Origin of the sequence: Candidatus Avelusimicrobium alvi (genome assembly GCF_958451995.1) — a bacterium.
Lineage (GTDB): Bacteria > Elusimicrobiota > Elusimicrobia > Elusimicrobiales > Elusimicrobiaceae > Avelusimicrobium > Avelusimicrobium alvi.
The window spans coordinates 1-44,575 of record NZ_CAUDSG010000010.1 but is presented as its reverse complement, the minus strand read 5'-3'; the positions used below and the strand labels follow the sequence as shown (position 1 = coordinate 44,575).

The 44,575-nt window shown below is 54.8% G+C and carries 38 protein-coding genes and 5 tRNA genes; 16 read left to right on the top strand and 27 right to left on the bottom strand.

Features of this window, described 5'->3' with window-relative positions; genetic code table 11:
• Positions 1 to 106: 106 nt before the first annotated feature.
• The 3 genes from ACQY36_RS03370 to ACQY36_RS03360 form a co-directional block, all read right to left on the bottom strand.
• Positions 107 to 179: transfer RNA gene (locus ACQY36_RS03370), tRNA-Thr, on the bottom strand.
• A 46-nt stretch (positions 180 to 225) separates the two neighbouring features.
• Positions 226 to 298: transfer RNA gene (locus ACQY36_RS03365), tRNA-Thr, on the bottom strand.
• A gap of 47 nt (positions 299 to 345) precedes the next feature.
• Positions 346 to 416: transfer RNA gene (locus tag ACQY36_RS03360), tRNA-Gly, on the bottom strand.
• 378 nt (positions 417 to 794) lie between these two features.
• On the opposite strand from ACQY36_RS03360, the gene ACQY36_RS03355 reads away from it, so the two are divergent.
• Positions 795 to 866, top strand: a tRNA-Cys gene (locus tag ACQY36_RS03355).
• 213 nt (positions 867 to 1,079) lie between these two features.
• Here the strand turns inward: ACQY36_RS03355 and ACQY36_RS03350 are convergent.
• The 6 genes from ACQY36_RS03350 to sppA all read right to left on the bottom strand — a co-directional run bounded on the left by ACQY36_RS03350 (position 1,080) and on the right by sppA (position 9,097).
• Positions 1,080 to 4,283 carry an efflux RND transporter permease subunit gene (locus tag ACQY36_RS03350; protein WP_428077722.1) on the bottom strand — a complete coding sequence of 1,068 codons (3,204 nt, stop codon included), beginning with the start codon at positions 4,281 to 4,283 and terminating at the stop codon, positions 1,080 to 1,082.
• A gap of 11 nt (positions 4,284 to 4,294) precedes the next feature.
• A complete protein-coding gene (locus tag ACQY36_RS03345) occupies positions 4,295 to 5,197 on the bottom strand; it encodes an efflux RND transporter periplasmic adaptor subunit (protein WP_428077720.1) in 903 nt (300 codons plus the stop codon).
• Positions 5,181 to 6,557, bottom strand: a complete 1,377-nt coding sequence (locus ACQY36_RS03340) for a TolC family protein (RefSeq protein ID WP_428070935.1) — start codon at positions 6,555 to 6,557, stop codon at positions 5,181 to 5,183. The genes ACQY36_RS03345 and ACQY36_RS03340 overlap by 17 nt, the downstream gene beginning before the upstream one ends.
• Before the next feature lie 4 nt (positions 6,558 to 6,561).
• Positions 6,562 to 7,221 (bottom strand): TetR/AcrR family transcriptional regulator, encoded by a 660-nt coding sequence (locus tag ACQY36_RS03335; RefSeq protein ID WP_428070933.1) that lies wholly within the window; start codon positions 7,219 to 7,221, stop codon positions 6,562 to 6,564.
• Between the two features lie 157 nt (positions 7,222 to 7,378).
• Positions 7,379 to 7,942: a hypothetical protein gene (locus tag ACQY36_RS03330; protein ID WP_428077718.1), complete on the bottom strand. Its 564-nt coding sequence runs from the start codon at positions 7,940 to 7,942 to the stop codon at positions 7,379 to 7,381.
• 9 nt (positions 7,943 to 7,951) lie between these two features.
• Entirely contained in the window at positions 7,952 to 9,097 is a 1,146-nt protein-coding gene (gene sppA, locus ACQY36_RS03325; protein ID WP_428070929.1) for a signal peptide peptidase SppA, read from the bottom strand.
• Between the two features lie 134 nt (positions 9,098 to 9,231).
• Here sppA and dapA point away from each other — a divergent pair, with 134 nt between their 5' ends.
• The 4 genes from dapA to ACQY36_RS03305 are packed head-to-tail and all read left to right on the top strand — an operon-like array spanning position 9,232 to position 13,090.
• Positions 9,232 to 10,119, top strand: a complete 888-nt coding sequence (dapA, locus tag ACQY36_RS03320; protein WP_428070927.1) for a 4-hydroxy-tetrahydrodipicolinate synthase — start codon at positions 9,232 to 9,234, stop codon at positions 10,117 to 10,119.
• 9 nt (positions 10,120 to 10,128) lie between these two features.
• Positions 10,129 to 11,007, top strand: coding sequence for an aspartate-semialdehyde dehydrogenase (locus tag ACQY36_RS03315; protein WP_428057330.1), 879 nt, complete (start codon positions 10,129 to 10,131; stop codon positions 11,005 to 11,007).
• Complete coding sequence (locus ACQY36_RS03310) at positions 11,004 to 11,678, top strand: 4-hydroxy-tetrahydrodipicolinate reductase (protein WP_428057332.1); 675 nt, start codon at positions 11,004 to 11,006, stop codon at positions 11,676 to 11,678. Before ACQY36_RS03315 ends, ACQY36_RS03310 begins: the two co-directional genes overlap by 4 nt.
• Positions 11,675 to 13,090, top strand: coding sequence for a UDP-N-acetylmuramate--L-alanine ligase (locus tag ACQY36_RS03305; RefSeq protein ID WP_428057334.1), 1,416 nt, complete (start codon positions 11,675 to 11,677; stop codon positions 13,088 to 13,090). The genes ACQY36_RS03310 and ACQY36_RS03305 overlap by 4 nt, the downstream gene beginning before the upstream one ends.
• 116 nt (positions 13,091 to 13,206) lie before the next feature.
• Here the strand turns inward: ACQY36_RS03305 and murD are convergent, their stop codons facing one another.
• Both murD and ACQY36_RS03295 read right to left on the bottom strand, forming a co-directional pair.
• On the bottom strand, positions 13,207 to 14,601 hold the full coding sequence (murD, locus tag ACQY36_RS03300) for a UDP-N-acetylmuramoyl-L-alanine--D-glutamate ligase (protein WP_428057336.1): 1,395 nt from the start codon (positions 14,599 to 14,601) through the stop codon (positions 13,207 to 13,209).
• On the bottom strand, positions 14,580 to 16,055 hold the full coding sequence (locus ACQY36_RS03295) for a UDP-N-acetylmuramoyl-L-alanyl-D-glutamate--2,6-diaminopimelate ligase (protein ID WP_428077717.1): 1,476 nt from the start codon (positions 16,053 to 16,055) through the stop codon (positions 14,580 to 14,582). Before ACQY36_RS03295 ends, murD begins: the two co-directional genes overlap by 22 nt.
• Before the next feature lie 34 nt (positions 16,056 to 16,089).
• Between ACQY36_RS03295 and ACQY36_RS03290 the strand changes: the two genes are divergently transcribed.
• Positions 16,090 to 16,857 (top strand): TIGR02757 family protein, encoded by a 768-nt coding sequence (locus tag ACQY36_RS03290; protein WP_428077715.1) that lies wholly within the window; start codon positions 16,090 to 16,092, stop codon positions 16,855 to 16,857.
• 6 nt (positions 16,858 to 16,863) lie between these two features.
• On the opposite strand, the gene ACQY36_RS03285 is transcribed toward ACQY36_RS03290, so the two are convergent.
• Positions 16,864 to 17,439 carry a pentapeptide repeat-containing protein gene (locus ACQY36_RS03285; RefSeq protein ID WP_428077713.1) on the bottom strand — a complete coding sequence of 192 codons (576 nt, stop codon included), beginning with the start codon at positions 17,437 to 17,439 and terminating at the stop codon, positions 16,864 to 16,866.
• Positions 17,436 to 18,176, bottom strand: coding sequence for a tRNA lysidine(34) synthetase TilS (gene tilS, locus ACQY36_RS03280; RefSeq protein WP_428077711.1), 741 nt, complete (start codon positions 18,174 to 18,176; stop codon positions 17,436 to 17,438). Before tilS ends, ACQY36_RS03285 begins: the two co-directional genes overlap by 4 nt.
• Positions 18,177 to 18,220: 44 nt before the next feature.
• On the opposite strand from tilS, the gene ACQY36_RS03275 reads away from it, so the two are divergent.
• On the top strand, positions 18,221 to 18,586 hold the full coding sequence (locus ACQY36_RS03275; protein WP_428077709.1) for a response regulator transcription factor: 366 nt from the start codon (positions 18,221 to 18,223) through the stop codon (positions 18,584 to 18,586).
• Positions 18,587 to 18,652: 66 nt separating this feature from the next.
• Here ACQY36_RS03275 and ACQY36_RS03270 read toward each other — a convergent pair whose 3' ends face one another.
• The 4 genes from ACQY36_RS03270 to ACQY36_RS03255 form a co-directional block, all read right to left on the bottom strand.
• Positions 18,653 to 19,243 (bottom strand): biotin--[acetyl-CoA-carboxylase] ligase, encoded by a 591-nt coding sequence (locus ACQY36_RS03270; protein WP_428077707.1) that lies wholly within the window; start codon positions 19,241 to 19,243, stop codon positions 18,653 to 18,655.
• Between the two features lie 142 nt (positions 19,244 to 19,385).
• Entirely contained in the window at positions 19,386 to 21,401 is a 2,016-nt protein-coding gene (gene uvrB, locus ACQY36_RS03265) for an excinuclease ABC subunit UvrB (RefSeq protein ID WP_428057350.1), read from the bottom strand.
• A gap of 68 nt (positions 21,402 to 21,469) precedes the next feature.
• Positions 21,470 to 22,156, bottom strand: coding sequence for a MarC family protein (locus ACQY36_RS03260; protein ID WP_428077705.1), 687 nt, complete (start codon positions 22,154 to 22,156; stop codon positions 21,470 to 21,472).
• A 449-nt stretch (positions 22,157 to 22,605) separates the two neighbouring features.
• Positions 22,606 to 22,680: transfer RNA gene (locus tag ACQY36_RS03255), tRNA-Val, on the bottom strand.
• A 125-nt stretch (positions 22,681 to 22,805) separates the two neighbouring features.
• On the opposite strand from ACQY36_RS03255, the gene ACQY36_RS03250 reads away from it, so the two are divergent.
• From ACQY36_RS03250 to ACQY36_RS03230, 5 genes are read left to right on the top strand one after another with little or no spacing between them, the layout of a single operon-like run.
• Positions 22,806 to 23,825, top strand: a complete 1,020-nt coding sequence (locus ACQY36_RS03250; RefSeq protein ID WP_428077704.1) for an AI-2E family transporter — start codon at positions 22,806 to 22,808, stop codon at positions 23,823 to 23,825.
• On the top strand, positions 23,826 to 25,169 hold the full coding sequence (locus ACQY36_RS03245; protein WP_428077702.1) for an MFS transporter: 1,344 nt from the start codon (positions 23,826 to 23,828) through the stop codon (positions 25,167 to 25,169). It abuts the gene before it with no gap.
• Complete coding sequence (murQ, locus tag ACQY36_RS03240) at positions 25,166 to 26,062, top strand: N-acetylmuramic acid 6-phosphate etherase (protein ID WP_428070907.1); 897 nt, start codon at positions 25,166 to 25,168, stop codon at positions 26,060 to 26,062. Before ACQY36_RS03245 ends, murQ begins: the two co-directional genes overlap by 4 nt.
• Positions 26,055 to 27,143 carry an anhydro-N-acetylmuramic acid kinase gene (locus ACQY36_RS03235; RefSeq protein WP_428077700.1) on the top strand — a complete coding sequence of 363 codons (1,089 nt, stop codon included), beginning with the start codon at positions 26,055 to 26,057 and terminating at the stop codon, positions 27,141 to 27,143. The genes murQ and ACQY36_RS03235 overlap by 8 nt, the downstream gene beginning before the upstream one ends.
• A complete protein-coding gene (locus ACQY36_RS03230) occupies positions 27,140 to 28,555 on the top strand; it encodes a glycoside hydrolase family 3 N-terminal domain-containing protein (RefSeq protein WP_428077698.1) in 1,416 nt (471 codons plus the stop codon). The genes ACQY36_RS03235 and ACQY36_RS03230 overlap by 4 nt, the downstream gene beginning before the upstream one ends.
• A gap of 65 nt (positions 28,556 to 28,620) precedes the next feature.
• Here the strand turns inward: ACQY36_RS03230 and ACQY36_RS03225 are convergent, their stop codons facing one another.
• Genes ACQY36_RS03225 through ACQY36_RS03195 form a run of 7 tightly spaced genes read right to left on the bottom strand, consistent with a single transcriptional unit; the run spans position 28,621 to position 35,815 of the window.
• Positions 28,621 to 29,109 (bottom strand): nucleoside deaminase, encoded by a 489-nt coding sequence (locus ACQY36_RS03225; protein ID WP_428057364.1) that lies wholly within the window; start codon positions 29,107 to 29,109, stop codon positions 28,621 to 28,623.
• A 34-nt stretch (positions 29,110 to 29,143) separates the two neighbouring features.
• On the bottom strand, positions 29,144 to 31,003 hold the full coding sequence (locus tag ACQY36_RS03220; protein ID WP_428077696.1) for a ComEC/Rec2 family competence protein: 1,860 nt from the start codon (positions 31,001 to 31,003) through the stop codon (positions 29,144 to 29,146).
• A complete protein-coding gene (gene recR / locus ACQY36_RS03215) occupies positions 31,003 to 31,596 on the bottom strand; it encodes a recombination mediator RecR (RefSeq protein ID WP_428057368.1) in 594 nt (197 codons plus the stop codon). The genes ACQY36_RS03220 and recR overlap by 1 nt, the downstream gene beginning before the upstream one ends.
• Before the next feature lie 4 nt (positions 31,597 to 31,600).
• Positions 31,601 to 33,421 (bottom strand): DNA polymerase III subunit gamma/tau, encoded by a 1,821-nt coding sequence (gene dnaX / locus ACQY36_RS03210; protein ID WP_428077694.1) that lies wholly within the window; start codon positions 33,419 to 33,421, stop codon positions 31,601 to 31,603.
• A 3-nt stretch (positions 33,422 to 33,424) separates the two neighbouring features.
• Entirely contained in the window at positions 33,425 to 33,865 is a 441-nt protein-coding gene (locus tag ACQY36_RS03205; protein ID WP_428057372.1) for a DoxX family protein, read from the bottom strand.
• Between the two features lie 12 nt (positions 33,866 to 33,877).
• Positions 33,878 to 34,732 (bottom strand): hypothetical protein, encoded by an 855-nt coding sequence (locus tag ACQY36_RS03200; RefSeq protein WP_428077692.1) that lies wholly within the window; start codon positions 34,730 to 34,732, stop codon positions 33,878 to 33,880.
• A 6-nt stretch (positions 34,733 to 34,738) separates the two neighbouring features.
• Positions 34,739 to 35,815: a 1,9-bis(guanidino)-5-aza-nonane synthase gene (locus ACQY36_RS03195; protein WP_428057376.1), complete on the bottom strand. Its 1,077-nt coding sequence runs from the start codon at positions 35,813 to 35,815 to the stop codon at positions 34,739 to 34,741.
• Between the two features lie 150 nt (positions 35,816 to 35,965).
• On the opposite strand from ACQY36_RS03195, the gene glyA reads away from it, so the two are divergent.
• From glyA to ACQY36_RS03175, 4 genes are all read left to right on the top strand, one after another.
• Positions 35,966 to 37,213, top strand: a complete 1,248-nt coding sequence (gene glyA / locus ACQY36_RS03190; RefSeq protein WP_428077690.1) for a serine hydroxymethyltransferase — start codon at positions 35,966 to 35,968, stop codon at positions 37,211 to 37,213.
• Between the two features lie 408 nt (positions 37,214 to 37,621).
• On the top strand, positions 37,622 to 38,809 hold the full coding sequence (locus ACQY36_RS03185) for a S1 family peptidase (RefSeq protein WP_428077688.1): 1,188 nt from the start codon (positions 37,622 to 37,624) through the stop codon (positions 38,807 to 38,809).
• Position 38,810: 1 nt separating this feature from the next.
• Positions 38,811 to 40,004, top strand: a complete 1,194-nt coding sequence (locus tag ACQY36_RS03180) for a hypothetical protein (protein WP_428077686.1) — start codon at positions 38,811 to 38,813, stop codon at positions 40,002 to 40,004.
• A gap of 2 nt (positions 40,005 to 40,006) precedes the next feature.
• On the top strand, positions 40,007 to 41,260 hold the full coding sequence (locus ACQY36_RS03175) for a S1 family peptidase (protein WP_428077684.1): 1,254 nt from the start codon (positions 40,007 to 40,009) through the stop codon (positions 41,258 to 41,260).
• A gap of 63 nt (positions 41,261 to 41,323) precedes the next feature.
• Here the strand turns inward: ACQY36_RS03175 and ACQY36_RS03170 are convergent, their stop codons facing one another.
• From ACQY36_RS03170 to ACQY36_RS03160, 3 genes are all read right to left on the bottom strand, one after another.
• The gene (locus ACQY36_RS03170; protein ID WP_428077682.1) at positions 41,324 to 42,454 is read right to left on the bottom strand and encodes a tetratricopeptide repeat protein; all 1,131 of its coding nucleotides are present in this window, start codon (positions 42,452 to 42,454) and stop codon (positions 41,324 to 41,326) included.
• A gap of 84 nt (positions 42,455 to 42,538) precedes the next feature.
• Positions 42,539 to 43,348: a prohibitin family protein gene (locus ACQY36_RS03165; RefSeq protein WP_428057388.1), complete on the bottom strand. Its 810-nt coding sequence runs from the start codon at positions 43,346 to 43,348 to the stop codon at positions 42,539 to 42,541.
• Between the two features lie 94 nt (positions 43,349 to 43,442).
• Positions 43,443 to 44,575, bottom strand: a 1,133-nt coding sequence (locus tag ACQY36_RS03160) for a hypothetical protein (RefSeq protein ID WP_428077680.1), incomplete at its 5' end; no start/stop codon positions are given.

Genomic DNA, 44,575 nt, shown 5'->3' with positions numbered 1-44,575 from the left:
AATCGTCCCGACGTTTACGTGCGGTTTGCTGCGGGAAAATTTTTCCTTTGCCATTGTTTAGTTCTCCTGTTTTTAGTCTTTACTGCATTGTTTAGTTGTCAAAACAAGCTGGGAGTGGGAATCGAACCCACGACCTTCTCCTTACCATGGAGATGCTCTACCTACTGAGCTACCCCAGCATTTACTGCCGGTGCCCCGTATGGGACGGGGACTTTCAAATTTATAAGCTGGGAGTGGGAATCGAACCCACGACCTTCTCCTTACCATGGAGATGCTCTACCTACTGAGCTACCCCAGCATTCGGGTGCCGCACCGAACGCGGACTTGTTACAGCGCACACTGCCAAGCGGGCGATGGGAATCGAACCCACGTATCAAGCTTGGAAGGCTAGTGTTCTACCATTGAACTACGCCCGCGCAAGGCAATACTTTATTATATCAAAAAATGTATAAAGACAAAAGCTTTTTGACGCAAAAGCCCCGGCCCGAAGCCGCGAAAAACGGCCCCCGTTCGGGAGCCTTTATATTATTATAGCAAAAAGTAAGCCCGCAAGCACGCCTTTTGCGCCGGATTTACGCAACAAATCCCGGCACGCGCCGCGCACCGGGAAGAAAAGGTGGGAGGCCGAGTCCCCTACAAGAGGCATACCCTAAAACGGGTTGTTGTGGCACTCCCATACTGCTAGTATAGCAGCCAAGTCTTAAAAATCAAGACCCAAATTGATTTTTAACGCTTCTTCCTAAAAACCTCTTTTTTTGCTATAATAATTTTGTTCCAATCATTTTGACGTATACGGTGCGGTGGCCAAGTGGTAAGGCGTGAGTCTGCAAAACTCATATTCGCGGGTTCGATTCCCGCCCGCACCTTACAATTTATAAAACCGCGCTTAAACAGGCGCGGTTTTCGCTTTTTAAACGCAAAAAGCGCCTTTGTTCTTTTTCCGGCCGCAGAAAAAGAATTATATTGTAACACCGGAAACATACAGCCTAAAACAGATTAAGAACAACAACATCCCCTCTCTGTACATAAAAAAGCCGGGCCCCGCAAGGAGGTCCGGCTTTTCTGTTTTCCCGTAAGGATTAATCTTCTTCCGGCACTTCGGACAGGATAACGTCGCTGTCCTTGTCTTCCGGATAAGGAATCCCTCTGAATTTGTAGTTTACCCAGTTGCCCAGGTTGTCCATCAAAATATACGTAACCGGGGTCATCAAGAGCGTAACCAGCAGGGACAGCGCCTGCCCGCCGACGATAACCACCGCCAAGCTGCGGCGGGATTCGGCGCCTTCGCCGTTGGAAATAAGCATCGGCACCACGCCCACAATCAGCGTAAGCGTCGTCATCAGAATCGGGCGCAAGCGGACGCGGTTCGCCTGCAGAATCGCATTCGTGCGGCCGTAACCGCGGGCGCGCAGCTGGTCGGTATAATCGGTCTGCAAAATAGCGTTTTTACTGACTACGCCGATTAACATAAACAGACCGAGCAAGCTGAAAATGTTCAGCGTCTGCCCCGTGATGAGCAGGGAGAACACCGCAAACGGAATCGTCAGCGGCAGGGACACGATAATGGCCACCGGGTGCGAGTAGTTTTCAAACTGCGCGGCCAAAATCATATACTTGAACAGGAACGCGAGCACGAACGCAACCAGGAACGATTGGAACATACGGCCCATTTCTTTCGCGCTTCCGCTCATACCGCCGGAATACTCGCTGGACACGCCCAGGTTTTTATATTCCTGCTCAATAATAGCCATAGCGGTGCGGGTATCCAGTCCGTTTAAGTTGGAGCGTACGGTTACCTGGCGCTGGCGGTTGAAGCGGTCAATCTGGCTGGGGCCGAGGCCTTCTTCAATGCTGGCCACGCTGTCCAGACGGACGATGGTGTCTTCCCCGTTGGTTTTGCCGGGCACCATCAGCGCGGAAACGGCTTCTTTCGTATCGCGGTACTCTTCGGCCACGCGTACGCGCACTTCGTATAAGTCGTCCCCTTCTTTATATTTGGAGATATCGTCTTCACCGCCCACCATCGTGCGCAGCGCGGAAGCGATGTCGGACACGTTCACACCCATATTATGGGCTTTCTCGCGGTTGATGACCACGCGGTATTCCGGTTTGGCCAGTTCTACGGATAAATCCGAGTCAATAAAACGCGGATCCTGTTTGAGCTTGGCCAAAATGGCGTTGCCGTATTCAATCAGCTTGTTGATGTCCGGCCCGCTGAGCAGGAATTCCACTTCTTTCTGGCCCGAAGACGGGCTTTCGCTCGCGATGAACGAGCTGGTTTTGAGCCCTTCGTATTTCTTGAGCATTTCGCGCGTTACGGTTAAGTAGTCGGACGTAGTCATCCCTTCGCGCTGGTCGCGCGCTTCCAGCTCAAAGCGCAGCTGGCCTTTGTTGCTGGGGCTGGAGTTGGCAAAACTGCTTTCGCCCACGCCGGCGGAAATCAGCACGTCCTTTACGTGCGGCATACGGCGCACGTCGCGCTCAATCTGCATCAGGATTTTCTGGGTGTCCGGATAGCTGGTGCCCACGGGGGCTTCCACGTTAATCTGGATTTTACCGCTGTCGTCCACCGGGAAGAATTCGCCGCCCACTTTTTGCATCATGGGCACAATCAAAAGCAAGCTGGCTACGGCCAGCGCCACCATGGTCTTGCGGTGGTGAATGGACCATTCCAGCATCGGGATATACCAATCCACCAGCTTTTTGTTAATAGCATCTACCATCAAATCCAGCTTGCTTTTGTGGTCTTCTTTTTTAAGCATTTTGGCGCAGAGCATCGGCGTCAGCGTCAAAGCCACGATACCGGAGAGCGCGATGGCGAACACCACCGTCATCCCGTAGCTGCTTACAATACGTCCCACAATACCGCTCATATACGCCAGCGGCAGGAAGATAACCAGAATGGAGAGCGTGGTGGCCACGACGGTGGAGGTGATTTCTTTCGCTCCGTCCACGGCGGCCACTTTCGGCTTTTTGTTGTATTTCTCCATATGGCGGTAAATGTTTTCCAGCATAACGATGGCGTCGTCAATAACGATACCGACGGCCACCGTCAAACCCAAAAGCGTCATGGAGTCAATGGTAAAGCCCATCATATTCATAAAGATGAACGACCCGATGATGGAAATGGGCATAGCCAAAAACGCGATGAACGTGGAGCGCAGCGAACCCATAAAGATAAGCACCATCACGCCCGCCAGGAAACCGCCCAAAATCAAGTGTTCCAGCACGGTGTGTACGGACGCTTTAATGTTGCCGGACTGGTCCAGCATCAGGTTGATTTCAATATCTTTCGGGAGCGTGGGCTTAATAAGCTCCAGCTTTTGTTTCACGCCTTCAATAACGGCCAGCGTGTTGGTGCCGGACTGTTTTTTAACTTCCAGCGTAACGGCGCGTCTGCCGTTTAAGAACGTGGATTCGCGGTCGTATTCGCCCGCGTCTTCGGCGTAGCCGATATCGGAGATTTTGATGGAAGCGCCTTTGCGGCTGGCCACAAAAATATCGTTAAACGACGGCACGTCCGGAATACGGCCCAAAATACGCAGGCTGAATTCCTGGTGCTGCTGTTCCACGCGGCCGCCCGGCATTTCCACGTTCTGTTTTTGGATGGCTTCTTTTACTCTGCTGATGGGAAGCCCCAGCGAATAGAGTTTGAACGGATTGACGATGATATGGATTTCGCGTTCGCGTCCGCCCACGATGTTGACGGAACCTACGCCGCGGATGTTTTCAATGTTTTCTTTAACCTGCTTTTTCGCGACTTCGGTCAAATCAATAATATCCCGGTCGCCGGACACTACTACGTTCAGCACCGGCATGGAATCCGCGTCCAGCTTTAAAATAACGGGGGCATCGGTTCCGTCCGGCAGATCGTTTTTGATCAGGTCCACTTTGTCGCGCACTTCCTGTGCGGCGACGTCGCCGTCTTTTTCCAGGTCAAACTTAATAATCACCAGAGACGTGCCTTCCATGCTCTGGGATTTCAGCTCGTCAATGCCTTCAATCTGGTTGACGGATTCTTCAATGACTTTGCTGACGGAGGTTTCCATTTCCTCCGGGCTCGCGCCCGCCAGCGTGGTCTGCACCAGCACGTACGGCACTTCCACGTTGGGGTACATGCCTACGCCCATGCTGCTGTAGGACATCAACCCCACGATGATAAGCGCCAAGCTGGCCATAATGGTCAGTACGGGCCGGTGAATGAAAAATGACGCGAATCCGCCCTTTGCGTTTTGCGCAGAGGGGGCGGAAGCCGTTGTCGTGTTCGTATTATTTTCCTGCATACCTGGCTTCCTTAATTAATCTCAATCTTGCTGCCGTCTTTCAGGCCGTACGCAAAACCCAGCACGTTCTGGCCCACGGAGAGGCCTTCGGTTACTTCCAGGTAATCGTTGTTTTCAAAGCCGACGGTTACTTCCTGGCGGCGGGCCGTTTTGCCGTCTTCGGACGGCATAAACACGTACGCCTGGCCTTTTTCATCGCGGTAAAGGCTGTTTTTGGCAATAGACACGGCTTTCTTCTTTTCGGATAAAATGACATCCACCTTAGCGAACATACCCGATTTAAGCAAACCTTTTTTGTTGTCGGCCCAGAATTCCACGGCCACGGCGCGGCTCATAGAATCCACCACCGGGCTGATGATTTGCAGTCTGGCTTCAAACTCTTTGCCGGGCAGCGCGTCCACGCGCAGGGTGGCCGGCTGGCCTTTATAAATTTCGCCGATGTAGCGTTCCGGAATATCCACGGCCACGCGCACTTTTTCCTGGTTTACCACCAGCGCCACGGGGGTGGACACCGTTACGTTGGCGCCCGGATCCAAATACACGCGGCCTACCACGCCGGTAATGGTGGACGGAACCACCACGGGTTCATAAATCGCGCCCACTTCGTCGCGTTCAATCAAAGAGACGGTCTGGTTTTTCTTTACCGCATCCCCTTCGCGCAGCACGTTGCGCAGCAATTTGCCGTTTACGCGCGGATACAGGGTGGCTTCTTCCCAGGCTTTAACGCTGCCGGACATTAACAGCTGGTGTTTCAAATCCCGCAGCTGGACGGTTTCCTGCTTTACCACAAACACGTCCCGGGCGACGCCGTCCAGCGGGCCGCCGGCTTTGGGCTTAAAAATAACCCCTAATACCACCGCAGCCACTACTGCGATGACTATGTATCTGATTCTTCTTTTAGTTTTCTTTCTCATATAAATCTACCTCTACCCCTACGGCGAATTTCAAATCGGAGAGCGCAATCGCCCCGTCATACACGGCCTGCACGTATTGCAGGTCGGAATCGTTTACGTTGGAAATGGCGTCGTTTACTTCCAGCTGGCTCGTCAGCCCCGCGCGGTAGCGTTTCATCTGCGCGTTCAAGTTTTCGCGCGCCTGTTCCACCACGCCTTTGGTGGCTTCCACGCGGGAGCGGGCCTCTTCCAAATTCAGCCACGCTTCTTTTACCTGGATGCGCACGTTTTTCATTTTGTTCTGGTACGCGGCCACGCTCTGTTCGTAAGCCAGTTCTTTCTGCGCCACCTGCGAGCTGACCCGCATCCCTTCAAACAGCGGAATGCTCAGGCTGATCCCGGCGCTGGAAGACCAGTAATAGTCTTTTTTATGCTGCGGGAAACCGTTCTCCGTAACCCCGTTATACGTATAATCGGCGTTTAACGCGAGCACGGGCATATGGCCCGCTTTGGCGATATTGATGTTGTAATGCGCCGCATCCACCGCCAGTTTGGAGAGCATCAGCTCCGGCCGTTTTTCCATAGCCAGGCGGTACAGCTCGTCCAGGGAAGGCGTCTGGGGCAGTTTCAAATCCGCCGGGGACCAGGTAAGATAAATGTTGTCTTCCGGGTCGCGGTTTAAAATTTGGCGCAGGTACAGGTTGCCCAGTTCAAAATTCTTTTTGGCCTGGAGCACCAGCGGCTCAATATTTTCCACTTTCACTTTTTGGGTGAGCACGTCCAGATTGCTGACCAAACCCTGTTTGTATTTCGCCTGGGCTTCGCTTAAATGCTGTTTGGCGATGTCCAGGTATTCTTCCTGCACGCGGATAAGCGCGGCGGCGTAAATAATGTCGTAGCAGAAGCCCACCACCTGTTTGGTAACCAGGCTCTGCACGTGGCGCAGGTTATACAGCCCCGTTTCCGCGCCCACTTTGGCCGCGCGGGCCGTATTGCGGATTTGGCCGCCCGACCACAGCACGTAAGAACCGTTAAGCCCCGCGGTATAAGTATTGTTCTGGCCGATTTCCATCGTGCCCGAAGACATAACGATTTTGCTCTTTTTCAACGCCCGGTTGTACGAGCCGTCCAGCGACAAAGACGGATAGAAATACGAATTGGCCTCGGAAAGCTGGGCTTCGTAAATTTCTTTCGTCTTTTGCGCGTCAATGATTTGGTAGCTGTCCGACAGCGCCATGCGGATGGCGTCGGAAATGGTGATTTTTTCTCCCCCTACCTCTTCACGTTCGGCAAACAAACTGTTGGCCGATTTGTCCGGAGCAGCCCCCAGACACACGGGCGCATATGCTGCCATAAGCGCGAGTAACATCCATTTCTTCATATGCTTATTTCTTTTCCTTATAGTATTGTTTTATTCCCAGTAAAATGATTTTTACCAAACGCGCGAGCGTTTCTTTATTGTAAACGCCGCCTACGCGCGCACCCCGGCAGACGTGCTGGTTCAAATACGCGCTGAACATCAGCTCGGCCGACAGGCCGGACACCAGCTGCACCACGTCGTTTATGGAACCCGCGGGCAGCGTGCCTCTTTTTTCTTCGCCGGCAAGCACCTGGGCCAGCATTTCGTATGCGGTTTTGCCCTTTTTTTTCGGCGCAATCGTTTTAGGGTCCATATCCAGCGTATAGGAAATCATCTGAATGACGAACTTGGAATGAATCGGGTCCTTCATAAAAAAGTTCAGGTGCGAAAGCAGCCCTTCATACAGCACTTCTTCGGGCCCCTGCGCGCGCTGCTGCACTTTTTCCATTTGGCGTCTGAACACGGTTTCGTGGTCCTCAATAATGCTGGCGCACAGGTCCTCTTTATTTTTAAAATAATAATAAAGAACGGGTTTGGTCACGTTTACCTTTTCGGCGATTTCGCGCATGGACACTTTGTCCAGGCCTTTTTCCGCCATCAGCGCAAAAGCCGCTTTTTTAATGGCGTCGCGCATACGGGTTTCACGTTCGGATTTATCGGTTTTTTCCAATTCGTTTTTTTTCATAAATAAGCTCTTTACCTACCGGTAGGTATATTTTACCAAAAAAAGAATACCCTTGCACGCTTCTTTTACAACCCCGCCTCACCGCTTTTTATTGCACCGGGCCGCGCGGGCACAAAAAAAGCCCCGCTCGGCGGCGGGGCTTTGTAAACAGGCGGGATTAAAAAAGCAGCGTAAGCGTCCAGATAAAAAACGCGCCCGCCAGCGCGGCGGCGGCCGCCGCCGGCACGAAGCCGAACAGCCACGCGCCCAGCGCCTTGCCCGCTGAAATACCGTACGCGCGCATCAGGCCGCGCGTCAAATACCCCAGCTGCAGGGCCAGCACCAATACAAGCGCCAGCGGAGCCAGCAGGCCCAGCCGGGCCGGCGGAAACGCCGCCGACACAAGCGCAAACGCAATCAGCAGTCCCTTAATAAATCCGGCCGAACCGACCAGGACAAACAGTTCCGCGGGAGAAGCTTTTACGCGGGAAAAATCCAAAAACAGCCCGCAGACGGACGCAATAAAATAGCCCGCCGTCAGCTCCGCCGCAAATACGAGCAACAGCTTTAATAACAGCGCCGGAACGGAAAGCCCGTCCCCGATGTTAAAAAACAGCACCCAGCCCAGCGCGGCGGCAAAATATCCCGCGCACGCCCGGGAGAAAGAACGCTCCTCCAGGAGCGACTGAAGCGCCCCCGCCGGGTCTTCCATATAATTAAAATAGGCTTTAAGCAATTTCATAAAGGCCCCTTAGTTTACCCACAGGTACGAAACGCTGGGAGTGGAAAGCGTCTGGAGCTGTTTGGCAAGCGTCTGGTTTTCCATCGTGGAGCCAAACGAGAAAATCAGCTCGCGCAGGCTGTCGGGCCGCTGGGTGATGATTTTCGGGTCTTTAAGGCCCGCCAGCTCCCCGGCCAGAAGGCGCGCTTCTTCTTCGCCGCCCAGTTTATCCACAAATCCCAGATTAAACGCACGCTGGCCCGTGAATACGCGGCCGTCGGTGTATTCGGTTAAATCTTCGGGTTTCACATTGGGGCGGCCGGCTTTCACCGCCGCAAAAAACTGCGTATACGTATCGTTGACCATATCCTGCAAAATGGCTTTTTCGGCGTCGGACATCGGGCGGAAAGCGGAGCCCATGTCTTTATATTTGCCGGAGGTAATCGGGGTGACTTTCACGCCGATTTTTTCAAACAGGCCTTCCACGTTGCTCGTTTGCATAATCACGCCGACGGAGCCCGTGATGGTGCCCGGTTCGGCCACGATTTTGTCGGCCGCCATGGCAATATAGAAACCGCCGCTTGCGGCCACGTCGCGGAACAGCGCCACCACTTTTTTATTTTCTTTGGCTTTTAAAATTTCGCTGTAAATGTTCTGCACGGAGGCCACGGTGCCGCCGGGAGAGTTGATGTCCAGCACGATGGCTTTGACGTTTTTGTTTTCGCCCGCTTCGCGGATTTTTTTAGCGATGGACGACGCGCCGGAAGGGCGCGAGAACGGGCCGGTGTTGTTGTCCTGCGCGATGACGCCGCGGATTTTAATCCACGCAATACCCGGCTTGCCGCCCGAGCGCGAAGAAAGCGCCGTCGCCAGTTTGGAGGCGGTTCCGTCTTCCGCTTCTTCGGAAACGGCCGGTTTGGCGGGCTCGCATTTCTCCACGGGTTTAACCGTCAGATAAATGCCGCACACGGAAGAAACGGCAAAAGTCAGCAATAAAAGAAAAGCCCACAATCCGCCGGAAGACGGGCGTTTAAACGCCGGCTTTTCTTCTTTTTTTTCTTCAACAGGCGGCAACAGAGCGGTTTTTTCGTTTTCCAGCAATTTTTTCTCCCAATCTTCTTTCGGAAGGCTGGTGTTGGTATCGGCCTGCCGGCCTTCTTGTTTGTTTTCGGACATAGCAGTATCCCCCGGGTCAAAAATGTTACTTAATTATACAAATTAAATTGCTAAAATATGAGCTGTTCCCGCTTGGCGGGCCGTTTGGCCGCCGCGCACGGGCCGGGAACGCATTTATGGTTACGGGAGGCGTTATGTTTAAAGGAGTATACACCGCGCTGGCCACGCCGATGGCCGCTGATGGAGCCGTGGATTATCCCTCGCTCGGGCGCTTGATTGACGCCCAGCTGGCGGCCGGGGTGGACGGGCTGGTGCTCCTGGGCACCACCGCCGAAGCCGCCACGCTGTCCGCCAAAGAAAAAAATGAAATTTTATATTTTTGCACCAAGCAAATCCAGGGCCGCGTCAAAATTATCATCGGCACCGGCACCAACTCCACCGCCTCCACTTTACAAAACACCCGCGAAGCCCTGGCCTTTAAGCCGGACGGCGTGCTGGTGGTTACCCCGTACTACAATAAACCCAACCCGGCCGGCCTGATTGAACATTATAAACAGGTGGCCGCGCTCGGCGCGCCGGTGGTGATGTACCATATCCCGGGCCGCACGGGCCTTAAAGTGCCCGGCGACGTATTGGGCCGTCTGCTGGCCGAAGTGCCGCAGATTGCCGGGATTAAAGAATCCGACTACGACATGGCGCACGTAACGGACACAGCCGTTAAATTCGGCAACCGCCTAAGCTATATCTGCGGCAACGACGATTTATTCCCGCAGTACCTGGCGATTAACGCCGCGGGCATCATCAGCGCGGCGGGCAACGTGTTTGCGCCCGCGTTCGTGCAGATTTATAAACTGTTTACCGGCGGGCAAACGCAAAAAGCGTTTGCGCTGTTTGCCAAACTTTATCCGCTTATCAAAGCGTGTTATTTGGAAACCAACCCCACTTGCGTGAAGTATATGCTTGAAAAAATCGGCTTCGGGTCGCAGACGGTGCGCCTGCCGCTGGGCGAAATTTCCGCCGAAAACAAACAGAAAATAGACCGGCTTTTAAACGCGGCCGACGCAAGCTTATTTATCCATTAAGGAGTACTTATGAAAACCGTAGGCATTATCGGAATCAACGGGATGGTCGGGCAGAATATGCTGGCCGAACTTAAAAAAATCAAAACCCCGTTTGAAATTAAAACATTTGGCCGAAACGACGAAATCACCCCGCTGGACATAGCCGTTCTGTGCACGGATAACCCCGTCAGCGCGGAGCTGGCGCCCAAAATTAAAGACCGCGTAAAATTTACGGTGGATATGTCGTCCGAATTCCGTATGACGCCCGGCGTGCCGCTCGTCATCCCGGAAATCAACGCCCGCGCCGTCACTAAAGATACGCCGCTTATCGCAAGCCCCAACTGCACCACCACGGGCCTGGTTATGAGCCTGGCGCCGCTGGCCCCGTATTATCATTTTACCGAAGCGTTTTTCTGCTCCTACCAGGCCATCAGCGGCGGCGGCAAAAAACTGCTGGACGATTTTCACACCCCCGGCTCTTATTACGAAAACAACTGCGTGCCGCTTATCGGCTCCGTGCAGGAAAACGGCCACACGAGCGAAGAATTAAAAGGCCTGTACGAAACGCGCAAAATTATGGAGCTGCCGGACATTAAAGTCTATTGCCACACGGTGCGCGTGGCGGTGGAAAATTCCCATTCGCTGGGCGTTACGCTTAAAGCCAAGGAAAATTTTGATTTGGAACAAGTAAAAAAACTGTGGAACGCTTTTCCGAACCTGCAGTACAGCGAAAAAGTCATCACGCCCAAAGAAGCCAGCGGCCGGGAAACCACGTTCATCTGCCGCCTGCGCCAGGACGTGGAGGAACCCAACGTCATCCATTATTTCGTTACGTTTGACAACCTGTTAAAAGGCGCGGCGATGAACGGCCGCCAGATTGTGGAACTGCTGCTGGAGCGGTTTGTATGAAAAAAGTATTTATCAACGGAGCAGAAGGCAAAATGGGCAAAGCCGTCGCCCGCATTATTGAAACGCGGCCGGAACTGGGGCTTTGCGTCGCCGTCAAACGCGAAAACGGGCAGGCCGTATTAGGGGATTTTGACGTAGTGATTGACTTCTCCTCCCCCCAGGGCGCGCAGGAAGCGTTTGCCATGGCGCGCAAACACCGCCGGCCGTTTTTAACGGGCACGACCAATTTGTCCGAAATGTTCCTCTTCCAAATGCAGGAAGAAGAAAAGATTCCCGTTTTTTATGCGCCCAACGTCAGCCTGAGCGTATATTTTTTCACCGAACTCGTGCGCCAGGCGGCCAGAATGTACCCGGGGTACGATTTTAAACTGCACGAGATTCACCATGTCCACAAAAAAGACGCTCCCAGCGGCACCGCCAAAAAACTGGCCGACGCCATGAACCTGCCCTATCCGCAGGTAACGTATGAGCGCACCGGCGAAGTGGTGGGCACCCACACCGCCGCATTCGCGTCCCCTTTTGATGAAATCACCCTCACGCATGAAGCAAAAAACCGCGACCTGTTCGCCGATTCGGCGGTGCACATCGCGCTGTGGCTGATGAAGCGCGAGAGCGGTTTTTACACCATGTCGGATTATGCTAAGTTCAAACTGAAGGAAAAGAAAAAATGAAAATTCACTTTGTAGGTATTGGAGGCGTGGGCATGAGCGCGCTGGCGCAGCTGCACGCCATGGGCGCAGACTCGGTTACCGGGTCGGACCGTCTGATCAGCAAAGGCTATACGGATATGGCCTTGTGGGAGTATTTAAAAAAGCTGAACATCCAGCTTTACCCCCAGGACGGCAGCGGCATTGACCACCGGACGGAGTTAGTCGTGCTCTCTTCCGCCATTGAAGAAGACAACCCGGAACTGCTAAAAGCCAAGGCGCTGGGCATTCCCACCATGCACCGCTCGGAACTCCTGGCCAAACACGTGGCCGAACACCGCACGATTGCCGTTTCCGGCACCAGCGGCAAAAGCACCACCACCGCGATGGTGTATGACATCCTGGCGTTTGCCGGGCTGAGCCCGTCCGTCATTACGGGCGCGGCCATACTGTCCCTGCAGCGCGAACAGGGCGTATTCGGCAACGTTTACAAAGGCGAGTCAGACATTTTGGTTATTGAGGCCGACGAAAGCGACGGCTCCATCGTCAAATACCGCCCGCATTTGGGCCTGTGCTTAAACCTGCAGAAAGACCATAAGGAAATTGATATTTTGCAGGGTTATTTTAAAGAATTTATTTCGCACTGCAAAACCGCCATCATCAACGCGGAAGAAGAAAACCTGCGCGTGCTCGCGCCGCAGGCCAAGACGTTCGGCCTGTCGCTGGGTGACGTACACCCGACGGAAATTAAAGTGGACGGTTTCGGGTCCGACTTTACCATCCAGGGCCAGCCCTTCCGCCTGCACATCCCCGGCCTGCATAATGTGTGCAACGCCGTGGCCGCCGTTTCCGCCGCCCTGCAGATGGGCGTGGATTTGGATACCTGCGCCAAAGCGCTTAACAAATTCCAGGGCATCGCGCGCCGCTTTGCCAGCGTGGGCAGTTACGATAAAATTGAAGTCGTTGACGATTTCGCCCATAACCCGCACAAACTGGGTGCGACTATCGCCGCCGCCCATCTGCGCGGCAAACGCGTGCTGGCCTTTTACCAGCCGCATGCCTTCACCTCCGTTAAAATGCTGGCGCCGGAATTTGTGGACAGCTTCGCCAAGCACATCGGCCCCGAAGACCATTTGTGGCTGACGGAAGTGTATTATCCGGGCGGCACCATTCCGCAGGGCGTTTCCTGCCGGACGATTTACGAAGGCTTAAAAGCGCGCGGCATAAACGTCAGCTACGACGACTGCCGCGAACGCATCCTGTCCGAAATGGCGGGCGCCGCCCAGCCGGGCGACATTTTGCTGGTGCTCGGCGCGCGCGACCCGACCTTAACGGACTTTGCCCACAAGCTGCTGGGCGCGCTGAAAGAACGCCAGCCGGTTGAAAGCTGCCAGAACTGTATGCTGGGCAACTGCTGTATGCATTACAGCAAATAAATCGCCTTGTTAAAAAGCCCCGGCGCAACCGGGGCTTTTTATTGGCTTTGCACCCCGGTACACATAAAAACGGGACCTTGTAGAGGTCCCGTTTTTAAATGCTCTCAGCCGCGCGTTTATTTGTTGCCGTCCACACGGTCCTTAAATACATAGGCATTGACCAGCCGTTTAAAAATTTTGCCCCGCTGTTCAAAATCTTTAAACTGGTCAAAGCTGGAACACGCCGGAGACAAAAGCACAATGTCCCCCTTGCACGCCGCACCCATGGCGGTTTCCACAGCTTTTTCCAGGGTGCCGCAGCGCGTCAGCGCCACCGCGCCGTGCAGCTCGGCTTCAATTTTATCCATCGCTTCGCCAATCGTCAGTACGCGCTTGCAGTAATCTTTTACGTAAGGGATTAACGCTTCGTACGAAGCGCCCTTGTCGCGCCCGCCTAAAATCAGCCACAGGTTCTGCCGCTTTTCAAAACTTTTAAGCGCGGTAATGGTGGAATCCAAATTAGTGGCCTTGGAATCATTCACATACACCACGCCGCGGTGATAGGCAAACTGCTCAATGCGGTGCTCCATCGCTTCAAAGCGGTCAAACACGGCCTGCACCGTATCCGCCGGCACGCCGGCGGCCAGCGCCATCAGCGCGGCGGCCATGGCGTTTTCCACGTTATGAATACCCTTTAAATGCGGCGGGCGGATTTGGTGCCCTTCGCTGAAAATCAGTTCGTCCCCGTCAAAAAACACGTCCGTTTTAAGCAAATGCTTGGGATGGGTGGAGAACGCCAGCACTTCGCTTTTGGCTTTTTCCACCAGCTCGGCGCATACCGTATCCGCCCCGTTGACCACCAGCACATCGCTTTCGCGCTGGTTTTTAAGCACTTTACCTTTGGCTTTGATATAGCCTTTCATACCGCCGTGATGGTCCAGGTGATCCGGCGTAACGTTTAAAATGCACGCGTAATGCGGGCGGAAATAGGTGCTGTCCTCCAGCTGGTAGCTGGACACTTCAATCACCAAATCGTCGCCTTTTTTCACTTCCGCGGCGCAGAGCGAAACGGGGCTGCCGATATTGCCGCACACGTGCACGCGGCGGCCTTTGCCCTCCCGCACGGCGTGCTGTGTTAAAATGTCACCCAGTAAAGCGGTGGTCGTGGTTTTGCCGTTGGTGCCCGTTACGGCAAACACCCGCACGCCTTTGGGCATAAACGCCAGCGCGGTTTCCAGCTCGCTAAACACGGGGATGCCGCGTTTTTTCGCTTCCAGCAGGATAGGATTTTTAGGGAAAATACCCGGGCTTTTAATCCAAAAGCCGCATTCAAACACGCGCTCCGTATGGCCGCCCGTTTCCACGCTTACGCCGGCCGGCAGCCGGAAAGAGTCCACATGGGAAATGGCCGCCTCTTCGCTGATGAGCACTTCAAAGCCGTTTGCCGCCAGCAGGGCCGCCACGGCCCGGCCGCTTTTGCCCAGGCCGAGCACGCAGGCTTTTTGGCCTTTTAATTTTTCTTTTCTGAACATAAATTCTTCTCCCCGCACAAAAACGCGCGGACGGTTTCCCGGTCGGAAAAATGACGTTTTTCCGTACCGACGATTTGATAGTCTTCGTGCCCCTTGCCCGCGATAATCACAATATCGTCTTTTTGCGCGGCGGCCAGCGCGCGGCGGATGGCCTCGGCCCGGTCCGGCACGATTTCGTAATTGGAAAACCCTTTCATTCCTTCCAAAATATCGTTAAAAATTTGTTTTTCGTCTTCACAGCGCGGATTGTCGTTGGTTAAAAATACGCGGTCCGCATGCGTGCACGCCGTGCGGCCCATCAGCGGGCGTTTGGTGCGGTCCCGCTGGCCGCCGCAGCCAAATACCACCAATACGCGCCCTTTTTTAAACGGTTCCACCGTTTTAAACGCGCGCTGCAGCGATTCGTCCGTATACGCAAAATCCACAAATACAAAATAATCCTGCCCTTCGCTAATGCGTTCCATCCGGCCCGGCACGCCCGGCAGGTTTTTAAGGCCCTGCACAATGTATTTTTCTTCCACGCCGCCGGCCCGTGCGGCGGCGTACGCCGCCAGCGCGTTATACACGTTGTGGCGGCCCAGCAGATTAATCCGCGCCGGCACGCCGTTGACGGTAAAAGACGTATGCGTCAGACTTTCCCGAATGTCCGCGGCTTTAAAATCGGCTTCGCCGTCCACGGCGAAAGTAACCGTGCGCACGCGGCCTTTTAACATTTCCAACAGCCGCCGGCCATACGGGTCGTCGGCGTTGATGACGGCGGTGCGCCGGGGTTTGGGATTATGCGGGTCCGTCAGGTTTTCAAACAGTTTTTGTTTGGCTTTAAAATAATTTTCAAACGTATGGTGAAAATCCAAATGATCGCGCTGCAGGTTGGTAAATATCGCGGTGTCGTACCAAATATGGCGCACCCGCTGCAGTTCCAGCGCGTGGGAGGAAACTTCCATCACCACGCCGTCGCACCGTTCGGCCTTCATTTGCGCAAGCAGTCCAAAAAGCACCAGGGCGGCGGGCGTAGTGTTGGGGGCGGCGCACACCACCCGGCCCGCTATACGGTAATTTACGGTGCCGAGCGCGCCCACTTTACGCCCCGCGGCCGTTAAAACGGATTCCAGCAAATACGCAATAGAGGTTTTACCCTTCGTGCCGGTAATGCCCCACATCGCCATAGCGTCGGACGGACGCCCGTAAAATTCGTAGGCGGCGTCGGCCATGTCGCGGTCAATATCCTCCGAGCGGTAATACAATACCGGGCAGGGTTTAACGGGGTCAACGGAAGACACAATCATCCCCGCGCCGCGGGCAAGTGCGTCGTCAATAAACAAATTGCCGTCCGCGTTGGCGCCTTTTAACGCAAAAAACACCGCGCCGGGGCGTACGTCCTGCGAGCGGAACGTCAGTCCGCTGACCGCGAGGCCGTTTTGACGGGCTTTTTCCAATACAATACTGATGGGCATAGCAATATGGTATCAAATTGGTAGAATGTAGGAAATGAAAAAAAACACCCGCTATTTTGACGATTTATACACCCGCTACAACAAACGCGCCCTCTGCTCGCCCGACCCGCTCCAATTTCTCTACGATTATCCCGACAAGCGGGACCGGGAAATCACCGCGCTTACGGCGGCGTGTTTCGCGTACGGAAACGTCAAACAAATCCTGAAAAATTTAAACACTGTTTTTACGCCGATGCGCGGACGGCCGCACGCGTTTGTCCTGGGTGCGTCCGCCGCCGGCCTGCGCCGGACGTTTAAAGATTTTAAATACCGCTTTACCACGCGGGAAGAATTATGCGCGTTCCTGCTGGCGGTGCGGCGGGTGCTTAAAAAGCACGGCTCGCTGGAAGCGTGTTTTTTAACGCACTACAGCGAAAGCGACGAATCCGTCCTGCCCGCACTGCGCGGCCTGGCGCGTGAACTGCGCGCCGAAGGAGGCTTATCCTCCCTGGTGCCGGACCCGGATAAAAACAGCGCGCTGAAACGCTTAAATTTATTTTTGCGCTGGATGGTGCGCCAAGACGAAGTGGACCCCGGCGGCTGGGACGGCGTGCCGGCCTCCAAGCTCATCGTCCCGCTGGACGTGCATATGCACCGCATCGCGCGACGGCTGGGGCTTACCAAACGAAACGCGGCGGATATTACCACCGCGCTGGAAATCAGCCGGGCGTTAAAAAAGCACTGCCCGCAGGACCCGGTAAAATACGATTTTTGTTTGACGCGCTTTGGCATCCGCGACGATATGGACTACAAAGATTTGTAAGGGGAACTATTCAATTTCCAACCCGTATTTTTCCAGCAAACCCGGCAGGCCGTAGACGGAAAACCTGGCTTTCCTCATCCGGTTGGATTCGGGATCAAAAACGAAATTGTAAGCGGTGGTAAAATCGGTTTTTTCCAAATTGGTCTGCTGGAAAACGGCGCGCGCCAAATCACAGCGCGTAAACGAAGAACCCGACAAATCCGCCTTGGAAAACACGGCTTCGCGCACGGAGCAGTCCGTAAAATCCGTCCGTTTAAGCGGCAGGCCGGCAAACGACGCACAGCGCAAATCGCACTGCAAAAAATGCATGGAAAGCACGGTGCGGCAGCAGTCAAAAAAGTTAATCCCTTCCATTTTGCACCGTTCAAATTTTACGCCTTTAAACGCGGTCCCCGCCACTTGGATAAGCGAAAGATTGCAATCGGCAAACACGCAGTCCTCAAACGAAAAAGAAGCCAAATCCGCGCCCTGGAAATTACATTCCTTAAACGTACACCCGCAAAAAACCGCGTCCTGCTCCGCCGCCACAAACGCGCGCAGCGCCGTAAACAGCCGTCCGTCAAAATAATCGGGAGCCGTCATTTGCCTACTCCCCGCTCCAGGATTTTTTCCACATCCGCCGCGATTAACGCCAGGTGGTGTTTAATCTGCGGCTGTTTGGTGGCGAGCAGCGGCAGCAGCTTGCCGCGCACCCAGTTGCGGGTAAACGCGTCATCAAAATTGGTTCGGTCCGTTACGTGCGTCAGGCCGTTGTTTTGTAAGTACGCTTCCGTCTCCGCGCGCGTAACGCACAAGAGCGGGCGCACGATTTCCACGTCTTTGGCCAGCGGGCGGCGCACCGGTATGCCGGCGAGCCCTTTGGCTTTGGTGCCGCGCAGCAGATTTAGCAAAACGGTTTCGGCCTGGTCGTCCAGATGGTGCCCCAGGGCCAGCTTGTTGGCGCCCCATTTGCGCGCGGCTTTTACAAACGCGTCGTAACGCGCTTTGCGCGCGCCATGTTCGGGGCTTAAATCCAGCTTTTTCGCCACTTTTTTGGCATCGGTTTTTTGGGTTATAAATTCAATTCCCAGCTCTTTGCACAGGTTTTTGCAAAAACGCTGGTCTTGGGCCGCTTCCCGGCCGCGCAGGCCGTGGTTTACGTGCACCGCGGCCAGCAAAAAATGCTTTTCTCCGGCGAGATAGCGCAAAAAATGCAGCAGGCATACCGAATCCGCCCCGCCGCTGAGCCCCACCAGCACCGCGTCCCCCCGGCCCACCAGGCGCGAAGCAAAAGCGCGCATACGGGGCAGGACGGAAGCGTTAAAGCTTTTTTTTGTCATATAAAAAAGTATAATAAATATAGAAGATTATTGGAAAAGTGAATATGAAAAAAAGAATTTTAATTGTAGAAGATGAAGCCAGCATTATTGACCTTCTGACCTTGGTGCTGACCCGCGAAGGATACGAAGTGTATTCGTGCCAGACGGGCCGCGACGCCATCGCCGCTATGAAAAAAGTGCATCCGCACCTGGTCATCCTGGACGTTATGCTCCCCGGCCTGGACGGGGCGAGCATCGTCAAAATTATGGGTGAGGATGAAACGCTGGCGTCCACTCCGGTAATCGTTACGTCGGCCCTGGTGGAGTCGGAAAAGATGTTTCAGCCGTATCCCCAGGTGAAAGGGTTTTCTTCCAAGCCGTTCGTGCTGATGGATTTTGTGGCCAAAGTCAAACAGGCGCTGGGCGATTAATCCAAACCGCTTTTATACAAAACACCCGCTTTAAAAGCGGGTGTTTTTTGTTCCCTTTAAAAATGGTTACGCAGCGGAATGGAGCCAATGTGCGTAATGCTTCCAAAAATGATTTAACAGTTCGTCCAAAAACAGCTCCTTGCTGGTTTCGGAGCCGATCAGCTGCTTGAGGCTTACCGCCGTATCTTTTAACGAAGCGGGCAGGCGGTTATTGACGTTTACGCCCACGCCCACCAGCATCCAGCTGTTGTTGGCGTCGCCGGAAGAGGTCTCAATCAAAATACCGCAGATTTTTTTCCACTTGCGGGCTTTGCCGTCCCAGGCTAGTACGTCGTTGGGCAGCTTTACTTTGGTTTTAACGTCAAATACGGAAGAAATCGCATCCGCCACCGCCCGGCCCACACGCGGGCTTAAAGACGCGTTGCACGCGGCCGGTTTATTGGGACGCAGAATCAGCGTAAAATAAACGCCGCCATCCGACGAGCTGAATGTGCGGTCGTAGCGGCCGCGGCCGCCGGTCTGCCGGCAGGCCAGCACCAGGGTGCCTTCGGGTTCGCCTCGTTCGGCCAGCTCTTTGGCCAGGGTTTGCGTGCTGTCCACAAGCTCCAGGCCGATAACCTTCGTAACGGACTGCAAAGGGATAGTCGTTTCTTCCATATGTATATTTTACCAATTTTACCGCCGCGGCGCGCACCCGGCAAAATCGTATGCGCGTCCGCCGCCGGCTTAGCAATCCGCATCCGCGCCTGTTTAAGCGGCGTTAAAAACCCCGGTATCTCCGGGGTCTTTACGAGTTATTTTAAGAACGCTTCTTCTTTTTGTCCGCGCCTTTCACTTTCATCTGGCGCAGTTCAAAAAGTCGGTCGCGCAGTTCGGCGGCCAGTTCAAAGTTCAGCGCGTCGGCGGCCTGGAGCATTTGCTGTTCAATGTCCTTCTCCACCGATTTTAAATTTTTAAGCGTGGGTTCCGGCAGGGACTCGCTTAAAATGCCGAATGCGCTGGTTTTGGCCTGCTGCTCAAATTCTTTCAGCTCCACTTCCGTTTTTTGAATGGTCTTGGGGGTAATGTGGTGCTCTTTGTTGTACGCTTCCTGCAGTTCGCGGCGGCGGTTCATTTCGTTTAATGCGTATTGAATGGAATCCGTTTTGCGGTCCGCATATAAGATAACTTCGCCGCCCGCGTTGCGCGCCGCGCGGCCGGAAATCTGGATTAGAGTAGTGGTATTGCGCAGGAAGCCTTCGTTGTCCGCCCCCAGAATGGCCACCAGCCCGACCTGCGGAATATCAATGCCTTCGCGCAGCAGGTTGATGCCGACGAGCACGTCAAATTTTCCCTGGCGGAATTCTTTTAAAATTTCCACGCGGTCCAGCGCTTCAATATCTGAATGCAGGTAACGCGTTTTGATATTTTTTTCGGTAAAAAACGCGCTTAAATCTTCGGCGGTTTTTTTGGTAAGCGCCAGCACCAGCGTGCGCTCGCCGCGTTTTTTGTGTTCGTTGATTTTGTCCACCAGGTGGTCAATCTGTCCGGCGGTCGGATGCATATACACCTGCGGATCCACCAGGCCCGTGGGGCGGATGACCTGCTCCACAATGTTGTTGCCGCTGACCGTCAGTTCATACGGGCCCGGCGTGGCGGACACAAACACGGTAGAAGGCAGGAGGCTTTCAAATTCTTCAAACTTCAGCGGACGGTTGTCCAGCGCCGACGGCAGACGGAAGCCGAAATCCACCAGCATCTGCTTGCGCGCACGGTCTCCGTTAAACATACCGCGCACCTGCGGCAGGGCCACGTGCGATTCGTCCACCATCATTAAAAAATTATCGTAACGTTTAAAATAATCCAGCAGGCACGAAGGGCGTTCGCCGGGTTTGCGTCCGTCCATATAGCGCGAATAGTTTTCAATCCCGGGGCAGAAACCCGCCTGGCGGAGCATTTCAATGTCGTATTCGGTGCGCTGTTTCAAGCGGTAGGCCTCCATTTCTTTGCCCATGGAAAGCAGGTCCGCGCGGCGGATTTCCAGGTCGCGCTCTATTTGGCTGATGGCGTTTTGCGTGTCTTCGTCCGTCGCCACGAAATGTTTGGCCGGATAAATCCACGCTTCTTCCAGCTCGGCCAGCACGTTGCCGGTAATCGGATGGATTTCGTAAATATGCGCAATGGTTTTGCCCGCAATTTCCACGCGGACGGCGTTTTGGCTGTACGGGGTCATCACGTCCGTATACGGGCCGCGCATACGGAATTTGCCGGAGGAAAATTCCATTTCGTCGCGGTGGTATTGGATTTTAATCAACCGGCCCGAAAGTTCTGCGCGCGTCATCTGCGCGCCTTTTTTAACGTAAATGCGCATCTCGCGAAAACTGTCCGGCGAGCCGATATTGTAAATGCACGACACGCTGGCCACCACAATAACGTCTTTGCGCGTCAAAAGCGAAGTGGTGGCTTTTAAACGGAGTTTATCAATATGTTCGTTAACCGCGGAATCTTTTTCAATATACGTATCCGTCTGCGGGATATACGCTTCGGGCTGGTAATAATCGTAATACGAAATAAAATACTCCACGGCGTTTTCCGGAAAAAACTGTTTGAACTCGGCGTACAGCTGCGCCGCCAGCACTTTGTTGGGGGATAAAATCAGCGTGGGCGTGTTTAACCGTTCAATCACGTTGGCCATCGTAAACGTCTTGCCCGAACCGGTTACCCCCAACAGCGTCTGGCGCGTCTGCCCGGACAGAATGCCCCGGGTCAGCGCGTCTATGGCTTTGGGTTGGTCGCCCGCCGGTTTAAAGGGAGATACGAGTTTAAAACGGTCCATAAAGTTATTCTACTTTTATAATGCAGACAAAAAAAGGGCGGCCGCAGCCGCCCCTTATCAAAAAAGCATTACTTCACGCCGCCTCCCGCGTGGGTGAAGGTGGAATCCAGCACGCCGGGCAGCAGCTGCGCAACGCCGTCAATCATAAACTGCATGGCGATGGCGCACAAAATCATACCCATAAACCGGATGACGATCTGCGTGCCGTTGGGGCCGATTTTATTAAAAATATAACGCGACCCCACAAGGCACACGCCCACGATGGCGGAGCTTAAAAACAACACCACAATCATCATTAGAGCCATGGAGAAAGTGGTTGTTTTTTCCGCATACAGCACGACGGTGGTAATGGAACCGGGGCCGATAAAAAGCGGCATGGCCACCGGCACGAGAATATGGCTCAAGCGGTTGCGGGCCTGGTCAAACGTATCGCCCTGCGCAGCGCCGGTTTCAATGCCGTGGCTTTCAAATTTGCTTTTACCCTGCAACATGCGAAGACCCACAATCAAAATGATGATGGAACCCGCCAGGCGAAAGGCCGGAATGGTAATGCCGAAAACGGTGAGGATACGGCTTCCAAAAATAAAAAATGTGGTAAGCAAAATAAAAATAGAAAGCGCCATCAAAAGCGCCACCGCGCGCTGTACGTTGGGCGGTTCATTTTCCACGTGTTCCAAGAAAATCGGCACGTTCCCGATAGGGTTCAAGATGGCCAGCATACCGATAAAAGAGTTGATGAGCAGACTCCATTCCATAACCGATAAAAACTCCTTAAATGAAAATAGCCTGCTTAAAAGCAGACATTTTAGGTTCCTATAAATAGTATATAAAATAAATACGCGCGAAACACGGCCAGGCCGTTCCGGGCGGACAAAGGGCCGCTCCCCCCTATACGGCTATACGGCGCAGAAGACCGACCCAAGCCCTGACGCGAGCAAAGCAGTTTGCGCGCTTACTGCCCTATTGATATAAAACACAACACCCGCCAAATGGCGCTTAATATACAGGATTTGCCTTCCGGTAAAATTCCTGACGGAATTTTCCTACAGGCTGGGCTCGCGGTTTTGGCCTTGCGCACTTGCAGGCGCAAACCAAAACATCGCTCCGCCTTTCAAATCCTGACGCGCGCAAAGCAGTTTGCGCGCTTACTGCCCTATCTATAAACAAAATACCCGGCCTATAAACAGGCCGGGTATTTTATAAATGGTGGGCAGTACAGGATTTGAACCTGTGACCTTCCGCGTGTGAGGCGGACGCGCTACCGCTGCGCCAACTGCCCTAAATCGTGTATATTTATTATAACAATTTCGCGTAAGCTTTGAAAAGCTTTTCTTTTTCCCGCCCCGCCAAACACCGCGCACGCACCGCCTTAACGTATGCTATACTAAATACAAGAGAGGTTCTATGCTCACAAAAAATACATCGCATCCTTTTGCGCCCATTAATACGGTTTGTCTGATGATTCTGGCGGCCACCGCGGCAACGTGGGTGCTCGTCTACACCAAAACCATGCTGATGCCGTTCGTCATCGCGCTGTTTATTTCCATGGTGGCCGGCACGCTGGCGGGCTGGCTTAAACAGAAGTGGAAAGTGCCCTACGGGCTGGGCCTGGTGCTGAGCTTTTTGGCGTTTTTGGCCATTATCACGCTTTCCGTCCTGTTTATTTCGGGCTCCATTGAAAGCTTTGTGGCCGGGGCCGACATTTACGGCGAACGCTTAAACGACACGCTGGACTGGCTGATTCTGCACACGCAGAAATACGGCGTGAATATGAACGCGCAGTTTGTGGCCGATACGGTAGCCAAACTGCCGGTATTTAACGTATTAAAAAGCGTGGGCAGCACGCTGGTGTCCATTTTAACCAACTTAATGCTGATTACGCTGTTTGTCATCTTTATTTTTATGGGCAAAGCGTCATCGGCGGAAAAACCCTCGCTGGTGGGAAACATCCAAAAGCAGATTTCGTTTTACCTGCTGATTAAAATTTTTGTCTCCCTGCTGGCGGCCGGATTTACGTGGGTGGTGCTTGCCTCGGTAAAGACGGAGCTCGCCTCCATGCTCGCCGTCCTCACGTTTGTGCTGAACTTTATCCCCAACATTGGGCCGTTTATTTCCACCATTCTGCCTATGCCGGTACTGTTTTTGCAATACGGGTTTGACTGGCACATCCTGCTGGCGCTGATTTTACTTACCGCCATTCACTTCGTTATCGGCAATATTTTAGAAACCAAGTGGCTGGGGAAAGGAATGGACCTGGACCCGATTGTCGTCATCGCGTGCTTGATTTTCTGGGCGCTGGTATGGGGTATTATGGGCGCGCTGCTGGCCGTACCGATGACGGCCATTATCAAAATGGTGCTGGAGCGCAACGCCACCACCAAGCCGCTGGCCAATTTGCTGGGCGGCAAATACGCATTTAAATAAATGACAAAAAGTCCCTGGACGTATATTCCCACGCTGTATCTGGCGGAAGGATTTCCGTATATTGTCATTAATACGGTGTCCACGGTGCTGTATGCCGATTTGGGCTTTGCCAACGAACAAATCGCTTTTTGGACGGGCTGGCTGTACCTGCCCTGGATTTTAAAAATGTTTTGGAGCCCGCTGGTAGACGCGCGCGGCACCAAACGCCGCTGGCTGTTGGGAGCACAGACTCTGCTGGCCGCCCTCTTTCTGGCCGTCGCCGCGCTGACCGCCTGGGAAGCTTTTACCCGCGCCGCGGACGCGGGCAGCCTGACGTTTTTCTCCCTCTCTTTATTCGGCTTTTTAGCCGGGGCGTTTGTTTCCGCGACGCTTGACGTTGCCACCGACGGCTACTACCTGCTGGCGCTCTCGCCGGTGGAACAATCCAAATTTGTCGGCATCCGCACCATTTTCTACCGCCTGGCCATGATTTTGGGCAGCGGGGCCTTTGTCTCCGTCACCGCCGCGCTGGCCAACCGAACGCCGGACCTTTCCCTCGCCGTGATGCCCTGGCCGTATAACTGGGCCGCGCTGTTTGGCTTTTTGGGCCTTCTTTTTCTGGCGTTTGCCGCATACCACGCGCATATCCTGCCCCGCCCGGCGGAGGATAAACCCGTCCGCAAAAACGGCGGCGCGGCGTGGGCGGACTCGTTTAAAACGTATTTCACGCAAAAAAACATCTGCTATATTTTGGCTTTTATTTTACTGTACCGCCTGGGCGACGCGTTTTTGGAAAAAATCGTGCCGCTGTTTTTGCTTAAACCGCAGGCCGAAGGCGCGCTGGGCATGACGGTACAGGCGTACGGGCTGATTAAAGGCACGCTCGGGCTGGGCGCCGTGATTGCCGGCAACCTCGCCGGCGGATGGCTGCTGGCCCGGTACGGGTTTAAAAAATGCATCTGGCCGTTTGCCGTCATTTTGATTCTGCCCAACTTTTTCTATGCGTATATGTCCTGGGCGCACCCCGGCACCGCCGCCGTGGCCACACTCATCACCCTGGAACACCTGGGCAACGGCCTGGCGATGATGGCGTTTTCCGTATTTATTATGTACATTTCGCAGGGGGCGTATAAAACGTCCCACTACGCTATTTCCACGGGCATTATGGCGCTGGGGATGATGGTGCCGTCCATGGCGTCGGGCTGGTTGCAGGTGCGCCTGGGGTATACGTCCTTTTTTCTGCTGGCCAGCGTGGTAAGCCTGGTAACGCTCGCGGTCGTACCGCTGACCGGGAAAATCAAATCCATAGAAGAAACCGAAGCCGCTTTCCGCACCCATAAACACTCCCTGGAGGACGGACAATGAAACCCGTTAATTTAAACGCCATCGCCACCGAAACCCGCAACCCCGCCACGGCGGAGCTGGACCGGCTGTCCCCGCGCCAAATCGCGCGCAAAATAAATGCGGAAGATTTTAACGCGGCGCGCGCCGTCAAAATAGCCAACAAAGAAATCGCCGCCGTGATGGTATTGGCCGCGCGGGCGTACGCCGCTGGGAAAAAAATCATTTTTACGGGGGCGGGCACCAGCGGGCGGCTGGGTATTTTGGAAGCGGTTGAATGCGTACCCACCTTCGGCACCAAGCCGTCGCAGATTATTGGCCTGATTGCGGGCGGGAAAAAGGCCGTTTTCCGCTCCCAGGAAGGCGCGGAAGACGACGATAAACAGGGCGCGCGGGAAATGGCGCGCGCGGCTAAAAAAGACGATTTGGTGGTCGGCCTGACCGCCAGCGGACGCACGCCGTACGTGATGGGAGCCCTGCGCCAGGCGCGTAAAACGGGCGCGCGCACCGCACTTATTTCCTGCAACCCCCGGGCTGACACGGCCGACGCCGAAGTGCACGTCTGCCTGCCTACCGGGCCGGAAGCCCTGTGCGGTTCTACGCGCATGAAAGCGGGCACCGCCACCAAAATGGCGTTAAACGCCATTACCACCGGGGCCATGGTACTGTGCGGCAAAACCTACGGCAACCTGATGATTGACGTACAACCCACCAACAAAAAACTCGTGGCCCGCGCCGTACGTTTAATTTGCACCGTGGCGCAGACGGATGAAAAAACCGCTTTAAAACTGCTGGCGGCCTCGGGCAAAAACGTCAAAACGGCCGTGGTGATGCACCGTAAAAAAGTTTCCAAAGCGGGCGCGCAAAAACTTTTAAAACAAAAAGACGGTTTTTTAACGGGAGTGATTGATGAATAAAATCGCGCTCGGGCTGATGAGCGGCACTAGCGCGGACGGGCTGACCGTCTGCGCCGTATCCGTGCGTCCGTTTAAAGTGCTGCACTTTAAAAATTACGCGTATCCCGCCGCACTCCAGCAAAAACTGCTAAACGCTTATGCCCTGCGCGCGCCGGAGCTTTCCGCGCTTCATTTTGAACTCGGGCGGCTGTATGCCTCCATCGTCAGCAAATTTTTAAAAGAATTTCATATCCCCGCCAAACGGATTTCCGTTATCGGCTCGCACGGGCAGACGGTGTACCACGGGCCGCATGACAAAACGCCCAACACCCTGCAAATCGGGGAACCGTCCTTTTTGGCGGCTTTGTGCGGATGCCCGGTCGTGTCCGATTTCCGCGCGATGGACATCGCCCTGGGCGGCGAAGGCGCGCCGCTGATTCCGTTTTTTGACGAATACGTCTGGGGCAGAAGTACGCCCAAAATTTTACTGAACGTAGGCGGCATTTCCAATTTTTCCGCAGTCGGAAAAAACCTCAAAACCTTTGGCTTTGACGCAGGCCCCGGCAATACGCTTATAGACCTGGCCTGCCAGCGGCTGCTGCACAAACCCTTTGACAAAAACGGCCAAACCGCCGCCAAAGGAACGCCGGACAAAAAGAAAGTGCAGACGCTTCTGCGGCAAAAATACTTTTTGCGCCGTCCGCCCAAAAGCCTGGACAAAAACGCCTTTGGCGAAGCATATTTAATCAAATACTTCGCCCCCGCCAAAGCCGAAAACCCGGCGGATTTGCTGGCTACGCTTACGTATTTTACGGCGGCGGCCGTCGCCCGCGCGGTGCGGGATTTTGTGCCGAAAAACGCGCAGAAAGAACTGGTGGTTTCCGGCGGCGGCTGTTACAATCAAACACTGCTTGCGTATTTGCAGGAGCTCCTGCCGCATATGAAAGTAACCACCACGCTCGCCTACGGGGTGGACCCGCAGGCCAAAGAAAGCGCGGCGTTTGCGCTGTTTGCGTGGCTGGCCTTAAACCGCAAAACCAATCACTGCGCCCGCGCCACCGGCGCCAAAACAAACGCCGTGCTGGGAAAAATTACGTTATGAACATAAACCGTTTGGTACATCCCGGATTTTGGTTCGGGAAAACTTCCGAAGAAGACGCGTTAAAACTCGCGCGCTTGGGTGCGGGCGGCTTTTGCCTCTACGGCGGAACGCGCGCGGAAGTATCGGCTTTGACGCGCGCCCTGCGCGCCGCCTCCCCGCACAAGAAAATTTTGATTTCCGCCGATTACGAAGACGGCCTCGGCCGCTGGCTGCCGGACGCGGAATTATTGCCTTCCAATCTCGCCCTGGGCGCGGCGGGAGACGAAGAACTGGCTTTTGAAAAAGGCCTGCTGACCGCCCGTCAGGCCAAAAGCCTGGGCGTGGACTGGGTGTTCGCCCCGGTGGTGGACCTGGCCGACCATCCGGACAATCCCATCGTCAACACCCGCTCCTTCGGCGCGGATCCCGCGCTGGTAACGCGCCTGGCCGGCGCGTTTATGGACGGGCTGGCGCGCGGCGGCGCGCTTAACAGCCTGAAACATTTTCCCGGCCACGGCAATACGGCGACGGATTCGCACCTCGCCCTGCCAGTACTGCTGGCCACCAAACAGCATTTGCTGGAGCGCGAGCTGGCGCCGTTTTGCGCGCTTCTGCCCAAGGCGGACTGCGTGATGGCGGGGCATTTGCTCGTCCCGGCGCTGGATGACCAGCGGCCCGCCTCCACTTCGCCCAAAATTATCGGCGAACTATTGCAAACCGAAATGGGGTTTTCCAACTGCGTCAGCACCGACGCGCTGATGATGAAAGCGTTGGGCGACGAAAAACAGGCGGCCCTGGCGGCCTTTCTCGCGGACGCGCACATTCTGCTGGCCCCGGAAAAACCGTTTGAACTGATGGAATTTTTACACGCCCAAAAACTGCCGGAAGACAAACTGCGGCGCGCTGAACAAATCCAGAATCTGCTGTGTGCACGCGCGGACGAAATCCTGCCCCCTACGCAGGCCGCCGCTTTTGAAAGTACGGATTTTTCCGCCCGCGCGGCCCGCAAAGCGCTTACGCTGTTGGGCGCGCCGCTGGCGCTTCAACCCGGCGAAACTCTTCATTATTTAGACGTAGGAAACGACGAAAATCTTTCATCTGAGCCCTTTTTAAATACGCTTGCGGCGCACGGCGTGCGCGTGGAAAAATTCAATGGCACGGCGGACAAGCTAGCCGTCCTGTGCTGGCGGCGTTACCAGGCATTTAAAGGGAAAATAGGCTTAATCGAAGAAGAAATCGCCCAAGTGCAGGCGGCCCTCCGCCAGGCCAAGCAACATCTGGTAATCAGCTTTGCCAACCCCTGGACGGCCGGCGGCATCCCGGCCGGCGGAAGGCTGTTTACGTTCAGCCCCTCGCCCGCGTTCCAGCAGGCCGCGGCCGAATGCCTGCTGGGGTTGTTTACCCCGCAGGGCAAACTGCCTGTTTCACTATAAACCACACTTCTAATAAAAACCCCCGCACCGTTATTGGTGCGGGGGTTTGTTTGGACACAAAAAGTTTAGTATTCCACTTTATCGGTTTTTTCGCCCCATTTTTCAAACGGTTCGTTTTTGTTTTCCAAATCAATGCAAAACGTTTGCAGCGAGCGTTTTTCCACCGGCAAAGGGACTTCTTTATAAATAAATTCGTCGTCAAAGCCGTATTTGGCCGCGGTAAAACGGTCCGCCGCGAAAAATAACGCTTTCGGGCGCGCCCAGTAAATGGCGCCCAGGCACATCGGGCACGGCTCGCAGGACGAATAGATAATACAGTCCCGGAGTTCAAACGTACCCAGTTTTTTGCAGGCTTTGCGGATGGCGTCCACTTCGGCGTGGCGGGTCGGGTCGTTGGACGAGGTAACCTGGTTGCATCCGCGGGCGATTATTTTCCCGTTTTGTACAATTACCGCGCCGAACGGTCCTCCTTTGCCTTCCAGCATGCCTTTTTCGGCCATTTTAACGGCTTCCTTCAAAAATTTTTTATGCTGCTTTAGTTCGGCTTGTTCCATAATGTTTCCCTCCAAGGGTGCTTTTCTATTATAGCTAAATTTTCAAAACGGCGGTCTTGTTTCTTATATTAAAAACGGTCTTCTCCCCCGCCTGCGCAAACCGCGCGTGCGCGCCGATGCAAATTTCTTTGCCGCCGCTTTGCAGGCAGTAGGACACGTCGTCTTTATCGGAGCCGGAGTAGCCCCGGTTCGTCCAGAACCGGCCTTCGCGCGTTTGGTGTCTGCCCCACACCACCCGCACGCGGGTGCCGCCTATCACCAATTCATCCCCGGGCCAGACGTCTGCAAACGGGCGGACGGTCCGCCCCACCGGAACGACCCGAGACAAATCATTCTTGGATTTCTTTTCCGAAAACAACAGCACCGCATCCGCTTTTGTTACGCCCGTTTTGTACAGCGCGGCCGAAAGCTTTTCGGGCTCCAGCGTATCGCCCAGCACAAACGTTTCTCCCGCAGGAGTGCGCACGACGGCGGCGTTTTTGTTCCATTCGTTCAGCAAATACACCCGCGCTGGCGAAAAGAAAACGGCTTGCGCCAGCGGCACGCCAACCACCAGAAGCAGGCACGGAATAAACGTTTTGCGCGCAAAGTTTTTAAGCGGCAGATTAAACAGCCAGAACAGCGCCGCGTAAAAAGACACCATCGCGCCCGTGCTCCACGCCGCCGCCGGCAACGCCGAAAACCGGAACGACGCAAAGAACTCCACCAGCGCCTTAAACCCTTCCAAGCACCACAGCGCGGGCCAGTACAGCAAAAAGCCCGCGTGCACCAGCGTCAGCACATAATACGCAAACGACAGGCCCATCAGCAAAGACGCCATCGGCACCAGAATCATATTGGACACAAGCCCGGTAAGCGATACTTTATAAAACACGTTTGTAAACACGGGCAGCAGCACCAGCTGGGTGGAAAGCGTGGCCAGGAAAATCTGCGCAAAAAAGCGCACCCACGCGGGCCATTTGGCGGGCAGGGTAAAATTGTTCAGGCACACGATAATGGCAAGCGTGGCGAGAAAGGACATCTGGAATCCCGTTTCAAACACCGAGGCGGGATGAAAGCATAAAATAATAAAGCACGAAACGATAAGCCCCTGGAACACCCCGCTGTTCCGCCCCAGGAAATACCCGGCGCAGGCGCACGCCGCCATAAAGTACGCGCGCACCAAAGGAGCGTCCGCCCCGGCGATAAGCGTATATACGCCCGCCACCGCAAGCGCAATTAAAAGCGTCTTCTTCCGCCCGGCTCCGAAAAGCGAACAAAAAGCCACGGTAACCAGCGTAACAAACCCCACATTCCCGCCGGAGGCGACCAGCAGGTGAATGGCGCCGCTGTCCTGAAATGCGGCGTAAAGGGAGGGAGACAGTTCTCCCCGCTCGCCGAGCAGCACTCCGCCCGCTATCCCGGCCAGTTCCGGCTCAAAAGCCCGGTTAAACACCCGCAGAATATCGGCCCGCACCGCCCGTACGGCGCGAAACGGCCACGCGGCGGGCTGAATCACGCGTACATCCGAACTTTTGATTTCGGTAAATACGTTTTTATGGGCGAGGTAGCGGCTCCAGTCAAAATTGCCCAACAGGTCTATGCCGTACGGCTTCTGCAGGCGGCCCGTTATTTCCAGCGTGTCTTTCCATTCGGGTTCAAAGTCTCTCAGCCGGGCGTACACGTACCCGTCCGCGGGTTCGCCGTCCACGCTAAACACTTTTACAATTACGTTTTTGGATTTTTTCTTGCTGACCGCAAAACCTTCCGCGCGGCCGGTGAGGGTAACGGTTTTCTTATCCAGGGAATGGAAAACGTCCCGCTTGGAAGGAGCGGGACTGTAGAAGCAGGCCAATAAAATAATCAGCGCCGCCAAACAAAACAGCAGCGGCCTTTTATAAATATCCGGATGCATTAAAGTTTCGTGCGGCCTTTTAAGGAGTACCCCAGCGTCATTTCGTCAATATAGTCAATGTCGCCCCCCAGCGGCACGCCGTAGCCGATGCGGGTTACCTGCCCCACCAGCCCGCGCAACAGATCCGCCAGGTACAAAGCGGTGGTTTCGCCTTCGCTGTCCGGGTCGGTGGCGATGATGACTTCGCGTACGGGAACTTCCGAATTTTGCACGCGTTCCAACAGTTCGCGCACTTTCACCTGTTCCGCGCCCCGGCCTTCCATCGGGGAGATGGCGCCGTGGAGCACGTGGTACAGCCCTTTATAGGCTCCCGTTTTTTCCAGCGATTCTATATCCTGCGGGTCTTCCACCACGCAGATAAGCCCGCGGTCGCGGTCCTGGTCCCGGCAGATTTCGCACAAACCCGTTTCGCTGTACGCAAAACAGAGGGGACACAATTTAACATCCTGCTTCATAGACAGCAGCGCATTGACAAACTCTTCCGCCTCGCCCTGCGACGCGCGCAAAAAATACGCCGCAAAACGCTCCGCCTGCCGCGGGCCTACGCCGGGCAGTCGTCTAAAAGCGCGCACGAGTCTGTCTAAGCTTTTCATAGGGTTAGGCCAAAAGTTCTCCGGGGATGACTTCCAAAATGTCTTTCAGTTCTTCGGGCGCGTCCTGCACCGCCGAAGCGGCGGGCATTACGTCCGCCTCAAAACTGCCTTTTACAAAAGGTTCTTCGTCCGATATAGCGGCCGCCGCGGCGGACGGGGAAGCGGCCGTTTTGCGCGCGGCCGGGCGCGCGGCGGGAGCCGGGGCAGGCGTTTTTTCTTCCTGCGCGGCCGCCAGCTTAAATTTAATGACGCGGCCGCAGATTTTTTTGGCGGCTTCTTCCAGCTCGCCCAATTTGTTCTGCGCCGGAATCTGGTAAAACTCCTTGCCGGGCGGGAAGCACAGCGTCCATTCGCTTTCGCCAAACGTAACGGAGCAGTTCGTCATCACGTCATAGACAAACGGGCTTTTTTCAAACTGCTTGAGCATTTTGTCCCAAATCTGGCGGTTGGTTACGGCGGCGCTGACGGCGGGCATAACCGCTTCGTCCAGCGCGTCTTCCTCTTCGGATACAATCTCTGCGGGCGCGCTCACCGCGGGCGCGGGTTTAGCCGCAAAAGCGGGTTTTTGAACGGCGGGCTGCGGCGCGGCATAAGCCGTTTTGGCGGGCGTTGCGCGCGGCGCGGGTTTTTCCGCCGCCGTACGGACGGGCGACACGGACGGACCGGAAGAAGACGCCGCTCCCCCGCGCTCCAGCGCTTCCAGGCGGCGGATAAACGCGTCAATATCCAAACAGCTGTCCATCACCGTAAACATACCCACTTCCGCGCTGACGAGCGCATTGTCGGAAAATTTTACTTCTTCAATAATCTTGTTGATTTTGCGCGACACCTGCGCCAAAAACCCCGGCGAAACGCCCTGGGTAATCTGCTTGGCGCCTTCAAACGGCTCCGCGCCCTGGCCGAGCGAAAAATAGAACAAATCGCCCAGCGCGTTTTTTAAATCTTTTAAAAACGAGTTCGCGTCAAACCCTTCGGCTTTTAACGTATCAAACACCTGGTGCAGGGCGGCGCTGTCTTTGTTCACCAGGGCTTCTGCGGCCTGTTTAATCAGTTCGTCCGGCGTAAGGCCCAGCATTTCGCCTACAAGTTTTTCGTCAATGCGTTCGCCGGAAAAAGCGATGGCGCGGTCCAGCAGCGTCAGCGCGTCGCGCAAGGCGCCTCCGGCGTTTTTGGCGATGATTTTCGCCGCGCCGGGCGTTAAATCTATATTTTCGGCGCCGGCCAAATCCAGCAGATGCGCGCTGATTTCGTCCACCGTAATCGGGCGGAAGCGGAACGTCTGGCAGCGGCTGACGATGGTGGCGGGCACTTTGTGCTTTTCGGTCGTGGCCAGGATAAACACCACGTGGGCCGGCGGCTCTTCAATGGTTTTTAACAGCGCGTTAAAAGAGCTGGCGGAAAGCATATGCACTTCGTCCAGGATAAACACTTTAAAACGGTCGCGCGAGGCCGCGAGGGCCACCGTGTCAATAATGGCTTCGCGCACTTTTTCCACCTGCGTGTTGCTGGCCGCGTCCAGCTCCAGCACGTCCATATCCGCGCTTTGCGCAATTTCCAGACACTGCGGGCATTTGCCGCAGGGCTCCGGGGTGGGCTTGTCGCCGTTGCCGGTGCAGTTTAACGCTTTGGCCAAAATGCGCGCCGTGGTGGTTTTGCCGCAGCCGCGCGGGCCGTAAAATAAATAGGCGTGCGCAATGCGGCCGAGTTTTAACGCGTTCTGAAGGGTTTTGGAAATACTTTCCTGCCCCACCATATCTTCAAACTTTTGGGGACGGTACTTGTTGGCAAGGCTTACGTATTTGTTGTTTTCGTCAAATATTTCCATAGCTTAACCTCTGAACGTTTTTTTGGCGCGGCGCACCGCGTGTTTATAATCCAGGCTGATTTTTCCGGGGCCCAGCATCACAACAGGCAGAAGCGCCGTAATGAGCAGCACCAGAAGCGCCACATAAAGTTTATTAAAATCCGCGGCGAAAAACACCACCGCCAGCGCCGCCGTGCACAGCACCGAAAGCAGCGCCGCCGGGCGCGTAAACCACCCGAGCATTAAAAAAAGCGCCAGGAACAATTCCCCCACCGCCAGGCTCAGCCCGGCGGGCACCGGAAGCGGCAGGCCGATGGCCGTGGCGTTATACAAAAATTCGCGGTAAAAAAGCAGGCACCCCAGCGTTACGTACAACAGCACCAGCCCCGTTAAAAGGCGGGTTAAAAAAAGCGCGAGCGAGAAAATATCCTCGTCTATATTACAATGCAAATCCAGTTTGGACACGGCACCCTCCGGTTAGAATTCCACTTCGGCGGACATGGAAAAATACGTCCTGCGGTTTGATTCGCGGCGCGGCTCAAACACTTCCACGCCGCCTGAGAGAGACATTTCCCACAAACGCACATGCAGCCCCGCGCTTACGGCGGCGGCCGTGTCGCTTAGCTCCGCATAACGGTAACGCGCCAGCGACGCGTACGGCGTGATAAAATCGGTCCGGTAGCTTACGCGCACCGCGGCGGCTTCTTTTACAAACCCCTGCACAACCGCCGTCATAAACGGAATGTCCGCCCAGCTGAAAGTTACGTCCTGCGGCACGCGGCTACTATATTTTATCACTTTATGCCACGCCGCTTTCAAGTTCCACGCGCCCGCGTCGGCCGACACCTGCGCGCTGGCGCCCGTTTCAATCTGCCCGAACGAACCCCCGGTCAAATCGTTGCCCATTTTATCCACGTAGGTGCGGTAGCGCGTCTGCTCCGCTTTTACGGTAAGGAGCGGGTTTTTAAGCATTCCCCAGCGGTAAAACGGTTTCCAGCGAAGCCCCGCGCCGTATCCCACCGCCTGATACCCCACGGCCTGCGGCTGCCAGAAACCTTCGGCAAATACGGTCCAGTCGTCGTTTAATTCATACGCGCCTTCCAGCCCGTAGCGCGAGGTGGAGCCCGCCTCGTCAATTTCCTTGTCGGACATACGGTAATACCCGTACCGCGGGGTAAAGATAAAGCCGTTGTCCAAATCCAGCTTAAATATACCGCGCATGGCGGCGTACCCGCGTTCCCCGTTTACCCCCGAAAAACTGAGCTGCCCGTAGCATAACGCACACGGGCAGATCAGAAGGACTAAACTGATAAACGCGGTTTTGAGTCGCATTACAATTTATTTTTTGGCTTTTTTCGCCTTTAACGCGGCCACTTTGGCGTCCTCGTCCTGCAGGAATTTAACGTAGTTGGACGCTTTGCGTTTTTTCCACGCGCCTTTGTGGTAGCCGTAACCGATGATGAGCGGAATGAGGGTCGTGCATTCGCCGTAGACCATCTGCTCAAGCGCGGTGGAAACCTTGCCCCAGGAAGAAGCTTCCTTTAAGGTAGAGCCGGAGAGCGCGCCGTCGCGCACGTCCGCCACGGTGATTTGCACGGCGTATTTGTGCATCGGGGCGTCGGCGCCTAAAATTTCGGCGGCCACCACGGTGTCCTGCGCAAAGTTTTTCGGCACGCCGCCGGACCACATCATAAGACCGGTTTCTTTGGCTTTAATTTTGATTTTGGTCAGTTCCAAAAAGTCTTTGGCGCTGTCAATAGACACGTGGGCCTCGGGGTGTTCGGTCTGGTGCGCCACAAAGCCGAAGCCGGCGGAGCAGTCCGAAAACGCGGGCACGAACACGGGCACGCCGTATTTATACGCGTTGTAGACGATGGAATCTTTGCCTTTGCCTTTCTTTTCCAGCCATTTGCCCATTTCCCAGATAAATTCGCGGGAAGAGTAGGGGCGGGGCTCCAAGGTGTTGCAGATTTTATAGATGGTTTCGTCGCATTCTTTCAGCTGGTCTTCGTCAATATAGGTGTCGTAGATGCGGTCAATGTGCAGGTCGCGCAGCAAGTTGTCGTCGGCGTTGTACGGAGTGCCGATATAGTGCTTGTAACCCAGGGCTTCAAAGAAATCCTGGTCTACGATGTTGGCGCCGTTGGAAACGATAGCGTCAACCATATTGTTTTGAATCATATCCACGACTACTTTCTTCATACCGGCGGACACAAGCGAACCCGCGATGCACAAAATGACGGAGCATTTCTTATCGGAAAGCATCATATTATAGATTTTGCTCGCTCTGGCCACTTCGCGGGACGCATAGGCCATGCTCCCAAAGGCTTCCACCATGGGGACCACATTGTATTTTTTCAAATCAATGTGTTTGACGGTGTCTTTGAGAAAGTCTTTTTTGGTAAGTTTTGCCATTTCTTTACACCTCTGCTGGATTTATTTACTTCTATTTAGTAAATTATATTAAATAACGCAGTATTTTCATAGGAAAATATGCAAAAAAAGCGCGGCGCGCACAGGCCTTAAAAATATGCCGTCCGGCACGCCGCCCAAGGAGCGTAAAAAATGTATCCCGATCTGCAAAAAACCGATCCCGAAGTATTCGCCTCCGTGGCCCACGAACTGGCCCGCCAGCGCGAAAAGCTGGAACTCATCGCTTCCGAAAATTTTACTTCCCCGGCCGTTATGCAGGCGCAGGGCTCCGTGCTTACCAACAAATACGCCGAAGGTTATCCCGGCAAACGCTACTACGGCGGCTGCGAATTTGTGGACCGGGTGGAACAGCTGGCGATTGACCGCGCCAAACAGCTCTTCGGCGCCGAACATGCCAACGTACAGCCCCATTCCGGCGCGCAGGCCAACATGGCCGTTTACTTTGCCCTGTTACAGCCCGGCGACACGGTGCTGGGCCTGAACCTTTCGCACGGCGGGCACCTGACGCACGGGCATCCGCTGAACTTTTCGGGCAAACTTTACCATATCGTAGCCATGAACGTGCGCCCCGACACCGAGGAAATTGATTACGAAGAAGCTGCCAGGCTGGCGCTTACCCACAAGCCCAAGCTCATTATGGCGGGGGCTTCCAACTACTCGCGCATTTTTGACTGGAAACGCCTGCGCGAAATCGCCGATTCCTGCGGCGCTTACCTCGCGTGCGACGTGGCGCACTATGCGGGCCTGATTGCGGCAGGCGAATACCCCAATCCCGTTCCGTATGCGGACGTCGTTACCACCACCACGCACAAAACGCTGCGCGGACCGCGCGGGGGCCTGATTTTATGCAAAGAATCCCTGGCCAAAGCCATTAATTCCGCCGTATTCCCCGGCGTACAGGGCGGGCCGCTGATGCACGTCATCGCGGGCAAAGCCGTCTGCTTCGGGGAAGCGTTACAGCCTGCGTTTAAAACCTATCAGCACCAGGTGAAAGTAAACGCCGCGGAGCTGGCCAAACAGCTCCAGGCGCGCGGCTACCGGCTGGTGGCGGGCGGAACGGACAGCCACGTGATGTGCATTGACCTGCGCTCCAAAGGCCTCACCGGCAAAGCCGCCGAAGCGGCACTGGACAAAGCCGGCATCACCGCCAACAAAAACACCATTCCGTTTGACCCGGAAAAACCGTTTGTCACCAGCGGCCTGCGCCTGGGCACCCCCGCCGTTACCACGCGCGGGATGAAAGAAGCGGATATGGCGCAGGTGGCCGCGTTTATTGACGAAGCGATTTCCCACCACGCCGACGACGCGTACCTGTCTTCCGTCGCCGGCCGGGTAAAGAAGTTTTTGGAGGGCTTTCCGCTCTATCCGGCGCTGCAGTAAAAGACGTTTTGACTGACCCGCCCCCGGAGCGCGACAGCAAAAAGCCTCCGGGGTTTTTGTATAGGGAAACAGACCTATTTTTACCTGGGTCCACAATACCCGCGTTTTTGGGCCAAAAGACCCTGGTTTCCGCCCCGTTAAAAGGGTAGAGTAGTAATATGCCCGGGTTTCGTTGCGGATATTCAGGCTTTGATTAAGCGGCGGCGCGCCGGCACAAAATGCGCGCGGACGGCATCAGACGGAAAACCGTCCGCACCGGGCCGCAGCGCCGGATTTGTTCAACAGCGTTTTTTGCCGGAGAACCGCCCGCGCGAATCCGCCGGATTTGATATACACAGCCATTTCCGTCATTTAATTTACGATAAGGAGTAAACGCCGTTCGCTTAGAATCGGTTATTTGTAAACCCTATGCTTATAAATACGCGTTCCTGCCTGCTGGCCCTTTTATTAAGCTGTTCCCTTTCCGCCGCTTTTGCCCAAAAAAATTTAATTAAAGCGGGCGAAAAACTCCGGCCCGCCGGTATGCAAAAAATGATAACGGAACTGACGGTCCCCGCCGCCGCCAAAACGTCCGCGGTGCAGCTTTCGGCGGCGCGCGCGGTGCAGTTTTCCCAATGCCTCGTAGGCGGCATACGTATGGAAAAACCGCTGTTCCGCTCTCCGGTTTTACAGCCGCTTGAACAGCATATGCGCCAGTTTGTTTTTACCGTTTCGGCGCGCGGCGAACAGCATCCGTTTAAAGGAAGCGGCTTCGTTTTTGCCGAAAAATACCAAGGCAAAACGATTTTATGGGGCGCCACGGCGGCGCACATTGCGCGCGCGGTCGGCAGAGAAGTAACCGTCACTTTTCATCTGCACGGGCGGGACGTGTCTTTCCCGGCGGAGATTGTGCTGACGGGGCGCAAATACGGTTTAAACGCCGCGCTGATTAAACTGCCGCCCGAAGCGGTTGAAACGGCCCGGCCCGTCGTACAAGCCGAAACGGCGCCCATAAAAGGAGACCTTTTGTTTACATACGGCTTCAGCGCCGGGCAGTACAAAAAAACGCTGCGCCGCACGATTGCGTCCAACGCCGAACGCGTCGTGGCAGACTTTCCGCGCTTAAATACGCCCAAACCCGGTTTTTGCGGAAGCCTGGTCGTTAATGACCAAGGCAAAGCCGTAGGGATTGAAGTGGGCGGCTACTCCCCCGAACAAGAACACTTGCAATGGTACCATAACCGCGAGGCATCCTGGCTGTTAAAGAAAGAGAATTTATCGCGCATCAGCGAAGTGGTGCCGTTTACACGCCTGTATGATTTGCTGAAGGAATACCGCCAGCCCGGTTCTGCCGCACGGATTATGCTGTTTGAGGGTATTCGGGTGGGCAAACTGCGCCCGGATGAATTTATTGAAAGCATCACGGTCCGCTACGCCGACGGTTCCCACCGAATGCTGATGCGCAATCCGTTTTTTGATTTGTCGTACTTGAGCGCATTATTTAACTTAAACGGTGCGCGTCAGGCGCAAATTATCATCAACAAAGGCCGCACGCACACATACGGCTACCTCGTGGACTTGGAAAAACGTACAGCGGAAGAGATAGGAGAATTATGATATGAAAGCAGTAAAAGTTTGTTTATTAACGGCGCTGTTGTGCGGCGGACTCTTGTCCCCCGCCGCGCACGCACAGAAAAATTTACAGCAGCTGTTAAAAAAGCTGCTGCCCGCCAAGGGAGCCCAGCAGAGCGTGGAGAAAAAGCTCCTCTATCCAAACCGCACATCACTTGAAGCCGTCGCTTTCTCCAAAACTTCCAACTACCATGGTTTTCTGACCGCCGCGCCGCTGTTCGCGCCGAATTTTGCGCTGAGCACCCTGCGCCCCTTAAAACCCGCTCCGGTTCAGGTGCGCCGCGCGGTTTTTACCCTGCAGTACAGCCCCGACTCGTACGGCAAAGGCTCCGCTTTTGCGGTAGAAATAGACGGAGAAGCCTGGGGCGTTACGGCCCGCCACGTACTGGACGATATCGGCCGCTCGCCTTATATTTCCATCAACAACAAGCGCGGCAAACCGATATTTGTACCCGTCTCCTCGGTGCGCGAAGGCAATATACACGGGGCGGACATCGCCATTTTCCGTATTCCGTCCAAATTATTGCTCTACATTACCCCGCTCCAGCCGGATTATGATTTGCCTCCGGCCAATACGGTCGCCCAGTCGGGCGGATTTTCACACGGCATTTTCGGCTGGTTTAACCACGTAGAAGTGCTGTTCTCCAGCGCGCACCGCATCCTGGCCCGGTATCAGGATTTCCCCGTGCGCAGCGGTTATTGCGGCTCGCCTTTTCTGGTGGACGGAAAAGTGGTGGGGGTATTTGCGGGCATTACGCCCCGCAGCGCCGCTAAAACAGCCAGCTGGAACAATTTGTTTAACGGCGTATTTGACACGCCCATCAACGACTTCAGCCAAATCGTACCCATCGCCTGGGTACGCAGCCTGGTAAAAGAGGCCCGGCACGAAAACGGGCCCGCCGGCACGCCTTTAAAATTACTCGGCAATACGCTCGGGATTTTACATGCGGACGAATACGTCCAATCCATCCAGCAGCTGCGCGGCGGCCGCCTGCTTAAAACGCTGGACGCTTACCCTTTTATGGATTACAATCATTTAGAGCGGTTTTTAGACGTCGGGCCGGAAGATGTCATCCGCGTGGTGGTCCAGCAGGGGGACCGTTCGTCCTCCAAACGCCGCACCTTCTGGTATGAATGGGACGTGGCTTCCGGCACGCTGGTCCGCACGGAGAGAAAATAAATATGCATGCCAAGCTGTTTTATATATTATTGGCCGCATTCGTAGCCTGTACGCCGCGCGCCTACGCGCAGAAACAGTTAAAACACCTGGCCAAAGGGCTTGAAAAAACCGCCGTGCAAAAAGCCCTGCCGGAGTTTTCCGTTTCTTTAAACAAGTTAACCGTCGGGGCGGTTTCCGCCGCTTCGCAAACGGGCCGCAAGCCCGGCCCGGAACTGCTCCGCCGGCGGCAGGCGCAGCTGGAACAGGCCAAAGCCGCCGCCCGCGCGCGTATCGCCGAAAAAGTACGCGTTACCGCGCCGTCCGGCTACCTCTCCCGCGCGGCCAAAGCAAATTTAAAAATGCAAAAAATGGCGGCTTTTGACGCACGCGCGCTGGAAACAACCGTTCTGCTCCAGGACCCGACGATGAAAAGTTACGCGCTTTTTTCGGCTTCGGCCTTTTTTATTGAAGAAACGTTCGGCGGCAAGAAGCACCTTTGGGGCGTAACCGCCGCGCACGTGGCCGATATTATGGGGCCGCAGGCTTGCGTCTACCTGACGCTGCCGGAAGGCATTACCCTGGAGTATCCCGTTAAATTTACCGTAAAAGGCAACGCGGGGATGGCGGATATCGCTTTATTCCCGGTGGAAGGCGAGCTGGCCGGGCTGGTGCGGCCCATCCCGCTGGCCCAAACGACTCCCGGCCCGCAGGAAAAACTGCGCTCTTACGGGTATTTTGACGACGCGTTCCACATCGTACGCAACCGCGCCGTACTGGCCAACACGCCGGGGCGGCTGGTTACGTCTTTTGAATTTGGCGCGGCGGACCGCGCCGGCGCCTGCGGCGGCCCCGTCTTGAACGAAAGCAACGAGCTGGTAGGCGTACACTGCGGCAGTTCCGAAAGCAAAAACCAAAGCTATGCCGTACCGGCGGCGCACGTAAAAGACCTGCTGCACGCCGCCCGCCACGGAGGCTACCGCCTGCGCCCGCTGGTGCTTAACGGACAGACCGTGGGCCAAATTAACGTGGACGAATACATCCAGTCGTTCAACGTCAAAAAGAACGGCGCTTCCCTGCGCCATCTTCAGCCGTGGCACCAGGAAGCCCGCGTGGATTACGAGCATCTGGAAACACTGCTTCCGCTTAAAGGAGCCGATGAGGTGGAAATTCTGCTGGTAAAAGGCGGCACCGTGGAAACGGGCGAGGATTCGCACGCCGTTAAAACGCTGATCAGCATTGATTTAAACACCGGCGAAGTAACGCGCGCCGGACTGTAACATACCCCTATACGGAAAACCCCCGGGCAATTTTCCCGGGGGTTTTATATATACAGCCAAATTTTATTTTTCGGCCAATAACGCCTTGGCGGATTCATTGCCGTTGTCCGCCGCGCGTTGCAGCCATTCTCCGCCGGCTTTTTTGTCGGCGGGCACGCCGAGGCCTTTCCAGTAAATCTGTCCCAGCACATATTGCGCGGCCACATAATTTTGTTCCGCCGCGTCGCGAAAGAATTTAACCGCCAGCGGCACGGAAAGATTCGTCCCCTGCCCCTGCATCAGCATAAAGCCCGTCATATACTGCGCCTGTGCGCTGCCGCCCGCCGCGGCGTTGGAAAACCACGCAAAAGCGTCTTCGTACTTAGGCGGATTGGCCCCGTAGGCAAATGTGCCCAGCGTATACTGCGCATCCGGGTTCTTGGCCTGTGCGGCCGCGCCAAAAAGCTCCATCGCCCTGGCTTCGTTTTTTTCCACGCCTTCGCCTTTCTGGTACATCTGCGCGAGCTCATACGCGGCCTGCGGGAGCTTCTCCCCTTCTTCCCAGGCCAGCGTAAACCAGCGCAGGGCTTCTTCGTCATTACGCGCGACCGGGTAGCCCAGGCGGAACCCCTGCCCCGCTTCCAGCCGGGCGGAAGAATCCCCCTCCTGCGCGTGCTTAACCACGCTTAAAAACCGTTTGACTTCTTCGTACAATTCTGGCTCTTCCAGCCGGGCGTCCTGCTCGGCCGTCTGCGCGCTTTCATCCCCCGCTTCGGCGGCCTGAAGCCACCAATATAACGCTTCGCCCCTATTTACGGGCAGATTGGCCAGCCCCTCCGCATAAAAACGGCCCAGTTCGCTTTGCGCGCGGGCGCTGCCCTGGCGGGCCGCCAGCTGGATATACGCCAGCGCTTCTTCCAAATCCTGCGGCACCAGCGTGCCCTGGATATACAAATCCGCCAGCTTCCACGCCGCTTCCGCACTGCCGTCTGCGGCGGCTTTGCGGTACCATTCGGCGGCCTGCGCGCCGTTTGGCTTAACACCCGTACCATGAGCGTACAAACCGGCCACGGCCAGCGCGGCCTCGGCATTGCCGGCCTGCGCCGCGGCCAGTGTTTTTTCAAAAGCGCGCTGTTCGGGCGTTTTATAAAAAACAAACAAATAGACGCCGCACGCCACAAGCAGCAGTAAAATGATTTTGAGTGTATTCTTCATACTTTTCCCCCGTAAAACGCATAAAAGGGAGACTTTAAAAGTCTCCCTTTCATTATACCTTTACGAACTTTATTTGAAAACCGTTTATTTCACCATCACAAACGGCATCTGGCCGCCGGCCATATAGGTGGGCATGCGGCCGTCCCATTTTTCAATGGCTTTTAATTGGGCTTCCACCTGGCGCAGTTTAATCAGGTTGTCGGACACCACTTCGCGCTGCAGCCGCAGGGATTTGGCTTCGGCTTCCGCCTGCAAAATTTTCTGCTCGGCTTCTTTTTTCACCTTTTCCACCAGGTTGGTGGCGCGTTTGGCTTCCTGCTCGGCGATTTGTTTTTCTTCCACCGCTTTTAAAAACTGCGGAGAAAATTCAAAATTCGTAATCGCAATGTCGGACACGATGACCTGCTTCTCCGCCATTTTGTCTTTTAAAATTTTGTCCAGCTCGCGCGCCACTTCCACGCGGTTGGAAATCAGGCTGTCCGCCGAGTATTTGGCGATGACGGCCTTGGTCCACTCTTCCACCATCGGCTTTAAAATAGTGGTGGTGTATTCCGGCCCCAGGTTGCGGTAGATGGCTTCAATGGTGTCGGGCAGGATGCGGTGGTTGATGGCCAGCGTCAGGCCGACGGTCTGCAAGTCTTTGGAAAAAGCCTCGGTGGTAAACGAGTCTTTTTTAATGCGCACGGAGAATTTTTCAATCGTGTCCACCAGCGGCAGTTTAAAATGCAGTCCTTCGCCGTAAGCGCCCACGATTTTGCCAAAGCGCAGTTTAACGGCCACATTGCCCGCGGATACCGTAAAATACGAACCCAGCGCGCATAATACAGCCGCCGCCAGCACAACGGGCACCGCCAGCCGTTTCCAATCAACGGTTCCGGGTGTGATATTTCTCATAGAAACTCCTTTTTAGCTAAGATAATATTCGTAAAACATATTATAGCGGTTTTTGAGCCGTCCTGCCGAGTCCCCTTACACGGCTGAAAAACCGTTACGGACAGCAAGTTACATCCGCCCGGTAAAAGGAATCTTCTTCACGGATCGCGCAATAACCCGCCTCAATCATATAGAAATAAGTCCCCCCCAGATTACTGTCGTATTCGTTTGTAATAGTAAAGACATTGCTCAGATATAAACCATATTCTCCGGGCTCTTTATATGTTAGTGTAGCGCAAAACTCCCGCGCCCTTGCTTCCGAAAAACCTACCACCTTTTGGGCAAGCACATCTACTTGCGGGTAAGTTGGCTCTTGAATCATAATCCATTCTTTAATAGGCTCACCCATATAATGCTTTGTTAATTGGTCCCCATAAAATTGATGCACCGTGTTATAAAAACCAAGAGTCGGAGCGATTTTATTAGGAATAGCATTCACAATGGATTTCATCTGTTTGGTAAAATAAGCGCTTTTTGCACCGCCGCCTGTTGTGTAATACGAATCTACGCACCGCTTTGGTTCCGTCAGCCCGGAAGGGCATTGATACTTATAACCTTTATACCAAACAGAACAAAAAGACTCCCGATTGCTCCCCCATAATGCCTGAAGCTCCTCTCGGGTAGTGGAAACATACAAAGCCTCCGGTATACAACCGTCAGAAACAGCCGGACTCCCGCATACCAAATACACTTCTTCCGCATTTTTGAGTTTTACCTTCTGCCAAGATACCTGCGGCGCGCCGCTTGCTCCCGTCGCCGCGCACGAAGGGAACTTCGCCGCACTGTCCGAAGACATATGACTGCGAAATAATGTAAGCGAACTTACGTTCATATCCGTAGCTTCCAAACTGTAACCGTTGTTTAACGTGCCGATACGCAGGTTTGCAGAGAAATCTATATTCGCCTCTCCAGAACCGCTCCCCAAAGCTACGTTTGTGCTTTTTACGGCCGCCGCCGTGTTTAAATCCAGCTTTCCCCGGTTCAGGTTGACTGTTGTGGCCTGCAACGGACGAATACCCAAAGTTCCGGATTCTGAACAGCCCAGGTTCATTTCACAGGCGGACGTTAAGCCTACGTCTAACTGTTTACTGGCGTTAATCTTACTGTATGCCACATACGGCACGGGAAAGTACGTTACCATTTTGATTTTATTTTCTGAGAATGCCAATAATGGTACACATAACAAAG

Bases quoted from the DNA above. Each gene is read 5' to 3' on its own strand.
- ACQY36_RS03250 (WP_428077704.1), top strand. From the start codon at position 22,806: ATGCTCACAAAAAATACATCGCATCCTTTTGCGCCCATTAATACGGTT.
- uvrB (WP_428057350.1), bottom strand. From the start codon at position 21,401: ATGGACCGTTTTAAACTCGTATCTCCCTTTAAACCGGCGGGCGACCAA.
- recR (WP_428057368.1), bottom strand. From the start codon at position 31,596: ATGAAAAGCTTAGACAGACTCGTGCGCGCTTTTAGACGACTGCCCGGC.
- ACQY36_RS03235 (WP_428077700.1), top strand. From the start codon at position 26,055: ATGAATAAAATCGCGCTCGGGCTGATGAGCGGCACTAGCGCGGACGGG.
- glyA (WP_428077690.1), top strand. From the start codon at position 35,966: ATGTATCCCGATCTGCAAAAAACCGATCCCGAAGTATTCGCCTCCGTG.
- ACQY36_RS03200 (WP_428077692.1), bottom strand. From the start codon at position 34,732: ATGCGACTCAAAACCGCGTTTATCAGTTTAGTCCTTCTGATCTGCCCG.
- ACQY36_RS03195 (WP_428057376.1), bottom strand. From the start codon at position 35,815: ATGGCAAAACTTACCAAAAAAGACTTTCTCAAAGACACCGTCAAACAC.
- ACQY36_RS03165 (WP_428057388.1), bottom strand. From the start codon at position 43,348: ATGAGAAATATCACACCCGGAACCGTTGATTGGAAACGGCTGGCGGTG.
- ACQY36_RS03260 (WP_428077705.1), bottom strand. From the start codon at position 22,156: ATGGAATGGAGTCTGCTCATCAACTCTTTTATCGGTATGCTGGCCATC.
- murD (WP_428057336.1), bottom strand. From the start codon at position 14,601: ATGTTCAGAAAAGAAAAATTAAAAGGCCAAAAAGCCTGCGTGCTCGGC.
- dnaX (WP_428077694.1), bottom strand. From the start codon at position 33,421: ATGGAAATATTTGACGAAAACAACAAATACGTAAGCCTTGCCAACAAG.
- ACQY36_RS03220 (WP_428077696.1), bottom strand. From the start codon at position 31,003: ATGCATCCGGATATTTATAAAAGGCCGCTGCTGTTTTGTTTGGCGGCG.
- ACQY36_RS03295 (WP_428077717.1), bottom strand. From the start codon at position 16,055: ATGCCCATCAGTATTGTATTGGAAAAAGCCCGTCAAAACGGCCTCGCG.
- ACQY36_RS03170 (WP_428077682.1), bottom strand. From the start codon at position 42,454: ATGAAGAATACACTCAAAATCATTTTACTGCTGCTTGTGGCGTGCGGC.
- ACQY36_RS03180 (WP_428077686.1), top strand. From the start codon at position 38,811: ATGAAAGCAGTAAAAGTTTGTTTATTAACGGCGCTGTTGTGCGGCGGA.
- ACQY36_RS03345 (WP_428077720.1), bottom strand. From the start codon at position 5,197: ATGAGAAAGAAAACTAAAAGAAGAATCAGATACATAGTCATCGCAGTA.
- tilS (WP_428077711.1), bottom strand. From the start codon at position 18,176: ATGACAAAAAAAAGCTTTAACGCTTCCGTCCTGCCCCGTATGCGCGCT.
- ACQY36_RS03330 (WP_428077718.1), bottom strand. From the start codon at position 7,942: ATGAAATTGCTTAAAGCCTATTTTAATTATATGGAAGACCCGGCGGGG.
- ACQY36_RS03340 (WP_428070935.1), bottom strand. From the start codon at position 6,557: ATGAAGAAATGGATGTTACTCGCGCTTATGGCAGCATATGCGCCCGTG.
- ACQY36_RS03275 (WP_428077709.1), top strand. From the start codon at position 18,221: ATGAAAAAAAGAATTTTAATTGTAGAAGATGAAGCCAGCATTATTGAC.
- dapA (WP_428070927.1), top strand. From the start codon at position 9,232: ATGTTTAAAGGAGTATACACCGCGCTGGCCACGCCGATGGCCGCTGAT.
- ACQY36_RS03270 (WP_428077707.1), bottom strand. From the start codon at position 19,243: ATGGAAGAAACGACTATCCCTTTGCAGTCCGTTACGAAGGTTATCGGC.
- ACQY36_RS03290 (WP_428077715.1), top strand. From the start codon at position 16,090: ATGAAAAAAAACACCCGCTATTTTGACGATTTATACACCCGCTACAAC.
- sppA (WP_428070929.1), bottom strand. From the start codon at position 9,097: ATGTCCGAAAACAAACAAGAAGGCCGGCAGGCCGATACCAACACCAGC.
- ACQY36_RS03230 (WP_428077698.1), top strand. From the start codon at position 27,140: ATGAACATAAACCGTTTGGTACATCCCGGATTTTGGTTCGGGAAAACT.
- ACQY36_RS03285 (WP_428077713.1), bottom strand. From the start codon at position 17,439: ATGACGGCTCCCGATTATTTTGACGGACGGCTGTTTACGGCGCTGCGC.
- ACQY36_RS03335 (WP_428070933.1), bottom strand. From the start codon at position 7,221: ATGAAAAAAAACGAATTGGAAAAAACCGATAAATCCGAACGTGAAACC.
- ACQY36_RS03310 (WP_428057332.1), top strand. From the start codon at position 11,004: ATGAAAAAAGTATTTATCAACGGAGCAGAAGGCAAAATGGGCAAAGCC.
- ACQY36_RS03315 (WP_428057330.1), top strand. From the start codon at position 10,129: ATGAAAACCGTAGGCATTATCGGAATCAACGGGATGGTCGGGCAGAAT.
- murQ (WP_428070907.1), top strand. From the start codon at position 25,166: ATGAAACCCGTTAATTTAAACGCCATCGCCACCGAAACCCGCAACCCC.
- ACQY36_RS03225 (WP_428057364.1), bottom strand. From the start codon at position 29,109: ATGGAACAAGCCGAACTAAAGCAGCATAAAAAATTTTTGAAGGAAGCC.
- ACQY36_RS03175 (WP_428077684.1), top strand. From the start codon at position 40,007: ATGCATGCCAAGCTGTTTTATATATTATTGGCCGCATTCGTAGCCTGT.
- ACQY36_RS03245 (WP_428077702.1), top strand. From the start codon at position 23,826: ATGACAAAAAGTCCCTGGACGTATATTCCCACGCTGTATCTGGCGGAA.
- ACQY36_RS03305 (WP_428057334.1), top strand. From the start codon at position 11,675: ATGAAAATTCACTTTGTAGGTATTGGAGGCGTGGGCATGAGCGCGCTG.
- ACQY36_RS03350 (WP_428077722.1), bottom strand. From the start codon at position 4,283: ATGCAGGAAAATAATACGAACACGACAACGGCTTCCGCCCCCTCTGCG.
- ACQY36_RS03185 (WP_428077688.1), top strand. From the start codon at position 37,622: ATGCTTATAAATACGCGTTCCTGCCTGCTGGCCCTTTTATTAAGCTGT.